Consider the following 55,198-nt stretch of genomic DNA (forward strand, 5'->3'; position numbering starts at 1 on the left):
CCGTCCTCGGAGGGCTCGCCCGCCTGCGCTCCGGCGGCGACGTAGCCTGTCAGGACCACGACGAGAACGAGGAGGCCCCTACCCGCGGCATGGATCCACCGCATAGGTTCCTCCCTGTACACCGGCGCTGGGCACCCTTGCCCGGAATCAGAGGCCATGTATACCTGTTAGGTATGGGCGATACTAGGGCCTGGAGCACATTGGACCGGACAGGAGGACTGCACGCGTGCGCCTGCCCCTCCTGGCCCTCCTCGCCCGCGGGCCCGCCCACGGCTACGAGCTCAAGCAGGACCTTGAGCAACTGCTGGGCTCCGCGTACCCTCAGCCGAACGTCGGCCAGATCTATGTGACCCTCGGCCGCCTCGAGAAGTCGGGACTGATCGAGGGCGAGGACGTGGCGCAGTCCAGCCGGCCCAACAAAAAGGTCTACCACCTCACCGACGCCGGGCGGGAGGAGCTGCGCGCCTGGTTCGAGGAGCCCGAGGACGAGCCGCGGGTGCGCGACGAGTTCTTCATGAAGCTGGCGCTCGCTCCGCAGACCGGTCTCGCCGAGCAGATCACCCTGATCAACCAGCAGCGGCGCCAATACCTGAACACCATGCGGCAGCTGTCGAAGCTGGCCGCCGCCGAAAACCGCGACAACCGCATCGCCCATCTGCTGATCGAGGGCGCGATGCTGCACCTGCAGGCCGACCTCGACTGGCTGGAGCGGTGCCAGGAAGAGCTGGAGGAGCTGGAGTGAGCGACGACCGTCCCGCTCCTGTGCTGCGCGCCGAGGGGCTGGTGAAGACCCACCACGGCGAAGGTGCCCCGGCCCACGCCGTGCGCGGGGTCGACCTGTGCGTACGGCAGGGCGAGTTCGTGGCGATCACCGGCCCGTCCGGCGCGGGCAAGTCGACGCTGCTGCATCTGCTCGGCGGACTCCAGCGGCCGGACGCGGGCCGCATCTGGCTCGACGGCGAGTCCACCGACACCTACGGCGAGGCGCGCTGGGCGGTGGAGCGCAGGAAGCGCATCGGCATCGTCTTCCAGTTCTTCAACCTCGTCTCGAACCTGTCCGTCGCCGACAACGTGGAGCTGCCCGCCCTGCTCGCCGGGACCCCGCCGAAGCAGGCGCGCGCCGAGCGGGAGGCGCTGCTGGCCGAGCTGGGCCTGACGGGCAAGGAGCGCAGCATGCCCGGCGAGCTGTCCGGCGGTGAGCAGCAGCGCGTCGCCCTGGCCCGGGCCCTGGTCAACCACCCGCCGCTGCTGCTGGCCGACGAACCCGCGGGCAGCCTCGACAGCAAGGGCACCCGCGAGGTGATGCGGCTGCTGTCCCGCTTCCACCAGCGCGGCCAGACGATCGTGCTGGTCACCCATGACGCCCGGCTGGCGAGCGCCGCGGACCGGGTCATCAGCTTCTTCGACGGCAGGATCGCCGACGACGCGGCACTCGACGGCGGCACCACCCCGCCGCGCCGGTCCGGTATATCCGGTGTGCTGGAGCTGAAGGACTGACATGCGGGTGCACGACGACCCCCGGAAGGGCTGACCCGGATGCGAGCCACCCTGCGCTGGGCCCACTCCGATCTGCGCACGCACCGCGGCGAGGCACTGTTCCTCGTCCTCGCCACCGCCGGCATCGTCGCCTCCCTGCTGCTGGCCACGGCCCTGTTCGGATACGCCACCAACCCCTGGCAGCGCGTCTTCACGCAGTCGCACGGCGCGCATGTGTGGCTGCACACCGACACGGCGGCCGACACCGGGAAGCTGGCCGGTCTCGACGGCGTGGAATCCCTCGTCGGTCCCTATCCCAGCGCCGCCACCACCGTCTCCGCGCGGGGCAGCCGTGCCGCCGTCGAACTGCGCGGCATGCCGGAAGGGTCCTCCGACGGCCGCCCACCACTGGTCTCCGGGCACTGGCTGGACCCGTCGCATCCCAACGGCGTGGTTCTGGAGAGCCGCCTGGCCCGTGCCCTGCTGGCCGGGCCCGGCGACACCCTCGACGTGCCCGGCACCGCCCGCGAGCTGACCGTCGTGGGACTCGCCGACAGCGCCGAGCCGCGCTACCGGCCCGGTGAGCAGCCGGGTCTGGTGTGGGCACTGCCGTCGGCCGTGCCGGACCCCGGCGGCCAGGTGATCGGGCTGCGGCTGACGGACCCGGGCGACACGTCCTACATCGTCCAGCGCGCGGTGACGGTGCTGGGCTCCGGGGCGATCGGCGAGGTCTCCACCTGGCAGCAGGCGCGGGCCGAGGCACAGGGCGACAACCGGCTGCTCGGCCAGGTGCTGGGGCTGTTCGGGCTGGGTGCGCTGGTCGCGGCCGGACTCGCCGTGCACGGGGCGATCGGCACGCGCATCCGCGGGCACCTGCGCGACCTCTCCGTCCTGAAGGCCATCGGCTTCACTCCCGGCCAGGTGGTCCGCATCTTCCTGCTCCAGCACCTCGCCTACGCCCTGCTGGGCGCCCTGGCCGCCGCCGCCCTCGCCGAGGCCCTGGGCAGCCGGATCCCCGGGCGGCTCGGGGACGCGGTCGGCGTGTGGCAGGGGCTGCCCGGCCACACCGCTGCGCTGCTCGTGGTGCCGGTGGGTGCGGTGCTGTTCATCGGCGCGACCACCGGGCTGGCCGCCTGGCGGGCCGGGCGCGTGCCGCCGGTGCCGGTGCCGAGATCAGCCGCGACGCAGGGGGGACGGCTGTCGGGGGTGGCGCGGCGGGCCCTCGGTGTGCGGGTTCCGCCCGCGCTGGTGCTCGGGTGGCACCGGGCGTTCACGCGCCGCCCCCGGTCCCTGGCCACGGTCGCCCGGCTCACGCTGCCCCTGCTGCTGATCGTCGTGGCGGTGAGCGCCTGGACCACCCTCGACCGCTTCCACAGCGAGCCCGAGCGGATCGGCCTGCCCACCACGCTCAGCGTCCGCGCCGACGCCGGGATGGGCGAACGGCAGGCCCGCTCGCTCCTGGAGAGCGACCCGGAGGTGACCGCCGCCTACCCGGGTGTGGAGACGACCGCCCTGGGTCCGAGCCAGACCGCGACCATCGCCCTGCGCGGCCTCGGCACCCGGCAGGACCCCTACCCCTACACCCTCGCCGAGGGCCGTCCGGCCCGCGGCACCGACGAGGCCGTGGCCGGGCAGGGCCTGCTCGACCTGCTGGACGTGCGCGTGGGCGCCTGGGTCCGGATGACCGTCGGCGACCAGCCGCAGATCCTGCACATCGTGGGCCGCAGCATCGAGCCGGACAACGCCGGCCGGGTCATCTCCACGTCCCTCGACACCCTCCGCGAGAACAACCCGGGGCTCCGGCCGACCCTCTACGAGCTCCGCCTGGACCCCGGGGCCGACCCGCAGCAGGTCGCCGACCGGCTCGCCGCCGCGGGGCGCGGCCATCTGGACGTGCACAGGGTGGCGAACCCGGCGGACGGACTGTCCCCGTTGCGCGCGGTCGTCGCCTGGCTGATCGCCGTCCTCGCCCTCATCGGGCTCATCGAACTGCTGACCGCGATCGGCGGCACCGTCCGGGAGAGCGAACGGGACCTGCTGGCCCTGAAGGCCATCGGCCTGTCCCCCCGGCAGATCACGGCGATCACCGTCACGGCCACCGGCCTCACGGCCCTGGCGGCCGTCCTCGCCGCCATCGCCCTGGGCCTGCCCCTGGCCCGGTGGCTGATCGACGCACAGGGCCGGTCCAGCGGCATCGGCTCCGGGATCGCCCAGAGCCCGTCGGCGATCCTGATGGTGCTGCTCGGGACGGCGGCCGTGCTCTGCGCCGCCGCCCTGGCGGCCCTCCCCGCGGCCCGCGCGGCCCGACGGCGCCTCGCGGACACGCTGAGCGCGGTCGCCTGACGCCGTTACCGCCCCCGAGTCAGCCTCCGTACGGGTGCTGCGGGGGGTACGGCGGCTGGGGGTGCGGGGTGTAGGGGTGTTGCGGGTGCGCGGCGTACGGGTGCTGCCCGCTCGGCGCGTAGGGATGCCCGTACGGGTTTGCCTGCGGCGGCACGTGGGGCGAGCCCGCCGGTGGCATCGACGGGACCGGCCCGGACACGGGCGGGTGTGTCGCCGGATGGGCGTTCAGCCGGATTCCGTACCGGCGCTTCAGCCGCCGCATCTCCAGCAGCGCGATGGCGGTGACCGTCACGGGCGCGCCCAGGATGAAGACGATGCCCAGGGTGAGGCTGAGCCCGTGCAGATCACCGGTCACCAGGTCCGGGACGGCCACCAGCCAACTGGTCACCAGGGCGAGCAGCGGCGGCAGGCAGCGGTGGACGGCGGCCGTGCCGAAGAAGTTGCCCGAGACCCGTACCGCTCCGGAGGCCGTGAAGGCGAGCAGCCAGAGCATCAGCATGCCGAACCCGATGATCCCGGCGACGTTCGCGGACGCGTTCACCGTCCGCACCAGCAGCAGCACGGCGGCCACGCAGCCGACGAACAGCACGAGCAGCGCGAGGGACCTGAACAGCGGCGTCCGCAACTGCCGTACCGTGCCGCCACGCCGCCACACCCACAGCATCGCCCCGACGGTGAGCGGGGTGAGGAAGAGCAGGACGACCGAGGCCGTCATCGCGTTCTCCAGCAGCTCCGTGAGGTCGAAGCCGCCCTCGACGAAGGTGTAGACACCGAGCGAGGCGACCGCCCCGGCGACGACGCGGAACCGCTTCAGGCGCTCCACGGACGGGTCGAGCGACTGCGGGATCCACGCGGGGTGGAACACCGCCCGGGCCACGTCATGGGGTTTCAGCAGGGACCCCGCCGTCAGGGTGCCGCCCGTCCAACTGCCGCGTGTGCGTGCCACTTCGCGCTCCCCCGAGCACTCGCCGTGATGATCGCTCGGGAGTCTACGGGAAGCGGACGGGGCGCTGCCGCCCGCTTCCCGTGCGGCGGCGGTCACCGCCGGCCGCGCAGCTCCCGGTACGTGGCGACCAGCGCCTGTGTGGAGGCGTCCAGGCCCTCGACCCCGGCGTCCCCGGTCAGCGCGGGCTCGACGCGCTTGGCGAGGACCTTGCCCAGCTCCACGCCCCACTGGTCGAAGGAGTCGATGTTCCAGACGGCGCCCTGCACGAACACCTTGTGCTCGTAGAGGGCGACCAACTGGCCGAGCACGGAGGGCGTCAGCTCGGGCGCGAGGACCGTGGTCGTCGGGTGGTCGCCCTTGAACGTCTTGTGCGGCACCAGTTCCTCCGGCACCCCCTCGGCCCGCACCTCCTCGGGGGTCTTGCCGAAGGCGAGCGCCTGCGTCTGGGCGAAGAAGTTGGCCATCAGCAGGTCGTGCTGCGCCTTCAGTTGCTCGCTCAGTTCCGCGACGGGCCGGGCGAAACCGATGAAGTCCGCGGGGATCAGCTTCGTGCCCTGGTGGATGAGCTGGTAGTAGGCGTGCTGCCCGTTGGTGCCCGGCGTGCCCCACACGACCGGACCCGTCTGCCATCCGACCTCACGCCCGTCCCGGCCGACGTACTTGCCGTTGGACTCCATGTCGAGCTGCTGGAGGTAGGCGGTGAACCTGGACAGGTAGTGGCTGTAGGGCAGCACCGCGTGCGACTGGGCGTCGTGGAAGTTGCCGTACCAGATGCCCAGCAGGCCCAGCAGCAGAGGCACGTTGGACTCGGCGGGCGCGGTCCGGAAGTGCTCGTCGACGATGCGGAACCCGTCGAGCATCTCCCGGAAGCGGTCCGGGCCGATGGCGATCATGAGGGCGAGGCCGATCGCCGAGTCGTACGAGTAGCGGCCTCCGACCCAGTCCCAGAACTCGAACATGTTGGCCGTGTCGATACCGAACTCGGCGACCTTATCGGCGTTCGTCGACAGCGCCACGAAGTGCTTGGCGACGGCGGCGTCGTCACCGAGCGCGTCCAGCAGCCAGGTGCGTGCGGAGGTGGCGTTGGTGACCGTCTCGATGGTGGTGAAGGTCTTGGAGGCGATGACGAACAGCGTCTGTTCCGGGTCCAGGTCCCGGACCGCCTCGTGCAGGTCGGCGCCGTCCACGTTGGACACGAAACGCACCGTCAGCGAGCGGTCCGTGAAGGCGCGCAGCACCTCGTAGGCCATGGCGGGGCCGAGGTCGGAGCCGCCGATGCCGACGTTGACGATGTTCCGGATCCGCTTGCCGGTGTGGCCGGTCCACTCGCCCGACCGCACCCGGTCGGCGAAGTCCGCCATCTTGTCGAGCACCGCGTGCACCTCGGGCACCACGTTCTCGCCGTCGACCTCGATCACCGCGTCCCGCGGGGCGCGCAGCGCGGTGTGCAGCACGGCCCGGTTCTCGGTGGTGTTGATCCTCTCGCCGCGGAACATGGCGTCGCGCAGCCCGAAGACGTCGGTGGCGGCGGCCAGTTCGCGCAGCAGGCGCAGGGTGTCGTCGGTGACGAGGTGCTTGGAGTAGTCGACGTACAGGTCGCCGACCCGGAGGGTGTACCCGGTGCCGCGGCCGGCGTCGGCGGCGAACAGCTCGCGCAACCGGACGTCGCCGAGCTCCTCGCGGTGCTTGGCCAGTGCCGTCCACTCGGGCATCTGATTGAGTCTGGTACGGCCGTCTGCGTTCATCTCGGACTTCAGCCTTCTTTCCTGTCCTGCCTGCGTACCTTGCCCCGCTGCCGGTCCCAACCTAGTTGATCAGCGCGTGGCGTCGGCTGTCGTGGCGCCGTCCCCCGGCTCGGCAACGGATACGTTCACCGTGCGCACGGGTATCAGCGCGATGACGGCGAGAACGAAGAAGGCGGCTGTGAGCAGGGGCGGGGTGCTGGGCCCCCAGGCGGCGGCGACGGCTCCGCCCAGCAGGGCACCGAGGGGAACTCCGGCGAAGGCCAGGGTCCGGAAGGCCGAGCTGACCCGGCCCAGGAGCCCTGCGGGACTGCGCTCCTGCATGAGCGTCGTCGTGTTGACGTTCCACACCATGCCCAGGAGCCCGAACACGGCCAGCGCGCCCACCAGTACGGTCAGGCTGCGCACGGTGCCCATGACGACGAGGAGGGCGGTCTGCACCGAGCCGGCGAGGAGCACCGACCGCAGTCGGCCGAGCCGTGCCACCAGCCGTCCGTTCACCACTCCCCCGGCCAGGCTGCCCAGGGTGAAGGCGGTGCCCGCCGCCGCGTATCCCGCGGGGCCGGCCCGCAGCCAGTCGGTGACGAGGACGACCAGCAGGGCGAGCATGGTGCCCATGCCGATGTTGCACAGTCCCGTGGCGGTGCACAGGGCGCGCAGGGCCCGGTCCCGCCACAGGGTGCGCAGGCCCTCGGCGATGTCCCGGCGCAGGGTGCTGCCCGCGGGTCTCGGCTCGCGGTCGGGTCCGGCGGCCGGCAGGGAGGCGATCAGCGCCGCGGCCACGAGGAAGGTCACGGCGTCGGCCGCGAAGGGCGCGGCGGTCCCGGCCGCCAGCAGCAGGGGCACGACGGGGCCGCCGAGCAGGCCTCCGGCGATGCGCTGACCGGTCATCAGCCGGGCGTTGGCGCTGCCCAGCGCCTCCCGGTCGACCAGGGCGGGCAACAGCGCCGTGGCAGCGTTGTCGAAGAGGGTCTGGAGGGTGGTGAGCGCGACGGCCAGCGCGATGAGCAGGCCGATCGAGGCATGTCCGAGCGCGACGGCCAGCGCGAAGACGGCCACCAGCAGCCCGCGCAGGGTCTCCACCGTCCACATGGCCCGCCGTTGGTCGACTCGGTCGGCGACGGCCCCGCCGAGCAGGCCGAAGACGATCCAGGGCAGATAACCGCACGCCGTGACGGACGCGATGAGCAGCGGATCGTCGGTCAGGGTGACGGCCAGCAGGGGCAGTGCGGCCGTGCGCAGCGCGTCGCCAAAGCTGGACAGCACGGCGGCCCCCCACAGCCGCCCGAAGCCACCGCGCCACGCGGGGGCGCGTACTCCCCCAGCCTCGACCGTCGCCACCGCTCCCCCTCATGGTTCGTCCGATGCACAAACCGTAGAGGGCACCACTGACAATCAGGCTGCGGTGAAGTCGGAGAGGCAGTTCCGGCCGGGCACCCGCTGGTGCCCGGCCGGTCTCGACGTCTAGATCTCGCCCCGCAGTTTGGCGAGCGCCTCCGCGAGGATGGCCTCGCCGTCCGCGTCGCTGCGCCGCTCCCGCACATACGCCAGGTGGGTCTTGTAGGGCTCGGTGCGCGGCGGGTCCGGCGGGTTGTCCCGGTCCTGGCCCGCCGGGAAGCCGCAGCGGGGACAGTCCCAGGTGTAGGGCACCTGCGCGTCGCTGGCGAAGCTCGGCTGGGTCTCGTGTCCGTTGGAGCACCAGAAGGAGATGCGCAGCCGCGGCGCGGACTCGCCGCGCTCGGCCTCGCCCATCGGCCCCGCCCCGACCCGGCTTCCCCGGATCGCGTTGCCACTTGCCACGGTCGTAACTCCCTGCGTGATGGTGCCGCGAAGCGAGTCGGCGTTCCGCTTCGCCGCGAGCGCCTCAGTCTACGTAAGGCCCAACGCGCGTCCAGTGATTGGAGTTACAACCCTCACACCTGGACGCAAGCCCCATGATAGGCCGCGCTCAGCTGCGCGTACCGAACATGGGGCTCTACGTACGAGTTCCGTGCGGCTTGCGGCTCGGTCAGTTGTTCACCTTCATCAGGATGCCGAGCACGACGATGCACGCGAACCACAGCAGACCGATCACGACGGTGATCCGGTCGAGGTTGCGCTCGGCGACCGAGGAGCCGCCGACGGAGGACTGCATGCCGCCACCGAACATGTCGGAGAGGCCGCCGCCCTTCCCCTTGTGCATCAGCACCAGCAGCATCAGCAGCAGGCTGAAGACGATCAGGGCGATCGAGAACCCCAAAACCACGGCTGGACCAACTTCCTCGGATTCGGATGACGACGCGGGGCCCAGCACAGCGCTGGACCCCGCAAGGGTACGACGGATCGCCGCTACCGCATACTCACTGGTCGCGGAAGCGCACGATCTTGACGAACTCGTCGGCGTCCAGCGAGGCGCCGCCGACCAGGGCACCGTCGATGTCGGCCTGGGCCATGATCTCCGCGACGTTGCCGGCCTTGACCGAGCCGCCGTACTGGATGCGGACCTTGTCGGCCAGGTCCTGCGAGTACAGCTCGGCGATCTTGCCGCGGATCGCCGCGCAGACCTCCTGGGCGTCCTCGGCGCCGCAGACCTTGCCGGTGCCGATGGCCCACACGGGCTCGTAGGCGATCACGACGGTCTCGGCCTGCTCCGCGGGGAGGTCCTTCAGGCCGCCCTCGACCTGGGCGAGGGTGTGGGAGACGTGGTTGCCCGCCTCACGGACCTCCAGCTCCTCGCCGACGCACAGGATCGGGGTCAGACCGTGCTTGTACGCGGCCTTGACCTTGGCGTTCACCAGCTCGTCGGTCTCTGCGTGGTACTGGCGGCGCTCGCTGTGGCCGATGGCGACGTACGTGCACTTCAGCTTGGCCAGCATGGGGCCGGAGATCTCGCCGGTGAAGGCACCGCCGTCGTGCGCCGAGATGTCCTGGGCACCGTACTTGATCTTGAGCTTGTCGCCGTCGACCAGGGTCTGCACCGAGCGCAGGTCGGTGAAGGGGGGCAGGACGGCGACCTCGACGGCCTCGTAGTCCTTGTCGGCCAGGGCGAAGGCGAGCTTCTGGACGTGCGCGATGGCCTCGAGGTGGTTGAGGTTCATCTTCCAGTTGCCCGCCATCAGCGGCGTGCGCGTGCTCATATGGGGTCAGTCCTCCAGTGCGGCGAGGCCGGGGAGCGTCTTGCCCTCGAGGTATTCGAGGGAGGCGCCGCCACCGGTCGAGATGTGGCCGAATGCGTTCTCGTCGAAGCCCAGGATGCGGACGGCGGCGGCGGAGTCGCCACCGCCGACCACGGTGAAGGCCTTCGAGTCGAGGAGTGCCTGGGCGACGGCCTTGGTGCCCTCGGCGAAATCGGGGTGCTCGAAGACGCCCATGGGGCCGTTCCAGAAGACGGTGGCGGCGTCGGTGATCTTCGAGGCGTAGAGCTTGCGGGACTCGGGGCCGATGTCCAGGCCCATCTGGCCGGCCGGCATCGCGTCCGCGGCGACCGTGCTGGGCCGGCCCGGGGCCTTGGTCTTGAGGTCCGGGAACTCCGGCGCGACCACGACGTCCACGGGCAGGACCAGCTCGACGCCGCTCTTCTCGGCGCGCTCGATGTACTCCCGGACGACCGGGAGCTGGTCCTCCTGGACCAGGGACGAGCCGATCTCGTGGCCCTTGGCCTTGAGGAAGGTGAAGACCATGCCGCCGCCGATGAGCAGGCGGTCGGCCTTGCCGAGCAGCTGGTCGATGACGGCGAGCTTGTCGGACACCTTGGCGCCGCCCAGGACGACGGCGTAGGGGCGCTTGACGTCGTCGGTGAGCTTCTTCAGGACGCCGACCTCGGTGGCGATGAGGTGGCCGGCGTAGTGCGGCAGGCGGGCCGGGAGGTCGAAGACGGAGGCGTGCTTGCGGTGCACCGCTCCGAAGCCGTCGCCGACGTAGAGGTCGGCGAGTGCGGCGAGCTGGTCGGCGAAGGCGCCGCGCTCGGCGTCGTCCTTGCTCGTCTCACCGGCGTTGAAGCGCAGATTCTCGACGACCGCCACCCGGCCGTCGGCCAGGCCGGCGACCGTGGCCTGGGCGGACTCGCCGACCGTGTCGGTCGCGAAGGCCACGTCCGACCCGAGGAGCTCACCGAGGCGCGCTGCGGCCGGGGCGAGGGAGAAGGCCGGGTCCGGGGCGCCCTTGGGGCGGCCCAGGTGGGAGGCGACGACGACCCGGGCGCCGGCGTCGGCGAGGGCCTTGACCGTGGGCAGCACGGCGCGGATGCGGCCGTCGTCGGTGATGCGCGTGCCGTCCAGGGGCACGTTCAGGTCGGCGCGGACGAAGACCCGCTTGCCCGCCACTGCCTCGGAGAGGAGTTCGTCGATCGTCTTCATAAAAGGGGACTCCTGAAAGAGCTCGTGATCGCTCGTAAGCGCTCGTGATCGAACAGCTCTGATCTGTACGTGCGTCAGGGCTCGGGCAGCGCGACCGCGCGCTGCCCGAGCCCTGCTCTCACACCGTGGTGCCTGACTATTCGATCAGAGCTGGTTACCGACGAAGACCGTGAGGTCGACGAGACGGTTGGAGTAGCCCCACTCGTTGTCGTACCAGCCGATGACCTTCACGTTCTTGCCCTCCTGGACCATGGTCAGGGAGGAGTCGAAGGTGCAGGACGCCGGGGCGTTCACGATGTCGGAGGAGACGATCGGGTCCTCGGTGTACTCGAGGATGCCCTTGAGCTCGCCCTCCGCAGCCTTCTGGAAGGCGGCGTTGACCTCTTCCTTGGTGACCTCGCGCCCGAGCTCCAGGACCAGGTCGGTGACCGAGCCGGTCGGGACCGGGACGCGCATCGCGATGCCGTCCAGCTTGCCCTTGAGCTGCGGCAGGACCAGCGCGGTGGCCTTGGCGGCGCCCGTGGTGGTCGGGATGATGTTCTCGGCGGCGGCACGCGCGCGACGCAGGTCCTTGTGCGGGAAGTCCAGGATGCGCTGGTCGTTGGTGTACGCGTGCACCGTCGTCATCAGGCCCTTGACGATGCCGAAGTTCTCGTCGAGGACCTTCGCCATCGGCGCCACACAGTTGGTGGTGCAGGAGGCGTTGGAGATGACGTGGTGGTTCGCCGCGTCGTACTTGTCCTGGTTGACGCCCATCACGATGGTGACGTCCTCGTCCTTGGCCGGAGCCGAGATGAGGACCTTCTTCGCGCCACCGGCGATGTGCTTCTCGGCGTCGGCCTTCTTGGTGAAGATGCCGGTCGACTCGATGACGATGTCGACGCCCAGCTCGCCCCACGGGATGTCGGCGGGGTTGCGCTCGGCCAGGACCTTGATCGTCTTGCCGTCGACCGTGATCGTGTCGGCGGTGTGGGTGACCTCCTGCTTGAGGCGGCCCAGGATCGTGTCGTACTTCAGCAGGTGGGCGGTGGTCGCGGTGTCACCCAGGTCGTTGACAGCCACGATCTCGATGTCTGCACCCTGCTCCAGGAGCGCGCGGAAGTAGTTACGACCGATGCGGCCGAAGCCGTTGATGCCTACGCGGATCGTCACGAACCGATCTCCTCGTTGGTACGCCGGCCATGAAGTGCCGGCGAGCTCTGTTTGGGATGTCCCCGACCGCCTACGACCCTACCTCCCTGGAGGGCCGCTGGTGACATCCAGATGCCTCATACACGGCAGGGCGGTCCGTACCCGCCAGTAGGGGTACGGACCGCCCACCGCCGCGAGCAAGATCACTCGATTTCGCTCCCTCACGGGTTCCCCGTTGACCAGGGAACTCACCCGTCGAGGGAAGCGAGTGCCTTCCTCATCAGCGCCGTCCGGTCGGCCGCCGTGGTGAGGTGCTCCAGGCCGAAGCCCAGCAGCACGGTGTCGTCCGTGGTGACCGCGCCGTACGTCTGGAACAGGGCGCCGGTGCGGGCCCAGTCCTTGAGGACGGCCGGGCTGCCCGGGGGCGGTCCGGCCACCTTCCAGGCCCCGAGCGAGGTCTCGAAGCCCTCGGTCTCCTTCGCCGTGCCGCCGACCACGAGCGAGGCGTCGTCGGCGAGGACGCCGCGACCACCGCTGCCCGGGTCGGTGACGTAGCCGAGGGAGAGCTCGACCGTCTTGCCGGCGTAGGCGCTCAGGTCGAAGTTCACCTGCTGCCAGCCGTTGGAGGCGCCGGTGAGGCTGTTCCACGTGCCGGTGGTGCCGGTCGCGGTGCAGCCGTCGGCCGCCACGGTCAGGTAGTGCTTCAGCCAGGGGTGCTCGTTGACGTAGAACCCGCCCTCGCACTCGGTCGGCACGACGGTCCTGGTCGCGCCGCCCGCCTCGGGAAGGGTCGTCCAGTCGTCGGCGCCCGCGGTGCGGGCCTCGACGATGGCGTGGTCGTAGCCGGGCTCGGTGTCCCAGAGCAGCTGGGTACGCAGGGTGGGCTTGTCGCCCCCGGTGACACCGGTGAGGTCCACGGTGCGGGTGAGGCGCTTGTAGGCGTCGTCGGTGTGGACGGCGGCGGCCATCGACGAGCCCGCGTACGGGCCGTAGGGGCTCGCCGCGCCGGCGAACCGCCCGGCGCCCTTGCTCGCGAACTGGGGGAACGTGTCGGGGCGCAGTTCGTCGGAGGTGACGCCGTAGGTGCCGGCCTTGTCCAGCGGGTTGCCGGGGGCGGCGCCCAGCGGGCCGGAGACGCCGCTCAGGTCGCCGGAGCCGGTGAAGCCGGTGGCCCCGGCGGTGGCGGTGCGGGTGTAGGCGCCCAGGTAGTACTGGCTGAAGTCGTTCGACAGCGCGCCGCCGCCCAGGTCGACGTTGCCGCCTGCCTGCTCACCGGCCTCGATCAGCCGGCCCCCCTCGTTGAGGTAGGCCCGCAGCTGGAGCTGGGTGGCGTTGCCCGGGACGCTCGCTCCCGTGTAGTGGACGACGGTGCCGAAGTGGCTCAGGACGCCCAGGGCGTCCGGAGCCCCTTGCCGGGCCACATCCCAGACGACGGCCTTGCGGCCGCTCGCCTTGAGCGCGTCCACGTACGTCTGTGCCTGCGTGGCGGTCGCACCCTCCTCGGCGATCACGAGGGTGTTCGCCCGGGGCCGCTCGGCGACGGTGTAGGTGAAGCGCTCGCTGGAGAGCTTCTTGCCGTTCTTCGCCTCACCGGTGAACCACACCTCGACCTTGTCGCCCGGCTCGCCGTCCTTGACCTTCGCCCGGTACTCGTCGAAGTAGAGGTTGTCCTCACCGCCGTAGGTCTCGCCGCCCTCCCAGGGCCTCAGCGCCATGTCCCACGTGCGGCCGCCGTTGACGCGGTACTTGAGCTCCTTGTCGCGCACAGACTTCCGTACGACGACGGAGACCTCCTGGTCGGCGCCGCGGGAGTACGAGGTGGTGAACGCGGCCGGGGTGAAGTCGGCGGCGCTCAGGCCGACCGACGAGGACGGCCGGTCGGGGTGTGCGGCGGACTCGGCGACGGAGAGCGCGAACGGGACGTTCTTGGCGTACTCCTGCTGGATCAGCTTCTCGTCGTCCGGGAAGGTGAAGACCGACTGGCAGTCGGAGGCCTTCCACTCGTCGTTCGGGTCCAGGTCCGAGACCGTCTGACAGGTCGACATCTCGGGGGTGAACATCGCCAGGCTGTTGACGTTGGCCGCGTGGCCGTCCGCTTCACCGTTGGTGGTGTACAGCTCGGAGGAGAGCTGCGGGTGGTATCCGGGGACCGCGGAGTTGCCGGGCGTGCCGGCGAGCGCCTCGTACACGACGTCGTCCGGAGTGTGCGTGGCCACCTGCCAGCCGACTCCATAGAGGATGAGTTCGGCGGCGGAGTGGTAGTTGATGCCGTAGGTGAAGCCGATCCGCTTCTGGAAGGCGTCCAGGGCCTTGGTCTCCGGCTCGGAGTTCGGGCCCGCCCCGCGGTAGGTCTGGCTGGTGGGGTTGGGGGACGAGCCCTCGTCGTCGTAACCCCACTTGTAGGCGAAGTTGCGGTTGAGGTCGACGCCGTCGCCGGTGGTGATGGCTCCGTCGCCGTTGACGTCCCGCAGGTTCTTGCGCCACTGGCGGTTGGCCGGGTCCGCGAAGGTGTAGTCGTAGCCGTCGGGGTTGGCCGACAGCAGGAACCACAGTTCGGTGGAGTCGACGATCTTCTTGACGCGCCGGTCCTTCTTGTAGTTGTCCAGGTAGTGGTGCATCAGACGCCGGGTCATCTCCGGCGTGATCCACTCGCGCGCGTGCTGGTTGGACATGTAGAGGACCGAGGGCTTGGAGCCGTCCTTCGTCTTCTTCGCGCCCTTGGTGAGCTTCAGCGCGAGGATGTCCTGGCCCTTGATCGTCTTGCCGATGGAGACGACCTTGGTGAGGGCCGGGTTCTCCTGGGCGGTGCGCAGGAGTTCCTCCCGCAGGCCGCCCTTGCCGCTGTACGGGCGGAACACGCCCTCGGCGGCGTCCTCGACGCGGTCCGCGGCGCGGGCGGAGACCTTGTGCTCGGTGAGGTCGACGCCCTGCTTCTCCAGCTTCTCGGCCTGCCGGTCCGTCAGATAGGCCTCGACGGTCGCGGTGCCCTTCTCGGGCACCCGCTCGCTCAGTTCGTGGCCGTCCTGGCCGGCGGCCAGCAGCAGGGGTACCTGCTTCTGGGTGACCTCGGCGCGGAACACCTTGACCTCGTCCGGGTCGGACGAGCTCTGACGTACCGGTTGTGCTTGGGCGATGGGTGCGAAGCTCGCTCCGCCGATCAGGAGCGCGCCGACAGCGAGGATCGATCTCGCTCTTCGTCTCATGAACCCCCCTAGCGTGGGTCCGCCACAGCAGCGAACAGATGCCAGGCTCATGACAGACCATGATCGAGTCAAGGGTGCCTCAGCGACACGCAAAAGCCGGTGCCGGTCACCCGAGTGGGCGCCGGTACCGGCTTTCTGACGTCGTGTGGGATCAGCCCACCAGGTTGTCGGCCAGTTCCTCGCTGAGGTTGGCCTCCGTGCCCGGGATGCCGAGGTCGGAGGCGCGCTTGTCGGCCATGGCCAGCAGGCGGCGGATCCGGCCGGCGACGGCGTCCTTGGTCAGCGGCGGGTCGGCGAGCGCGCCCAGCTCCTCGAGGGAGGCCTGCTTGTGCTCCATGCGCAGCCGGCCGGCGGCGGCGAGGTGCTCGGGCACGTCGTCGGCGAGGATCTCCAGGGCGCGCTGCACCCGCGCCCCGGCGGCGACGGCCGCGCGGGCCGAGCGACGCAGGTTGGCGTCGTCGAAATTGGCGAGCCGGTTCGCCGTGGCGCGCACCTCGCGGCGCATCCGGCGCTCCTCCCAGGCCAGCACCGACTCGTGCGCGCCGAGGCGGGTCAGCAGGGCGCCGATCGCGTCACCGTCGCGGACGACGACCCGGTCCACGCCGCGCACCTCGCGGGCCTTCGCAGGGATCTGGAGGCGCCGGGCGGCGCCGACCAGGGCGAGCGCGGCCTCGGGGCCCGGGCAGGTCACCTCCAGGGAGGACGAGCGGCCCGGCTCGGTGAGCGAGCCGTGCGCCAGGAACGCGCCACGCCAGGCGGCCTCGGCGTCGCAGGTGGCCCCCGAGACCACCTGCGGGGGCAGGCCGCGGATCGGGCGGCCCCGCCCGTCGACCAGGCCGGTCTGGCGGGCGAGCTGGTCGCCTCCCGCCACCACCCGCACCACGTAGCGCGAGCCTCTTCGCAGCCCGCCCGGAGCCATCACGATCAGCTCGGAGCCGTGGCCGAAGATCTCCAGGATGTCCCGCTTGAGACGACGGGCCGCCATGGCCGTGTCCAGCTCCGCCTCGATCACGATCCGACCGCTCACCAGGTGGAGGCCGCCGGCGAACCGCAGGATGGCGGAGACCTCCGCCTTTCTGCAGCAGGTCCGGGTGACGGGGAGCCGGGAGATCTCGTCCTTCACCGCTGCCGTCATCGCCATGGGCCGATCCTTCCATGCATCCGAAAAATACGGTCGTACGCGGCGGCCAACAGCTCCGGGTCGTGCCTCGGGGTCCCGTCGGGCCTGGCCACCGGCGCCAGCTCGACCGCGGCCCCGAACCGCTTGGCGGCATCGGTCAGGGAGTCACGGTCGGGCACGGCGGCCTCGTCGGCCAGCACCACGTCCAGGGCGAGTTTAGGGGCGTGTCGTCCCAAAACCTCCAAATGACGCTGCGGGGAGAAGCCCTCGGTTTCTCCGGGCTGCGGCGCGAGGTTCAGGGAGAGTACCCGGCGGGCCTTGGTCTGCGTGAGGGCGTCCAGCAGCTCGGGCACGAGCAGGTGCGGAATGACCGAGGAGAACCAGGAGCCGGGGCCCAGCACCACCCAGTCGGCGTCCAGGACGGCCTCGACCGCCTCGGGCACGGCCGGCGGGTCGTTCGGCACGAGGTGCACGGACTGCACCTCGCCGGGGGTGAGAGCGACGGTCGCCTGGCCCCGGACCGTGTCGACGTCCTCCGGGCGCTCCGGGTCATGGCCCTTGACCAGGGCCTGGAGCTCCAGCGGCACGGCGGACATCGGCAGCACCCGGCCCTGGGCGCCCAGCAGGCGCCCGACCAGGTCGAGGGCCTGGACGTGGTCGCCGAGCTGCTCCCACAGGGCGACGATCAGCAGGTTGCCGACCGCGTGCTCGTGCAGGTCGCCCTGGGACTGGAAGCGGTGCTGGATGACCCGGGCCCAGGTCTGGCCCCAGTCGTCGTCGCCGCACAGGGCGGCCAGCGCCTTGCGCAGGTCGCCGGGCGGCAGCACGCCCAGTTCGTCGCGCAGCCGGCCGCTGGAGCCGCCGTCGTCGGCCACGGTGACCACGGCGGTGAGATCGCCGGTGATCCGGCGCAGCGCGGCGAGCGACGCGGACAGGCCCATGCCACCGCCGAGTGCCACGACCTTGGGCTGGGTGCCCCGGCGGCGCGGTCTGCCGCCCCGGGCGTCGGCCGGCCGGCCGCTCCTGCCGCCGGGGCCGTCCTTGCCCTCGGGCACCACTCGGCGCAGCCGGCCCAGCCGCGGTGTACGCGGTGTCATTCGCGTCCCATGTCCCGGTGTACGACCACCGTCTCCACGCCCTCGGCGGCGAGCCGGGCGGCGAGCTTCTCCGACATGGCGACCGAGCGGTGCTTGCCGCCCGTGCAGCCCACGGCGATGGTCACGTAGCGCTTGCCCTCCCGGCGGTAACCGGTGGCGACCAGCTGGAGGAGCTCCGTGTAGCGGTCGAGGAACTCCTTGGCACCGGGCTGGTTGAAGACGTACCCGGAGACCTCCTCGTTGAGGCCGGTGAACGGGCGCAGCTCCGGGACCCAGTGCGGGTTCGGCAGGAAGCGGCAGTCGACGACGAGGTCGGCGTCGACCGGGAGGCCGTACTTGTAGCCGAACGACATGACCGTGGCCCGCAGCTCCGGCTCCTCCTCGCCGGCGAACTGGGCGTCCATCTTGGCCCGCAGCTCGTGGACGTTCAGGCTGGAGGTGTCGATCACCAGGTCGGCGTCGCCGCGCAGCTCCCGCAGCAGCTCGCGTTCGGCCGCGATGCCGTCGACGATGCGGCCGTCGCCCTGCAGGGGGTGCGGGCGGCGGACCGACTCGAAGCGGCGGACCAGGGCCTCGTCGGAGGACTCCAGGAAGACGATCCGCCGTGTGACGTTCTTCGCCTCCAGGTCGGCGAGGGACTCGCGGAGGTTGTCGAAGAAGCGGCGGCCGCGGACGTCGACGACGACGGCGATCCTCGCCACGTTGCCCTGGGAGCGGGCGCCGAGCTCCACCATGGTGGGGATCAGCGCGGGCGGCAGGTTGTCGACGACGAACCAGCCGAGGTCCTCCAGACACTTCGCGGCCGTGGAGCGACCGGCTCCGGACATGCCGGAGATGATCACCAGCTCGGGGATGGCCGCGTCCGGGACCGGCGCCTTGTCGTTGGGGGTGCCCGTACTCACCTGTGCTCCGTCTCCGGCTTGCTCGTGTTGCCCGTCGTGCTCGTTCACATTCATGTCTCCTGCCCCCGTCGTTCGTCCGGGGCGCCCGCTGCCACGGGTTCCCCACTGGAACCCATGGTGCCCGGTTCCTCTTCCATGATCTCTCCGGTCGCCGTGTTGACGGCGGGTGCGGCCGGAGCCGAGCGGGCGAGGGCCACGGCGATCGTCTCGGCCGTCTTGCGGCCTATGCCGGGGACCTCGCAGATCTGGTCGATCGTGGCGGACCGCAGTTTCTTCAACGAACCGAAGTGCTTCAGAAGTGCCTGCTTGCGTGCATCCCCGAGGCCGGGAACGTCGTCCAGGGGGCTGGAGCGGAAGCGCTTGGACCGCTTGGCGCGCTGGTAGGTGATCGCGAACCTGTGGGCCTCGTCACGGACACGCTGGAGCAGATACAGGCCCTCGCTGGTGCGCGGCAGGACCACCGGGTCGTCGTCGCCGGGCAGCCAGACCTCCTCCAGGCGCTTGGCGAGGCCGCACACGGCGATGTCGTCGATGCCGAGCTCGTCCAGGGCGCGCCGGGCGGCCGCGACCTGCGGGGCGCCGCCGTCGACGACCACGAGCTGGGGCGGGTAGGCGAATTTCCTGGGGCGGCCGTCGTCCTCGGTGGGGCCGGACCCGACGATCTCGCCCCTGCCGTCGATTTCGGGGGTGTCGAGGGCCTCGGGGGCCTCGGGGGTCTCGGGGGTCTCGGGGGTCTCGGGGGTCTCGGGGGTCCCGGCGTTCTCGCCGTCCGTCCACTCCCCCGTCTTCTCCTTCTCGGCGAGGTAGCGCCGGAAGCGCCGGGTGATCACCTCGTGCATGGAGCGGACGTCGTCCTGCCCGGCGAAGCCCTTGATCTGGAAGCGGCGGTACTCGCTCTTGCGGGCCAGTCCGTCCTCGAAGACGACCATGGAGGCCACGACGTCGTCTCCCTGGAGGTGGGAGATGTCGTAGCACTCGATCCTGAGCGGGGCGCTGTCCAGCTCGAGGGCGTCGGCGATCTCCTCCAGGGCACGTGAGCGCGTGGTCAGGTCGGAGGCGCGCTTGGTCTTGTGCAGCACGAGCGCCTGCTGGGCGTTGCGCTGCACGGTCTCCATGAGCGCCTTCTTGTCGCCGCGCTGCGGGATGCGCAGCGAGACGCCGGAGCCGCGCCGGCCGGTGAGCCACTCCTGGACCGGCTCGAGTGGGTCCGGCAGGGCGGGGACGAGGACCTCCTTGGGGACGGCGTCGCCGGTCTCCTCGCCGTACAGCTGTTGCAGGGCGTGCTCGACGAGGGCGCCGGTGGTGATCTCCTCCACCTTATCGGTGACCCAGCCGCGCTGGCCGCGCACGCGTCCGCCGCGTACGTGGAAGATCTGGACGGCCGCCTCCAGCTCGTCCTCGGCGACCGCGATCAGGTCGGCGTCGGTCGCGTCGGCGAGCACGACCGCGTTCTTCTCCATGGCCTTCTTCAGGGCCCCGATGTCGTCGCGCAGCCGGGCGGCCCGCTCGTACTCCATCTCGTCGGCCGCCTCCGCCATCTGCCTCTCCAGCCGGCGGATGTACGTGTTGGTCCGGCCGGTCATGAAGTCGCAGAACTCGTCGGCCAGTTCGCGGTGCTCCTCGGCGGAGATCCGGTCCACGCAAGGGGCCGAGCACTTGCCGATGTAACCGAGGAGGCACGGGCGGCCGGTGCGGGCGGCGTTCTTGAACACGCCCGCCGAGCAGGTGCGTACGGGGAAGACGCGCAGCAGCAGGTCGACGGTGTCGCGGATCGCCCACGCGTGCGCGTAGGGCCCGAAGTAGCGGACGCCCTTCTTCTTGTGACCGCGCATCACCTGCACGCGCGGGTACTCCTCGTTCATCGTCACCGCGAGGTAGGGGTAGCTCTTGTCGTCGCGGTACTTGACGTTGAACCGGGGGTCGTACTCCTTGATCCACGAGTACTCCAGCTGGAGCGCCTCGACCTCCGTGGACACCACCGTCCACTCCACGGACGCGGCCGTGGTGACCATGGAGCGGGTGCGCGGGTGCAGGCCCGCCAGGTCCTGGAAGTAGTTCGCCAGGCGCTGGCGCAGGCTTTTCGCCTTTCCGACGTAGATCACCCGGCGGTGCTCGTCACGGAACCTGTAGACCCCCGGCGAGTCGGGGATCTCACCCGGTTTGGGGCGGTAGCTGGAGGGGTCGGCCATGTCTCACACCCTACTGGCGAGCACCGACAGTCAGACGCCGCGGAGGGGCATGATCAGGGACCCGGCGGCAGGCAGTTTCCAACGGCATGGGCCGTGCGGGGGTTACGGCCCTCCGGGAGCGGGAATGTGGCTCACCCACGGCACACGGCGACGCCCGGCGGGCGGAGTCGGTGCCGGTGCAGGCACAGGTTGTCGGTGCGGAGCGGCCGTTTCCGGTGGGGAGCGGGCGGGCCACGGGTCGGAGGGCTGCGCAGATGAAGCGGATGCGGATCGAGAAAACCCGGCGGACGGTCCGTGCCCGCCGGTACGCGGACGACCCGTTCGCGCTGCCCGACGCCCTGGACCCGCGCGATCCCGACATCGTGCGGGCCAAGCGCCTGGCCCTGAGGGAACAGGGCGGAAGCGACCACTCCTAGCGGCACACGTCCATTGCGAACGCCCGGGGCGCACGCCCCGGGCGTTCGCATGTCCGGACCGAGCCGGCCGGCAGGACGTGGGTCACTGTCCGGCATCAGGTGTTGTCGGGGCCGGGTCAACACGCTTCAATGCGGGGGAACTCGGGCCCTGAACGACGGCGTACGGATGTGAAGACCTGCCCCGCGCCGGCGGGAGGGCCCCGCGCAAGCGGTCTGACCAGCCGTTGCCGACTCGGAGAAGAGGCCCCTGCATGCCGCACGCCCCACAGCACGCGGACGTCGCCACCGCGGAACTGGACTCGGCCCTGCGGGGCGGCCCCTTCCACGTCGCCCTGCGGGCCGCGATCGCCGCCCGCGGCCTGCCCCTGCAGCGCGTGCAGCACCATCTGTCCCGCCATGGTGTGAAGGTCGGCGTCACGAGCCTGAGTTACTGGCAGCAGGGGGCCCGGCGCCCGCAGCGCCCCGAGTCGCTGCGGGCGGTGCGCGCGCTGGAGGAGATCCTTCAGCTTCCCGAGGAGTCGCTGATCCGGCTGCTCGCCGAATCCGGGGAGAACCCTTCGGGGTCGCGGTCCGCCGCCCGCTCCTACCGCTCCCTCGTGGAGGCGTCCGGCGTCCTGGACCGTTTGCTGGCGGAGCTGGACTGCCCGCCGGACGGGGGCCTGCACTCCCTCGGCCACCACGAACGGCTGCGGATCGGAGCTCGGCGCGAGCTGGCCGAGCGGGAGTCGCACCACATCGTGCGCGCCCACCGGGACGGCATCGACCGTTTCGTCGCCGTCCACCACGGCGACCTCGGGGCCGCGCCGGAGCACATGCGGGTGCACGCCCTGGAGAACTGCCGCACCGGACGAGTCCGTTGGCACCGTGACACCGGGGTCCTCGCGGCCGAGTTGCTCTTCGACACCCGGCTGCGGGCCGGCGACACCTTCCTGTTCCGGTACGGCGTCGAGGACGGCACGGCGGGGCCGTCGTGCGAGTACGTGCGCGGCTTCGACTGCCCCGGCGGCCAGTACGCCCTCCAGGTGCGCTTCGACGCGGCAGCCCTGCCGGTGCGGTGCCACCGCTTCACCCAGCCCTCCGCGGCGGCGCCGCGCAGCGGATGCCAGGACCTGGCGCTGAGCGGCCGGCACCGGTCGGTGCACCTGGTCGAGCCCCGGGTACGGACGGGATTCCTCGGGATCGGCTGGGACTGGGAGTAGCCGGCCGTCCGGGCCGCGGAGGTGCCCCGGGGCGGTGGCCCGAGGCCGGGGAGCGGGGCCGTTCGGGCCCCGGGCGGGTCCCGTAGCGGTGGCCCGGGCCGCGGACCGGCGTAAACGATTGCGCAAACGTTTACGTGCGCCGCCGAGTGCGATACGTTCCCCGCCGGAAGCAGCAAAAGCAGTGGCAGCACCGGAGGGAACGTCCATGGCGACCATGGCCGATGTCGCGCGGAGCGCCGGTGTCTCCGTGGCCACGGTCTCGCATGTCCTGAACGGCACCCGGCCGGTGCTGCCGCACACCCGCCAGGCGGTGCTGGACGCCGTGGAGGAGCTCGGCTACACCACGAACACGCTGGCCCGTTCCCTGGTGACGGCCCGCACCCGCTCGATCGGGCTGGCGGTGTCGGCGATCAGCAACCCGTACTTCACGGAGATCCTCCAGGGTGTCGAGGCCGCCGCGCTGGACGCCGGATACAGCCTGCTGATCGCCGACCCGCACGACGACCCGGAGCACGAGTGCAAGGTCGTCCGGCTGCTGCACGAGCGCCGGGTCGACGGCATGATCGTCGCGCCCTCCGCCGATCCGCGCGGGCTGCTCGCCTACCTGGGGCGGCACGACGTACCGGCCGTGTTCCTGGACCGGCTGGTGGACACGCCCGGCACGGACGGCGGTCCGCTCTTCGACCAGGTGTGCGCCGACAACGCCGAGCCGGTGTCCCGGCTGGTCACCCATCTCGCTGGGCTCGGTCACCGGCGGATCGGTCTGGTGGCGGGGCGGCCGGGGCTCAGCACCACGAGCGAGCGGATCACCGGTTACCGCAGCGGCCTGGCGTTCGCGGGGCTGGCGTACGACGAGCGGCTGCTGGTGCACGGCGACTCCGAGTCCACGGGTGCCGAGCAGGCGACCGAGGCGCTGCTGTCGCTGGGTGTGCCGCCGACCGCGCTGGTCACCGGCAACAACGCCATGACCATCGGGGTGCTGCGTGCCCTGAGCGCGCACGGCCTGTCCGTCCCGGACGACATCGCCCTGTGCTGCTTCGACGACTTCGCCTGGGCGGATCTGTTCTCGCCCCGGCTCACCGCGATCGCCCAGCCCGGCAGGGACATCGGGGCCCGGGCCGTCCACGTGCTCCTGGAGCGTCTCGCCGAGCCGGGCCGGGCCGTCCGGACCGTGCGTCTGCCCTGCACCTTCGTCCACCGCACATCGTGCGGCTGTCCCAGCCCGTCCGAGGAAGGAACCCCGTCGTGATCGTCGTCGCCGGTGAGGCACTGATCGACCTGGTACCGCAGGGCACGGGTGCCCTGGCGGCGCTGCGGCCCGCACTCGGCGGCGGCCCGTACAACACGGCCGTGGCTCTGGGCCGCCTCGGCTCCCCCGCCGCCTTCTGCTCCAGGGTGTCGTCCGACGCCTTCGGACAGGCTCTGCTGGGCCGGCTGAGCGCGACCGGGGTCGACGTGTCCGCGGTGCAACGGGGCCCCGAGCCGACGACGCTCGCCGTCGCCACGGTCGGCGCGGACGGCTCGGCGGCGTACTCCTTCTACGTCGACGGGACGGCGGACCGGCTCTTCGAGGCGCCCTCCACGCTGCCGCCGGACACCCGGGCGGTGTCCTTCGGCACCTGCTCGCTGGTGCTGGAGCCGGGCGCGAGCGCGTACGAGGAGATGATGCGCCGCGCGGCCGCGCAGGGCGTGTTCACCGCTCTGGACCCGAACATCAGGGCCGGGCTGATCCCGGACGCGGACGCCTACCGGGCGCGGTTCAAGAGCTGGCTTCCCTCGGTGTCGCTGCTCAAGCTGTCCGTGGAGGACGCGGAGTGGCTCGGGGGTACCCCCCGCGAATGGCTGGCGTCCGGCCCGGCGGCGGTGGTGATCACCCGGGGCGGCGACGGGCTGACCGCCTTCACCGCCGATGGGGAGTACACGGTGCCGGGCGAACGCATCGAGGTCGTGGACACCATCGGAGCGGGCGACACGGTCAACGCGGCCCTGCTCCACGGGCTCGCGGAGCGCGACGCCCTCAGTGCACGGGCCCTGGCCGCACTGGGCCCGGAAGGCTGGACCGAGCTGCTGGGCTTCGCGGCCCGCGCGGCGGCGATCACCTGCTCACGGGCCGGAGCGGAACCGCCGTACGCCCACGAGCTGGGGGGCTGACACGGGCGGGACGCCTGGGTGCCCGGCCGGGCGTTTCAGCCGGTCTCCCCCGCCGCCACCGCGCGCAGTGCTCCGGGACGGCGGCCGTTGAGGCGGTCCAGGGCGGTGGCCGTGGCGTCGTCCGCGGGCAGGTGGATGACGAGGTGCTGCCCCTCGTCGGGAAGCGCGAGCGTCTCGCTCAGCAGCCGCAGGGAACCGGCCTGCGGGTGCTCGATGTGCTGGGATCCCGTCCGCCGCGGTGTCGCGGCCAGGTCGGCGAACCGGTCGGTGAAGTCGGCACCGGCCGTGACCGCCAGTTCGTCGGCCAGCTCGGCGAGGTAGGGGTCCCGCAGCGGGACACCGTGCCGGAGCCGGGCGACGAGATCGTCGGCGACCCGGTCCCAGTCGCGGTAGGCGCTGCGCGCCCGCTCGTCGGTGAACAGGTACCGGAGCAGGTTGGGCCGCTCGTCGTCGAGCAGGCCGAGCGGGCCGGCCAGGCGCTCGTACCCGGCCGTGTGGGCGAGGACGTCACCGATCCAGTTGACCACCAGCGCGGGAGCCGGCTCCAGGCGGTCCAGCACGGCCCGTACGGTGGGACGCGCCGCGCGGCTGAGCGGCGGGGCCGCCGCACAGACCAGCGGATCGCCGCCGTCCGCCTCCTTGGTCACGCGGCGCAGCAGCATCCGGTCGGTGAGGGAGAGGTTCAGGGCGTCGGCGAGTGCGCCGAGCACCTGCGCCGAGGGGTTGCGGTCGCGGCCCTGTTCCAGCCGGGTGAGGTACTCGACGCTGACGCCCGCGAGTGTGGCCAGCTCGGCGCGGCGCAGGCCCGGGGTGCGGCGTCGGGGGCCTGCGGGCAGACCCGCCTCGGCCGGGGTGACGGCTTCGCGCCAGGTGCGCAGGAACGTGCCCAACTCGTTGTCGCTCACCCGCCGAACGTACAGGGCGCGCGGGGGTGGAGGGTGGCCCCGTCACTACCAGGCTCCGGCCGGTCTCCCTCGCGGACGGCCCGGCCCTCAGGGTGGAGGGCATGACGAAGGACACCGCTCTCACCGCCCTGCCCCTGGCCCCGGGTCTGTGGACCCTCGATCCGTTCCACTCCTCCGTGAACTTCACCATCCGGCACCTGGGCATCGCCAAGGTGCGGGGGCGCTTCGAGCGCCTGGACGCCGAACTGTCCGTCGGTCAGCGGGTCGAGGACGTGCGGATCTCCGCGACCGTCGACCTGGCCTCGATCGACACCGGCAACGCCGACCGGGACGCGCACGTCCGCGCCTCCGACCTGCTGGACGTGGCGAAGCGCCCGACGATGACGTACCGCTCGACGCGGGTGTCGGGCGAGGGTGAGGACTGGACCATGGAGGGTGAGCTGACGATCGGTGACGTGACCCGGCCGGTGACGCTCGCGGTGGAGTTCGGCGGGCTCGTCGAGGTGCCCATGGACGGCAGCCGGCACGCCGGGTTCGAGGCGACGGGCGAGATCCGGCGCGGGGAGTTCGGACTGGACTTCGCCCCCGGTCTGCTCGGTGACGTGGTCAAGATCCAGCTCGACATGCAGTTCGTGGAACCGAAGGAGAACGCCTGAGGGCGCGTCGAATGCGCCGGGCCCCGCAGGACGTTGCCTGCGGGGCCCGGCGCGTTCGGCGCATACGGCCCTCGGTGGTGGATCTCAGCCCTTGCTGGACCGGGTCGTCTTCTTCGCGGCCGTCTTGGTGGTCCTGGCCGCCGTCTTCTTGGCGGCGCTCGTGTCCGTGACCTTCTTGGTGGCGGTCTTGCGGGCCGAAGCCGTCTTGGCCGCCGCGACCGTCTTGCGGGCCGTCGTCTTGCGCGGCGCCTTCACCGAGGACGCGTCGCTGACGCGGTCCGCGCCGAGGACCTCCCGAAGGAACTTGCCGGTGTGGCTGGCGGGGACCCCGGCCACCTGCTCGGGCGTGCCCTCGGCGACGACCAGACCGCCGCCGGCGCCGCCTTCGGGGCCCATGTCGACGATCCAGTCGGCGGTCTTGATCACGTCGAGGTTGTGCTCGATGACGATGACCGTGTTGCCCTTGTCGACCAGTCCGGACAGGACCGTCAGCAGCTTGCTGATGTCCTCGAAGTGCAGGCCGGTGGTCGGCTCGTCCAGGACGTAGACCGTGCGGCCGGTGGAGCGCTTCTGCAGTTCGCTGGCGAGCTTGACGCGCTGCGCCTCACCGCCGGACAGGGTGGTCGCCGCCTGGCCGAGGCGGACGTAGCCGAGGCCGACGTCCTTCAGCGTGTTCAGGTGCCGGGCGATCGCCGGGACCGCCTCGAAGAAGGAGGTGGCCTCCTCGATCGGCATGTTCAGCACCTCGGCGATGGACTTGCCCTTGTAGTGGACCTCCAGGGTCTCCCGGTTGTAGCGGGCGCCGTGGCAGACCTCGCACGGGACGTAGACGTCCGGGAGGAAGTTCATCTCGATCTTGATGGTGCCGTCGCCCGCGCAGTTCTCGCAGCGGCCGCCCTTGACGTTGAAGGAGAAGCGGCCGGGCAGGTAGCCCCGGACCTTCGCCTCAGTGGTCTCGGCGAACAGCTTGCGGATGTGGTCGAAGACGCCGGTGTAGGTGGCCGGGTTGGAGCGGGGGGTGCGGCCGATGGGTGACTGGTCCACGTGCACGACCTTGTCGACGAGGTCGTCGCCGTCCACGCGCGTGTGCCGCCCGGGTACGCTCCGCGCGCCGTTCAGCTCGCGGGCCAGGTGCGTGTAGAGGATGTCGTTGACCAGCGTCGACTTGCCGGAGCCGGAGACGCCGGTGACGGCGGTGAAGACGCCCAGGGGGAACGAGACGTCGATGTCCTGGAGGTTGTTCTCCCGGGCGCCGTGCACGGTGAGCTGCCGGGACGGGTCCAGCGGCCGGCGGATGTCGGGCAGCGGGATGGCCTTCTTGCCGGACAGGTACTGACCGGTCTGCGACTCGGCGTTGGCGAGCAGCTCCTTCAGGGAGCCGCTGTGCACGACCTTGCCGCCGTGCTCACCGGCGCCGGGGCCGATGTCGACGATCCAGTCGGCGGTCTTGATGGTGTCCTCGTCGTGCTCGACGACGATGAGGGTGTTGCCCATGTCGCGCAGCCGGACCAGGGTCTCGATCAGCCGGTGGTTGTCGCGCTGGTGCAGGCCGATGGACGGCTCGTCGAGGACGTACAGCACGCCGACCAGGCCCGAGCCGATCTGGGTGGCGAGGCGGATGCGCTGGGCCTCGCCGCCGGACAGGGTGCCGGCCGCGCGGTTCAGCGAGAGGTAGTCCAGGCCGACGTCGACCAGGAACCGCAGCCGCTCATTGACCTCCTTCAGCACGCGCTCGGCGATCTTCTTGTCGCGGGCGGTGAGCTTCAGCTCGCCCAGGAAGTCCGCGCAGTCGCTGATCGACATCGCGGAGACCTCGGCGATGGACTTGTCCATGATCGTGACCGCGAGGACGATCGGCTTCAGGCGCGTGCCCTCACAGGTCGGGCAGGGCACCTCGCGCATGTAGCCCTCGAAGCGCTCACGGCTGGAGTCGCTCTCGGCCTCGCTGTGCCGGCGCTTGACGAAGGGGACGGCGCCCTCGAAGGCCGTGGTGTAGCGGCGCTCGCGGCCGTAGCGGTTGCGGTAGCGGACCTCCACCTGGGTCTTGTGGCCGTGCAGGAGGGCCTTCTTGGCGCGCTGCGGCAGGCCGCCGAAGGGGATGTCCGTGCGGAAGCCCAGCGCGTCGGCGAGGGCGCCGATCAGCCGGCCGAAGTAGTCCTTGGTGTGGCCGTGCGACCAGGGGTGGATGGCGCCTTCGTCGAGGCTCTTGTCCGGGTCGGGGACGATCAGCTCCGGGTCGACCTCCATGCGCGTACCGATGCCGGTGCAGTCGGGGCAGGCGCCGAAGGGCGAGTTGAAGGAGAAGGAGCGGGGCTCCAGCTCCTCGAAGGACAGATCGTCGTACGGGCAGTAGAGGTGCTCCGAGAACATGCGCTCGCGCTCGGGGTCGTCCTCGGGGAGGTCGACGAAGTCGAGTACGACCATGCCGCCGGACAGACCGAGGGCGGTCTCCACGGAGTCGGTGAGGCGGCGCTTGGCGCCGTCCTTGACCGTGAGGCGGTCGACGACCACCTCGATGGTGTGCTTCTCCTGCTTCTTCAGCGTGGGCGGGCTCGACAGCTGGATCGTCTCGCCGTCCACCCGCGCGCGGGAGTAGCCCTTGGTCTGGAGGTCGGCGAAGAGGTCGACGAACTCGCCCTTGCGCTCGCGCACCAGCGGCGACAGCACCTGGAAGCGGCTGCCCTCCGGGAGCTCCAGGACCCTGTCGACGATGGCCTGGGGCGACTGGCGGGAGATCGGGCGGCGGCACTGCGGGCAGTGCGGCTTGCCGATGCGCGCGAAGAGCAGCCGCAGGTAGTCGTAGACCTCGGTGATGGTGCCGACCGTGGAGCGCGGGTTGCGCGAGGTCGACTTCTGGTCGATGGAGACCGCCGGGGACAGACCCTCGATGAAGTCGACGTCCGGCTTGTCCATCTGGCCGAGGAACTGCCGGGCGTACGAGGAGAGGGACTCCACGTAGCGCCGCTGCCCCTCCGCGAAGATGGTGTCGAAGGCCAGCGAGGACTTGCCCGACCCCGACAGGCCCGTGAAGACGATGAGCGAGTCGCGCGGGAGGTCGAGCGAGACGTTCTTGAGGTTGTGCTCGCGCGCTCCACGAACGATGAGACGGTCGGCCACGCCGGTCCGCACCTTTCTTGAGAGAAGTGACAGGGGCGGGGCCCCCGTCTTTCTCAGACTAGGGGGAGCCACTGACAACGCCGGTCGGATTCACGGGTTGCCAACAAACCCCAGCTCTCCAGCATGCCCGACGCCACGCCCGACCATATAGCACGTGCTTTCGATTTACGGCACTGCTTCACCACCTTCACCCGAAGGAGTGGCGAAGCTAGGGTCAGCACCATGATTGATCACGCTCATGACCTGGCGTCTGTACGGGACGCGACGGAGCGGCTGCTGACCGCAGTCGGCAAACTGGACAACGCGTCTGTGACGCAGCCGTCACGGCTGCCCGGCTGGAGCCGTGGCCATGTCCTGGCCCACCTGGCGCGCAACGCCGATGCCCTGGTGAACGTGCTCGAAGGGCGCCCCATGTACGTCTCCGGCAAGGCCCGGGACACCGACATCGAGCGGGACGCCCCCCGCGCCCTCGACGTCCAGCTCGCCGACCTGCGCGAGAGCGCGGCCCGCTTCCAGGAGGCCGGGGACGCTCCCGCCGACTGGTCGCGCACGGTGGAGCTGCGCAACGGGGTCACGGACTCCGCGTCCCGGGTGCCGTTCCGGCGGTGGGTGGAGGTGGAGCTGCACCACGTGGACCTGGGGATCGGATACGAGCTGGAGGATCTTCCGGAGGACTTCACCGAGCGGGAGATCGACTTCCTGGCCGACCGGTTCACCGGGCACCCCGACGTCCCGGCCACCCGCGTCACGGACGGCACGCGCGCGTGGAGCACCGGACGGAAGCCGGGCGGGCAGGGGCCCGAGGTGACCGTCACGGGTCCGGTGGCCGATCTGCTGGGCTGGCTCGCGGGCCGCCGCGACGGATCCGCGCTGGCCTCGTCCGGCGGCCCGCTCCCGGCGCTGCCCCCGCTATAGGCTGGCGGACATGACGTACAGCGGAGAGGTGACGGTCGGCGGACCGGCCGATGTGCACGAGCTCAAGGACCTGATGATCACCAAGATCGCGGTGGGTCCGATGAACAACAACGCCTATCTGCTGCGCTGCCGGGCCACGGACGAGCAGGTGCTGATCGACGCCGCGAACGAGGCGGACACGCTGCTCGGCATGATCGGTGGCGACGGCATCGCGTCCGTCGTCACCACCCACCGGCACGGCGACCACTGGCAGGCGCTCGCCGAGGTCGTGGCCGCCACCGGTGCCCGCACCCACGCGGGCCGGGAGGATGCCGAGGGCATCCCGGTACGGACCGACGTGCCGGTCGACGACGGCGACACCATCCGGGTGGGGCGGGTGGAACTGACCGCGCGCCACCTCGTCGGGCACACGCCCGGCTCGATCGCCCTCGTCTACGACGATCCGCACGGCCACCCCCATGTGTTCACCGGGGACTGCCTGTTCCCGGGAGGGCCTGGGCGGACAACACGTCCCGAGGACTTCGCGTCGTTGATGTCGGGCCTGGAGGCGAAGGTCTTCGTACTCCCGGACGAGACCTGGATCTACCCGGGCCACGGCAACGACACCACGCTCGGTGCCGAGCGGCCTCACCTCGGGGAGTGGCACAAGCGGGGCTGGTAGGTCGGCGGCATCGCCGCCCCGGTGCTCTCAAGGACATAGCCGCGTCTGTGGCAGTCGGCCGGAGCCGGTAGCCACCGCACAAAAGCGGTCGGCCGAAGGGCCCCGCACCCGCCGCGATCGCCGCCTGGACGCTGCATCGGCACCCGCCGCCGCAGATGCGGGCAGGGCGGGCGTGACGATGCGCGCGATTCGACGAATGCGGCTGCTGAGTGCTCATGAAGGCCCGCCCTCAAGGTCATGCGGGAGAGGGCGAAGTTGATACCCAGGAATGTCGGCCGGACGCCGATGCGGCCGGGGATGCGCTCTTCGGCGAGGGGGTGCTCGGCCTCAATGAAGTCAACTGCGGCGAACACCTCGTCCCAGGTGACCTCCCTGCCGGCGAACCACCAGCGCCCGTCTCCGGCGAACTCCTGGCGGCTCGCCGGTCCTCCAGGCGGAGTGTTGCCGTAGGCCCACCACGCGGGCCAGTTGTGGAGGTGGACGCCGCGCTCGGCCTTCGACCGCGATATCCGGCGCAGGTGATGTGCGTGCTCAGGCCGGCGTTGGGGCGCGGGCGGAATTTGACCACGCCCTCTTCCGAGAGCACCCCCACACCGGAGAAACCACCAGGATGGGGTCTCCGGCGGCGTAGGCGTAGGGGTTGCTTTCCCTGCCGGAGGGATCGGGCTGGGTGAAGCGGCCGAGTTGGGGGGTCGTAGTAGCGGGCGCCCATCTTGTAGAGGCCGGACGTGTCGAGGTAGGTCGCGGTGCGCTTGCCGGAGGCGTCGACGAGGCCGATGACGCTGCCCTGGACATCGGTGAGGTAGTACTGGCTCGCCCCGCCGCTAGTCATGGCTCATGCGCCCGAGGTTTCGCGGACGAAACCGGTGGTGTTCGCAGGGCAATGATAATTTGGGCACCTTGTCAAATTCCAGACAAAGCGCCCAAATGTGGGTGGCAAATTTATCCTAGCTTGACCACCCTGCGGCGTACACGATTCCCAAAATCAACATCGCTGCACCAACAAGGCGAAATGCAATCGAGTTCGACGCTTCAAAGCGGCGCCCTGACCGTGAGCCAACTTCTCTCCCGAACCGTGGCCCCAGAAGCGCAATGGTGACGCCCATAACCGCGATGATGATTCCGACTAGAATGCGCATACAGCCGTCTCCCTGCGAAATTTATTTACGGCGGCGGCTTCTCGTGTAGAGAACAAATGCACCGATACCGAACAGGACAACCATTCCAATCGCAAGGAAAGGTGACCAGGACGGCCCATCTGGGCGGTTGTTCGCAAGAAGCAATAGTGGGGTCACTGCGTCCTCCGTCTATTTTTCACCATGTGTACTTTGCCGATGCAGAGCATTTGCCCGTACTTCCTCCCGTTCCTACTCCCTCGGATCCGTCGGTGGCAACGGAGAGTTCCGCCGGGCCGATGCCACAAGACACCTCGCCGGTCCAGCCGCTGTCTGCAGAGCCAGACGCCAAGCTGGCATTGGCACTGAGCCCGGGAGTGCCGGCGCCGAACTGCACATACGGGTGCAGGCTTCCGTCTTCATTGATGCTTACTCCGCCGCCGATGCAGAGCCAGAAGCATCCCTCTCCACCTATGTCGAAGGAGAGAAGACCGCTCTGATCGCTGCGGTTGATGGGGTCTCCGGCGGCGTAGGCGTAGAGGTTGCTTTCCCTGCCGGAGGGATCGGGCTGGGTGAAGCGGCCGAGTTGGGGGTCGTAGTAGCGGGCGCCCATCTTGTAGAGGCCGGACGGGTCGAGGTAGGTGCCGGTGTAGCGGTAGGGCTGGTTGGTGCCGGTGGTGGTGCGGGCCTCGCCGTAGGGGCCGTAGCTGTAGGTCGCGGTGCGCTTGCCGGAGGCGTCGACCAGGCCGATGACGCTGCCCTGTACGTCGGTGAGGTAGTACTGGCTCGCCCCGCCGGAGGTCATGGCTGTCAAGGTGCCCGAAGGTTCGCGGACGAAACCGGTGGCGTTCTCGCGCGTCATGCCGGTCGCGGCGTTGGTGAAGGTCGAACTGCCGCGCGTGAGACGGTCGTTGTGGTCGGTTCCGGCGTAGCTGTAGGTCGACGCGATGCCGGAGGCCGTCAGGCTGGAGAGCTGGGTGAAGGACGTCCACTCGCCGCCCGTGCGGGTACCGGTCGGGGAGGTGGCGGAGGTCTCGTTGCCGTCGCCGTCGTAGGTGAAGCCGGTGTTGCCGCCGAGTGAGGTCAGTTCGTTCGCGTTGTTGTACTCGCGGACGGACTGGGCCTTGTCGCAGGCGGGCAGGCTGGTGTCGATGGAACGGCCGGTCATGTTACCGGCCTTGTCGTAGCAGTAGGCCCAGCCGGCGGTGGTGGAGCCGTCCTTGGTCTCCACGGCCTTGGTCAGGCGGCCCTTGGAGTCGTAGGTGTAGGCGGTGGCTGCACCGTCGGTGGTGCGCTTGTTGATCTTGTCGGTGTCCTTGCCGGACTTGTTGTAGTCGTAGGTGATCGTGGACAGGACGGTCGTGCCGTTCTTGACCTCGATCTTCTCGGCGCGGCTGGACTTGTCGTAGTCCGTCTTCTGGACCGTGCCGCCGGGGTAGGTCGTGGTGGTGCGGTCGCCGTTCTTGTCGTAGTCGTAGGTGGTTGTCGCGCCGCCCGGCTGGGTGAGGGTGGCCAGCTGGTTGGCGTCGTTGTAGTCGTAGGTGAGGGTGCCGCCCGGGTCGGTGGTGGTCTTCACGTTGCCGGCGGCGTCGTAGGTCACCGAACTGGTACCGCCGGCAGGCAGGGTGCGGGTGCGTTCGCGGTTCTGTTCGTCGTAGGTGTAGCTGCTGGTGCCCGCCGGGGTGGTGCGCGTTTTGATGTTGCCGTCGGCGTCGTAGGTGAAGGTGGCGGTCTTGCCGTCACTGGTCTGGGTCTTGAGTCGGTCGCGTTTGTCGTAGGTGTAGACCGTCTTCACGCCTCGGCCGTCGGTGACGGTTTCGGTGCGGCCCAGATCGTCATGCGTGTAGGTGAGGTCGCCCTGTGCGGAGGGCCGGTCGACCTTGGTCAGGTTGCCCTTGGTGTCGTAGGTGAACGACGTCTTGTGGTCTTCGGGGTCGGTGGCCGAGCAGCGCTGGCCGGGCAGCCCCCCGCAGTCCATCGCTCCCGACTTCGGGTTGTAGTCGTAGGTCCACTTCGCGCCGTCGGAACCGGTGGTGGCGTCGGTCTGCGACATCATGTTGCCCGAGGTGTCGTAGCCATTGGTGACCTTGTCGCCGCTGGCGGAGGTGAGGGTCTCGGGGTAGTGGCCGCCGGCCTTCTGGGTCCAGGCCATCGTGGACTGCGCGCCGGTGGGCTGGGTCGCCGACTTCGGATTGAAGGAGTCGTCGTAGTCGAACTTGACGGTGTTACCCGGAGTCGATCCGACCCCCATCCCGTCGACCGCGCTGGTGACGTTGTTGTCCGGCCCCCACGTCTTGGAGCGCTCACGGCCCAGCGGGTCGGTGGTCTTCTTGACTCGCCAGCGGGCGTCGACCGTCTTCTGGGTGTGCTTGCCGCGCGGATCGGTGATCCGGACGACACCCTCTCCCTCGCTGCCGGGCTGCGGGAGGATGTAGCGGAAGGCGGTGGTGGCACCGGTTCCGGCGGTCTTGTCGACGACGCGGGTGATCGAGGCGAGCCGGTTGGTGTCCCAGGTGAAGCGGGTCTCGCGGCCCTCCGGGGTGGTCACCTTCGTCATGCGGTGCGAGGTGTCGTAGTCGAAGACGGTGGTCTTGCCGTCGGTGTCGGTGAACGTCTTCAGATCGTCCCCGGACCACATGTAGGTGGCGAACCGGCCGGTGTTGTCAGTGACCTTGGTGATCTGCCGGCCGTCGTTGGTGAAGGTCAGGGTGCGGCCGGAGGCGGCGGTGATCTTCGAGGTGAAAGCGCCGGAATAGCTGATGGTCGTGGCGTTGCCGTTCTTGTCCTCGACCTTACTCACCCGTGCGTCCCCGGTCGTGCCGGAGCGGGTGAAGGTGGTCTTCTGACCGTTCTTGCGGGAGGTGAGGGTGAAGGACTTCTTGTCCGAGGACTGGGTCAGGTCCTGCTTGTAGCCGGGGGCGGGGGTGAAGTTCGAGCCGTCGCGCTCGAACACGGCGATCGTGCTGGAGGGGCCCTGGACATAGACCGACGTGGTGTTGGGCTCGTGGATCAGGTAGTCACTGCCGGTCGTCGCCTTCCAGCTGGTGTTCAGGCCGTTGTAGGCATGCCCCAGCGACAGGCCGGGGCCGGCGTCGGCGATGTCGAAGGCGTTCACGCTGACCAGCAGGTTGCCGTTGCCGTAGTTGACCTGCGCACCCACCGAGTCCGATAACGGCGCCTTGTGGAACTCCGACCACGGGACCTGGCCGATGCCCAGGCCCTGGAAGGTGGACTGCAGGATGCCGGCCGTCACCAGCTCGCGGTCCTTGCCCGCGACCCCGATGGGCGTGCTTCTGGGCGCCTTGGTCTGCCCCACGGGGGAGGACGAGTTCGGCTTCGGAGACGGTTCGTCGAGGCCGGGCGACGCTGACGCCTGCATGGGTAACAGAGCAAGTAACAGTGCCGCGCCGGTTGTTGTGGCGACTGCGGCGGTGGAGGCGGTACGTCTGCCGCGTCTGGTGCCGCTTCTGGGCGCCTTGTTTTCGGGCATGGCAGGGTGCACGACGGTCTCTCCTTGGATCGTTCGGGCCTTCACAGCCGGTTGACGGGAGGCAGACCTCGACGGGTGGCAGCCGGTGGACGGCTGTCACCCGCGCTCGGTGTCTGCCTTGCGTGGTGACCCCGGCCCAGGACGACGCACTGGATCAGCGCGGGGCCGGCGGTCGGGCACTGCGTATGGAATCGACGGGCAGCCGCGCCGCGATCGGGTCAGCAGCGCTTGGACGTCCTGGCGGAATAGCCGCCCTGCTCGTCGGCGATGGTCAGGGTGCCGTCGCCGGAGGTGCAGTCACCCACCGTGTCGGCGCCGTTGCCCCAGAACTCCTGGTTGTGCGTGTCGAACTCGGTGCGAGCGCCGAGCAGCGTCTCGCGGTCGTAGGACCACACGCCGACCTGGAGGTCGAAGGTGATCCCTTTGTCCAGGAACGACTTCCACACCCACACGTAGCCGTAGTTCTCCTTGCACTCGGGCGAGTAGAACTGCTTGACCGAGGCGATCTGCTCCGTACCCCGGTAGGCGTACGACGTCGTGCCGATCTGATAGGCGTCCGAGCACACACCTGCGGCCTGAGCACGTGCGGACAGCGGATTACCCGCCTCCGACGGCACAGATGACACGGGCGACTGCCGCTCCGCCGGCGTCGGCCCCGTCCCCGCGGACGCGGTACCCGCGCACGCCAATACCGTTGCGAATCCTGCCGCCGCAAGCGACAGCGTCCGGTGAGCACGCTTCACGTGAATCCCTCCCCTGGGCATGCAGAATCGAACAACCAGCGTGGTTCGGTGCCGCATGAATGAAAGACGCATTCCCCGATGCACCTTCACATCATCCTTGGAGGGCGGTGCGGACTAAATAATTCCGCGATTCGATCACGCACGGCTAAGGTAATCACATGCCGTTATCGAACGGATTTGGAATGCGTTCCCCTTCGAAACCAGGGTCAAGCCGCGTTCATGATGCTGGAAAGCGAAGGTGCTGCCGCTTGCTGTCTGAGCATCCACAGATGCCCCTCCAGTAGTGACGTGCCCCACATGAATGCTCGGGTAACACCTGGGCACACGACGATGTTTCATCGGCCGTTCACCGCGGCGGGTGCTCAGCGGAACGGGTGCTCGCCGGGGTGGCCGACGGCGGTCCGTACGCGGGTCCGCTGCGCCGGGAGGCGGCGGGGGCGTCCAGACAGGACCGCCGAGCGAGCCCCCACGCCACGACGACGAGGGCCACGCTGCCGACCGCGGTGAACCGCGCGCCCACCGTCGCACCGCGGTACAGCAGCCCCGCGGTGAGCCCCGCACAGGCGACGGGACCAGGACTAGGACGGGACCGCTTCCGCTGGTCAGCCCGTCGTGGACGTAACGAGCGTCGTCGTGGGTCACGGCAAGGCCGACGACGGCCAGTACGGCGATGACGAGGAGGATGCACCAGGCCCGCATCCGGGGGCAGCCGACGAGCTCGGCGGCGTCGAAGCGGCGGGCGGCGGCACTGAGGAACACCGCACCGAGGAACGCGGTACCAGGACCCCGGGGCGTTCGCCCGTCTCATCCACGACGTGGAGACCAAGTTCTTCGACGTCCTCCCGGACGAGACGTGGGTCTACCCGGGACACGGCAACGACACGTCACTGGGCGCGGAGCGCCCGCATCTGCCGGAGTGGCACGCGCGCGGGTGGTGAGCAGTGAGCGGGGCGGCTCCTCGCCGTTGCGCGTCGGGCGCCTTCGCGTGGAGGGGTGGGCGGCGCACGCGCCCCATGTGAATCGTTCGCACGCGCCGGTGTCGCACGCGCGCTCCCCCCGTACGTAGTTGCGCAGTCAACTGGTCTCAGCCCCGCGCAGGATGACGGCTCCTGGGCGGATGGGCCGCCGGCCTGTCGATCCCCGCCCTCGGCCGGCGGCCCCGGCGCAGGCCGACACCACGGCGGCCGGGGCCCGTTCACACCACCGCAACACCCGTTCCCACTATCCGGACAGGTGTTGCCGTGACCTCGACAAACGGGACCGCCGGCTGTCAATCTCCCGCCATGCAACCCGTCCCGCGTGCCCTGCGCCGCGCAGCCGTCGCCGTCGCCCTCCTCACCGCCGCCATGGGCTGCGCTCCGCAGCCCGAGGAAGCGGGCAAGCCGTCCTCGCCCGCAGCGAACGCCTGCGAGAAGGGCAAGTTGGCCACCAGGACTTCGGGCAAGCTGACGATCGCCACCGACGAGCCCGCCTACGAGCCCTGGTTCGAGGACGACAAGCCCGCCAACGGCAAGGGTTACGAGTCGGCGGTCGCCTACGCCGTCGCCGAGCGGCTCGGCTACGGCAAGGACAAGGTCGCCTGGCAGACCGTCCCCTTCAACAAGGCCTTCGCGCCCGGCGAGAAGACCTTCGACTTCGACATCAACCAGGTCTCCATCAGCCAGGAGCGCAAGAAGGCCGTGGACTTCTCCTCCGGCTACTACGACGTACGCCAGGCCGTCGTCGCGCTGAAGGGTTCCAAGGCCGCGAAAGCGAAGAGCATCGCCGCCCTGAAGGGTGTGAAGCTGGGCGCACAGGTCGGCACCACCAGCCTCGACTACATCGACGACGTGGTGAAGCCCCGGCAGGCCGCCGCTGTTTACGGCAAGAACGACCAGGCCAAGTCCGCCCTGAAGAACGGCCAGGTCGACGCGATCGTCGTCGACCTGCCGACCGCCTTCTACATCACCGGCGCCGAGATCACCGACGCGACGATCGTCGGCCAGTTCGAGAACCAGGGCGGTGCCCCGGAGCAGTTCGGTCTCGTGCTCGACAAGGGCAGCGCGCTCACCCCCTGCGTCTCACGGGCGGTGGACGCCCTGCGCGAGGACGGCACGCTCGCGAAGATCGAACAGCAGTGGCTGTCGGACGCCGTCGACGCGCCGGTGCTCAAGTGACGGTGCACAAGGAGGAACTGAGCCCGGGCGAGCACGATGCCGCGGACGGCTACGTCCCGTCGCAGCGGCGCCTGGACCGGGAGCGCCACCAGCGCGCCCGCGCCCGGCGCGCGACGGCGATCGGCGCGTTCTCGACCCTGGTCACGGCGGTCCTCCTCTACCTGGTCGTCGTCAACGCACCGGGCTGGCCGCGCACCAAGGAGACGTTCTTCGACGCCGGTTACGCGCGCGAGGCGTTCCCCAAGGTGCTCGAAGGACTGTGGCTGAACGTCATGCTGCTGCTGATCTGCGGGGTCGCGGTGCTCGTCCTCGGGATGCTGATCGCCGTGGCCCGCACGCTGCGCGGGCCGGTGTTCTTCCCGCTGCGCTTCCTGGCCGCCGCGTACACGGACTTCTTCCGGGGGCTGCCGCTCATCATCAACCTGATGATCGTGGTCCTCGGCGTCCCCGCGCTGCGGCTCCAGGGGGTGACCGTCGATCCGGTGCTGCTCGGCGGCGCCGCGCTCACCCTGACGTACTCGGCGTACGTCGCCGAGGTCTTCCGCGCCGGCATCGAGTCCGTGCACCCCTCGCAGCGCGCCGCGGCCCGCTCACTGGGGCTGAGCAACCGCCAGGCGCTGCGGTACGTGGTGCTGCCCCAGGCGGTGCGCCGTCAGGTGCCGCCGCTGCTGAACGACCTGGTGTCGCTGCAGAAGGACACGGGGCTCGTTTCGATCGGCGGTGCGGTGGACGCCGTGCGGGCCGCCGACATCATCGTGGGCCGCAGCCTCAACTACACGCCCTACATCGTCGCCGGGCTGGTCTTCGTCGCGCTGACCATCCCCATGACCCGCTTCACGGACTGGGTGACGGCACGGATGGACCGCCGGCAGGCCCAGGGAGGAACCGCATGAGCGATACGCCCGTGCTGCGCATGGAGTCCGTCCGCAAGACCTTCGGCGGCTCGGTCGTCCTGCGGGACGTCGACCTGGAGGTCACCCCGCACACGGTCACCGCGCTGATCGGCGCCTCCGGCTCCGGCAAGTCCACCCTGCTGCGGTGCGCGAACCTGCTGGAGGAGATCGACGACGGGGCGATATGGCTCGACGACGAGGAGATCACCGACCCGCGCACCGACCAGGACGCCGTGCGCCGCCGGATCGGCGTGGTCTTCCAGGCGTACAACCTGTTCCCGCACATGACGGTCCTGGACAACATCACGCTCGCCCCGCGCCGCGTGCACGGCGTGCCCCGGGCCGAGGCCGAGGCACGCGCGCGTGAGCTGCTGGAGCGGCTGGGGCTGGGCGGGAAGGCCGCCGAGTACCCGGACCGGCTGAGCGGCGGCCAGCAGCAGCGCGTGGCGATCGTCCGCGCCCTGGCCGTACGTCCGCGGCTGCTGCTGCTCGACGAGATCACCGCCGCCCTCGACCCCGAGCTGGTGGGCGAGGTCCTCACCGTGGTCCGCGGGCTGAAGGACGAGGGCATGACCATGGTGCTGGCGACGCACGAGATGGGCTTCGCCCGGGAGGTCGCCGACCAGGTGTGCTTCCTGGAGGGCGGCGTGGTGCTGGAGCGCGGCACCGCCGAGCAGGTCTTCGGGGATCCGCGGCAGGAGCGCACCCGGCGCTTCCTGCGGCGGATCGTGGAGGCGGGGCGCCTGTAGGAAACGGGTGGTAAGGGGCGACCGCCATGGTCGGCGGGGCTTACCGGCGCCCCTTCACGCGTCCGCCTTGCCCGCCCCGGCCAGCGCCGCGACGCGCTCCACGCCGAACACGTACCCCTGCACGCCGCATCCCGCGATGACCCCGTCGGCGCGCAGCGAGACGTAGGAGTGGTGCCGGAACGACTCGCGCTGGTGGATGTTGGAGATGTGGACCTCCAGCACCGGCAGGCCGTCACAGGTGTTGAGGGCGTCCAGGATGGCGACGGAGGTGTGCGAGTAGGCACCCGGGTTGATCACGATGCCGCAGTGGTTCAGCCGCGCCTCGTGGATCCAGTCGACCAGCTCGCCCTCGTGGTTGGACTGGCGGAAGTCCACGGTGCCGCCGTGCGCGGCCGCCGCCTTGACGCACAGAGCCTCGACGTCGGCGAGGGTGTCGGAGCCGTAGATCTCCGGCTGGCGCCGGCCGAGCAGGTTCAGATTCGGGCCGTTGAGGATCATGATCGGGGCGTGGGCCAGGGTGCGGGGCACGGTTCCTCCGGTCCGTTCGGGGTCGTGCGGCCCGTGGCGGACCGCTGCTCACAGCCGGTTTATCACGGTACGCACGCCGGTCTCGCCTCGGTGCACACGCCGGTTCCCCACGGTACGCACGCCGGTCTCGCCTCGGTGCACACGCCGGTTCCCCACGGTACGCACGCCGGTCTCGCCTCGGTGCACACGCCGGTTCCTCACGGTACGCACGCCGGTCTCGCCTCGTACGCGCCGCGTATACACGGTGCGCCGGCGGCCCGCCCGGTCGTAGCCTCCCGGCATGACGAGCCTGACCAGCCCGAGCTATCCGCCCAAGCCGTCCCCCGGCGACCGCATCGCAGTGATCTCGCCCTCCTCGGGCCTGCCGGGGCTCTTCCCGCTCCCCTACGAGCTGGGGCTCGAGCGGCTACGCAAGGAGTTCGGGCTGGAGCCGGTGGAGTATCCGGCGACCCGGACCATGGGCTCCACGCCCCGGGAGCGCGCCGACGACCTTCACGCCGCCTTCGCCGACCGGGGATCAAGGCGGTCGTCGCGTCGATCGGCGGGGACGACCAGATCACCGTGCTCCGGTACCTGGACCGGGAGTTGATCCGCGCGAACCCGAAGCCGTTCTTCGGGATGAGCGACAACACGAACCTGCTCGCGTTCCTGCACACCTGCGGCATCGTCGGATTCCACGGCGCGAGCGTGATGTGCGAGCTGGGCCGTCCCGGGGCCATGCACCCGCTCACCGCGGAGTCCCTGCGGGCAGCCCTCTTCTCTCCGGGACCGTACGAGTTGAGGCCCGCCGAGCGGTGGCGTGACATCGACCGCGACTGGGCGGACCCGGCGACCTTCGACGCCGAGCCGGAGACCCGGCCCGGCACCGGCTGGACCTGGGTGAACCCCGGCCGGGTGGTCGAGGGCCGCAGTTGGGGCGGCTGCCTGGAGATCCTCGCCTGGCTGCTGATGGCCGACCGGGAGGTCGCCCCCGACCTGTCCGCGTACGACGGCGGCGTGCTGCTCCTGGAGACCTCGGAGGACATGCCGAGCGCCACGGAGGTCTTCCGCACCCTGCGCGGCATGGGCGAACGCGGACTGCTGGAGCGCTTCTCCGCCCTGCTGATGGGCCGTCCCAAGACATGGTCCTTCGAGCGGCCCAACACCCCGAGGAGGCGGCACGTTACGCGGCCGACCAGCGCGAGGCCGTCCTTCGCGCCATGCGGACCTACGCCCCCGGCACCACCGTCGTGTTCGACGTGGACTTCGGGCACACCGATCCGCAACTGGTGATCCCGTACGGCGGCACCGTGCGCGTGGACGGACCCGCCCGGCGCATCACGGTCACGTACTGAGAACCCCCGGGCCCCCCGCGCGCCCCCGTAACCGGCGATCACGGTGGGTAGTTGACGCGGCATGCACGACGTACGCACCGTAAGGGCACCCTCCATGCCGCGCCTCGCGGCCGCCTCGCTCGCCGGCACGGCCATCGAGTTCTACGACTTCTTCGTCTACGGCACCGCGGCGGCCCTGATCCTCGGGCCGTTGTTCTTCCCGACCTTCTCTCCGATGGCCGGGACGCTGGCCGCCTTCGCCACCTTCGGTGTCGGTTTCGTGGCCCGGCCGCTCGGATCGATCCTGTTCGGGCACATCGGGGACCGGCGCGGTCGTCGGCCGGTCCTCGTCGCCTCCCTGCTGCTGACCGGGGCCTCCACGGTCGCCGTCGGCTGCGTGCCGACGTACGACTCGATCGGTGTGGTCGCTCCGCTGCTGCTCCTGGTCCTGCGCTTCCTGCAGGGGCTGGGGCTCGGCGGGGAGTGGGGCGGGGCGGTGCTGCTGGCCGTGGAGCACGCGCCGGCCCGGCGGCGGGTGCTGTGGTCGAGTTTCCCGCAGGTCGGGCCCGCGCTGGGGTTCCTGCTCGCCAACGGTGTGGTGCTGGGGCTGTCCTCGGCCCTGACGGAGGCGCAGTTCGCCGCTTGGGGGTGGCGGGTGCCTTTCTGGGCCGCGGGGGTCCTGGCCGTCGCCGGGCTGTGGCTGCGGTCGCCCCTCACCGAGAGCCCGAGCTTCCTCGAGATCGACGACCACGCGCGCGTGCCGCTCGCCGAGGTCGTCCGGGACCACTGGCGACTACTGCTGCTGACGGGCGGCGGCCTCGCCATCGGCTACGCGATCTTCTACGCCGTGACGACCTGGTCCCTCGCCTACGGCACGGAGCGGCTCGGAGTGAGCCGCTCCGTCATGCTGACCTGCATCATGGGCGCGGTGCTCGTGAAGGGTGCTCTCACGCCGCTGGTGGCGCTGCTCGGCGACCGCTACGGCAGGCGCCCGCTGTGCCTGGCCGGTTCTGCGGGCGCGGCCCTGTGGATGTTCCCGATGGTCGCGCTCCTCGCCACCGGGGCGCCGCTGCCGATGTTCCTCGGTTTCCTCGGGGCGATGCTCGCGTTCATCACGATGTTCGCCGTGATCGCCGCCTATCTGCCGGAGCTGTACGAGCCGCGGGTGCGCTGCACCGGCGCCGCCGTCGGCTACAACCTCGGCGGGGTCGCAGGAGGCGCGCTCACACCGATCGTGGCGACGGCGCTCGCCGAGCAGGGCGGGCGGGTGCCGTGGGGTGTGGCCGCGTATCTGACGGCGATCGCGCTGTTCAGCCTCGGGTGCTTCGCGTTGCTGCCGGAGACGCGCCCGGTGCGGGTGGGCGCGGCCGCGGAGGCCGCTGCCGGATGAGCCGCAGGTGCTGTCGCAGCGCCCGGCGGACACCCGCGCCGCCCGCCTACGGGTTGATCGCCAGCTCCAGGTACGCCGCGAACAGCACCAGATGGACCCCGCCCTGGAGCGGCGTGGCCCTGCCCGGCACCACCGTCAGGGAGGCCACCACCACGGTCAGGGCGAGCAGCACCATGTGTGTAGCGCCGAGGCCGAGGACGAGCGGGCCGGAGAGCCACAACGACGCGAGGGCCACGGCGGGGATGGTCAGGCCGATGCTGGCCATGGCCGAGCCCAGGGCGAGGTTCAGGCTGGTCTGCACACGGTCGCGGCGGGCGGAACGCAGTGCGGCGATGGTCTCCGGGAGCAGCACCAGCAGGGCGATGATCACACCGACGACGGCAGGGTGGAGTCCGGCGGCCTCGACACCGGACTCGATGGTGGGCGAGACGCCCTTGGCCAGGCCGACCACGCCCACCAGGGCCAGGCCGAGCAGGGCCAGGCTGATCCGGGCGGTGAGGGCGGTCGGCGCCTCGGCGTGCTCCTCGGAGGTGATGACCTCGCCGTGCCGGGTGATCGGCAGGAAGTAGTCCCGGTGCCGCACGGCCTGCGTGGTGACGAACAGGCCGTACAGGATGAGCGAGGACACCGCGGCGAAGGTCAGCTGCACGGTGGAGAACTCGGGTCCCGGCTTGCTCGTGGTGAACGTGGGCAGGACCAGGCTGAGCGTGGCCAGGGTCGCGACGGTGGCGAGTGCGGCGCCGGTGCCCTCAGGGTTGAAGACGGCCGTGCCGTGCCGCAGTGAGGCGACGAGGAGGCACAGGCCGACGATGCCGTTGCAGGTGATCATGACGGCCGCGAATACCGTGTCCCGGGCCAGGGTCGCGCTCTTGTCCCCGCCATCGGCCATGAGGGTGACGATGAGGGCGACCTCGATGATCGTGACGGCGACGGCGAGCACGAGGGAGCCGAACGGTTCGCCGACCCGGTGAGCCACCACTTCGGCGTGGTGCACAGCGGCCAGGACGGCTCCCGCGAGGACCAGGGTCACCAGGGCGACGACCGCGACCGGCAGATCGCGCCCCCAGGTCAGCACCAGCAGCACGACCGCGAGCAGCGGCACCAGGGTCGTCCACCGTGCCGCGAACCGCCTGAGCCGAGCGATCATGACGCGATCGTCGCAGACGGGCAGGGGCCCTGCACCCCGGTCGTACCGGGCCCCCGAGAGCGTCCTGAGAAGCTACTTGAGGTCACGCGCGTCCAGGAGGTCGCAGTTGGTGAACACCCGTTCGCCCGAGCTGAGTGCGTCCAGCCGCTGAGCCATCGCGCTGGTCTCGGGGTCGTCATTGTTGCGCATGGCCTCCTCGTACGAGTCGAACTCGATCAGCGCCAGATAACGGCTGGGCTTGTCCCGGTCCTTGAGGAGCATGCTGCGGGTCGGGCCGTTCGTGCGGTCGGCGTTGCGCCGGCCCGCCTCCTCGAGCACCTGCTGCATCTCTTCCAGACGCTCGGTCTCGAACTCGATGATCTGCACGAACTTCATGGCGCCTCCAGCCGGCCACCGCGCCCCCGGGCCGGGGAACGCGCTCAGGAAACAAGCAAGCACCGGGACCGGCGGTCGGCAATTCGCGGAGCGCCGGTCCCTGTGATGCTTGTTCCTACGCCCGACGTGGTCAGGCGTCGATGCTGTCCTTCGGAGCGCCTCCGCTCCCGCCCTGCGCCGCCTCGGCCGCCGCCTGCTTCTTGGAAGCGCGCAGGCTGGTGATCGTGGTGACGATCAGGACAGAGCAGATCACGCCGAGCGAGACCGGAATGCTGATCTCGGGGACGTGCACCCCGGACTCGTGCAGGGCGTGCAGCACCAGCTTCACGCCGATGAAGCCCAGGATGATCGACAGGCCGTAGCTGAGGTGGACCAGCTTCTTCAGCAGCCCCCCGATGAGGAAGTACAGCTGGCGCAGACCCATCAGGGCGAACGCGTTCGCGGTGAACACGATGTACGGGTCCTGCGTCAGGCCGAAGATCGCGGGGATGGAGTCGAGGGCGAAGAGCACATCGGTGGTGCCGATCGCCAGCATCACGACCAGCATCGGGGTCATGACCCGCTTGCCGTTCTCCTCGATCCACAGCTTGGTGCCGTGGTACCGGTCCGCCACGCCGAAGCGGCGCTCGGCGGCCTTGAGCAGCTTGTTCTCCTCGAACTCCTCGTCCTCCTCGTCGGCCCGGGCCTCCTGGATGAGCTTCCAGGCGGTCCAGATGAGGAAGGCGCCGAAGAGGTAGAAGACCCAGGAGAAGCTGGCGAGGATCGCCGCGCCGGCGGCGATGAAGATCGCTCGCAGGACCAGGGCGATGAGAACACCGATCAGCAGGACGCGCTGCTGGTACTGCGACGGCACCGCGAACTTCGCCATGATCAGGACGAAGACGAAGAGGTTGTCGACGCTGAGCGACTTCTCGGTGATGAAGCCGGCGAAGAACTCACCGGCGGGCTGGCCACCCGCGAACAGGAGCAGGCCGAACCCGAAGAGCGCGGCCAGCACGATCCAGACGACCGTCCAGATTCCGGCTTCCTTGATCGACACGTCGTGCGGCTTGCGGCCGATGAAGAAGTCGACCGCGATGAGGGCGGCGAGGCCCACGATCGTCAGGACCCATAGGGTCACGGAAACATCCACTGCGCCTCCGGCAGTCGTAACGGCAAATGTCAGCGTCGTCGCTGCCGGAGGTCTCTTCCACCCAAGGATGGGCCGACGCCCCGGGATCTGGCCTGATCCGTATTGACGGGAACGCCGCAGCAGACAGGGAGTACTCCCCTCCGTGTCCCCAACAGTACCCAATCACCAAGAACAGGTAAAGCGCTTGGCAAAAGAAAGACCAAAACCCCTGTTCAGGGGCTTTACGAGAACTTGGTGCGGGCGGCGGCCACCTGGCTGAGGACCTGCTGGAGGACCCGGCTGCCGGGCGGCACGAGCGCCGGCTCGTACGTCCACGTGTGACCGACCCAGGGGTCCGCGAGGTGATCGTCGGCCACCGGCGTCAGTCGCAGCAGCGAACGCCACAGGGGGTCGAGCAAAGGACCGTACCCGGAGGACTCCTCCCGGTCGGCCACCATCATCAGATGGACGCCGAAGGCGGGGCCCTCGTCGGCGAGGTAGCGCAGCTGGTTCACGGCCCGGTCGTCGAAACCGTGCGGGAAGTCGTTGACGATCAGGAGCTGCTGGGAGGTGTCGAAGCCGGGCGGGAGGGAGTCGGCGGCGCCGCCCCGGACCGCCATCTGCACCAGGTCGACCCGCTGAGTGAGCCGGCCCAGCACGTCCGCCACGCCGGCGGCCCCACGCGCCGGCGGAGCCGCGAGCACGCCCGTCCGCACGAGGGGGGCCAGCGACTGCGCCCCGGAACCGGCCGGGTCGATGACGTGGACGGTGAACTCGCCCGCCGGGTAGACGGCGAGCAGCCGGGCCGCGTGCGCGACGGCCGTCTCCATGGCGAGACGGCTCATGGCGTGGGCATCGGTGAACGAGCCGTCGGACGATCCGGCCGCTCCGCTGTCGATCCACAGGCCTCGCTCCAGCGGCAGCCGGACCAGCATCGGGATCCGGATCCGGTCGGCCTCCGGAAGGTGGAGGTCGCCCAGGCGCAGGGCCATGGGTATCTCCATCGGCACCCGGTAGGCGTGCCACACCGGGTTGTCCCAGCGGGCGTACGCCGGCGGCAGGGCCGGTTCCACGACGTCGGCCTCGGCGGCGAGCTGGGTCAGGTCCCGGTCGAGGGCCTCTCGGGCCTGGACGACGAGCTCGGCGTGCCGGGCCCGCGCCGCCTCGCGGGCGGCGTCGCCCTGCCCGCCGATCCGGCTGCGCGGGTCGGACAGGACCTGCTCCAGCTCCTTGTCCATGCGTGACTCCGCGAAGTCGACGGCGCTGCGGTAGGCGGCGGTCGTGCGGGCCAGGTCCTCGAACATGCCCCACACCTGGTTGTAGAGCCGCTCCTCCATGGACCAGCCGGTCGCGTCGCCCGCCACGGGCTGCGCGGGCTGCCCGGGCGCGGCCGGGGGCGCGGTCGGCGGGGGCGGCGGCGGAGCGGCGTTCTGGCGGCGCGGGTGGCTGTAGTCGATCGGGCCGCCGGTCGTGGGCGCGGACGGCTGGGTGACGGCGTCGGGGCCCGGCGTGGCGCCGGGATACGACGGCTGCTGAGGGCCGGGCTGCAACGGACCGCCTGGCGTCTGACCGCCGTAGGGGGACATCGGAGAGCCGGGACCGGGCTGGGGCGCGGTGCCGCCTTGGTCCGGGCCGAGGGCGGGAGCCGCTGCCTGCCGGGAGCGGTCGCCGTCGGCCGTGCGGGGCGGTGGCGCCTGTACCGAGCGGGCCAGCCCCTGGGCGACCGCGTCGTTGATGCTGCCGGCGAGCTGCCGGGCTTGCGGAAGGCCCTGGTCGGTGAGGAGTTCGGCGAGGCCGCCCGCGTAGCCCTGGCCGACGGCACGCACCTTCCAGGCGCCCTGCCGCCGGTAGAGCTCCAGGGCGACGACGGCCGACTCGGCCTCCAGACCGGTGATGGTGTAGCTGGCGACCTCCCCGCCGTCGAGACCGGTGACGGCGACGAAGGGGGCGGCCACGGCGCCGAAACGGACCGGTCCCGTCCCGCCGAGGGGCAGGGCGAGCAGCACGCTGACCCGGTGGACGGCCTCGAAGACGGCGTCGAGGTCCACCGCGAGACGGTGGTCGGCGGCTGCCTGCCGGGGAACCTCGAGACCCGGCTGGGCGGGTGCGCCCGGATGGGCCACCCACTCCACACCGTGGATCCGGCCGTTCTCGTCACCGAGTGCGGCCACGGCCACGACCGGCGTACCGGCCGAGATCCGGATCTCGAGACGGGCCTGGGAGAGCGGGTGGTTCTGCCCCCGCACCAGCTCGGCCGTCATCGCCTTGGTCCCCCTGTGTCGTTGTGTGGAGTCGGGTGCTGCCCGCCGGGCCCTCGCCTCCAGGGCCCGGGTGGACTCAGAGCACCGGCAGGATCGCCGGCATCAGGTCCTGGAAGGTGCGGCCGTTGGCCGGGTTGCCCAGGGCCGTCATCGTCCAGCCCTGACCCGAGCGGTGGACCTTGGCCATGATCTGGGCCGTGTACTGGCCGCCACCGGCGAGCGTGTAGCGGGCCAGCTCCTGGCCGTTGGACTCGTCGACCAGCCGGCAGAACGCGTTCTGCACTTCCTGGAAGGTCTGGCCCGTGAAGGAGTTCACGGTGAAGACGATCTGGTCGATGTGGACCGGGACCCGCGCCAGGTCGACGAGGATCGCCTCGTCGTCGCCGCCCTGGCCGACACCGCCGACGAGGTTGTCACCGGTGTGGCGCACTGAGCCGTCGTCGCTCACCAGGTGACGGAAGAAGACGACGTCGACCGGCTGCTTGTCCGCGAACAGGACGGCGGAGGCGTCGAGGTCGACCTCTCGCGTGCGCGAGCCGAACAGGCCGCGCCGGGGAGCCGCCTGCCAGCCGAGACCCATGCGAACCGCGGTCAGGCTGCCACCGTCGTTCTTCTGCAGACTGATGGCCTGACCCTTGGTCATGTTGACGGTCACGCGCTGATTCCCCTCTCGAACGTCCCCTGTTACCGCGTGGTCGCGGTTGACCAGAACCCTACGCAGGGGCACTGACCGTGACGTAGACCGCTCCGCACTTTGTGTCGGTCTTGCAACACTGCGCGTGTGCGGCACGCTGTCAGGCCAGGCCCGCCTCCTTCATCTGGCGCAGTTCCTTCTTCATCTCGGAGACCTCGTCGCGCAGCCGGGCCGCGATCTCGAACTGGAGCTCCGCGGCGGCGGCCCGCATCCGCGCGGTCAACTCCTCGATCTGCCCGGCCAGTTCGGCAGCGGGGCGGTCCGTCGGCACGGTTTCGGTGGCCTTGCCCTTGCCCTTGGCGGACTTGGCATGGCCCGCCGCCTTGCCACCGAGGGACGGCACGGGCGCCTTGGTGCCCCCGCCGTCCTTCTTGGCCTTGCGGTAGCCCGAGCCGAGCAGCTGCTCGGTGTCGATGTCCTCGCGGGCGATCTGGGCGACGATGTCGTTGATCTTCTTGCGGAGCGGCTGCGGGTCGATGCCCCGTTCCGTGTTGTACGCGATCTGCTTCTCGCGGCGCCGGTTGGTCTCCTCGATGGCCTTCTCCATCGCCGGGGTGATCTTGTCGGCGTACATGTGGACCTGGCCGGACACGTTGCGCGCGGCGCGGCCGATGGTCTGGATCAGGGAGGTGCCGGAGCGGAGGAAGCCCTCCTTGTCGGCGTCCAGGATCGCCACCAGTGACACCTCGGGCAGGTCGAGGCCCTCGCGCAGGAGGTTGATTCCTACCAGCACGTCGTACTCGCCGGCGCGCAGTTCACGCAGCAGTTCGACCCGGCGCAGGGTGTCGACGTCGCTGTGCAGATAGCGCACCTGGATGCCCAGTTCCAGGAAGTAGTCCGTGAGGTCCTCGGCCATCTTCTTGGTGAGCGTGGTGACCAGGACGCGCTCGTCCTTCTCTGTGCGCTGCCGGATCTCGTGCACCAGGTCGTCGATCTGGCCCTCGGTGGGCTTGACGACGACCTCGGGGTCGACGAGGCCGGTGGGGCGGATGATCTGCTCGACGAAGCCGTCCGAGCGGGACATCTCGTACGTGCCCGGAGTGGCCGACAGATAGACCGTCTGGCCGATGCGCTCCTGGAACTCCTCCCACTTCAGGGGGCGGTTGTCCAGGGCGGAGGGCAGCCGGAAGCCGTGGTCGACGAGGGTGCGCTTGCGGGAGGCGTCGCCCTCGTACATCGCGCCGATCTGCGGGACGGTGACGTGGGACTCGTCGATGACGAGGAGGAAGTCGTCCGGGAAGTAGTCCAGCAGAGTGTTGGGCGGGGAGCCGGGCGAGCGGCCGTCGAAGTGCATCGAGTAGTTCTCCACACCGGAGCAGCTGCCGATCTGGCGCAGCATCTCGATGTCGTACGTGGTGCGCATGCGCAGGCGCTGGGCCTCCAGCAGCTTGCCCTGCTTCTCGAGCTCGGTCAGGCGCTCGGCCAGTTCCTTCTCGATGTCGTTGACGGCCCGCTCCAGGCGCTCGGGGCCTGCGACGTAATGGGAGGCCGGGAAGACGTAGAGCTGCTGGTCGTCGCTGATGATCTCGCCGGTGAGCGGGTGCAGGGTGGACAGCGCCTCGATCTCGTCGCCGAACATCTCGATGCGGACGGCCAGCTCCTCGTAGACCGGGAAGATCTCGATGGTGTCGCCGCGGACGCGGAAGGTGCCGCGGGTGAAGGCCATGTCGTTGCGCGTGTACTGGATGTCCACGAAGCGGCGCAGCAGCTCGTCGCGGTCGATCTCCTCGCCGACCTTGAGGGGGACCATGCGGTCCACGTACTCCTGCGGGGTGCCGAGGCCGTAGATGCAGGAGACCGAGGCGACCACGACGACGTCACGGCGGGTGAGCAGCGAGTTCGTCGCGGAGTGGCGCAGGCGCTCGACCTCCTCGTTGATCGAGGAGTCCTTCTCGATGTAGGTGTCCGACTGCGGTACGTAGGCCTCGGGCTGGTAGTAGTCGTAGTACGAGACGAAGTACTCGACGGCGTTGTTCGGCAGCAGCTCGCGGAACTCGTTCGCCAGCTGGGCGGCCAGGGTCTTGTTCGGCGCCATCACGAGCGTGGGGCGCTGGAGCTTCTCGATCATCCACGCGGTGGTGGCGGACTTGCCGGTGCCGGTCGCGCCGAGCAGCACGACGTCCTTCTCGCCGGCCTCGATGCGCCGGGCCAGGTCGGCGATGGCTGTCGGCTGGTCGCCGTTCGGCTGGTAGGGGCTGACGACCTCGAAGGGCGCCACCGTGCGTTCGATCTTTGAAACGGGCCGCATGGGTTCCACCGTACGACCTGGCACTGACAACGGGCTCTGATCAGCGGTTCTGAGGGGTGCGGGAAGCCCGGTGCTCCACGGTGCGGCGAGGGCGGAACCGCAGGCGCTGGGCGGAGTGGCGGACGTGGGTGTGGGCGGGGACGCCGGGTTTGTGCTCGGCGGGGACGACGGTGAGCTTCCCCATGACCATCAGCGGGTCGAACATCACCACGACGCCCGCGAGGAGCAGGAAGGCGAGCGGGCCGATCAGCATGGGCCCGAGCAGTGTCGCGGGCGAGTCCCCCGTGGTGGGTTCGGCCGTGCCGTGCAGGTGGACGCTGAGGGCGGCCATGCCCGTGTAGTGCATGCCGCTGACGGCGAGCCCCATGACGAGGCTGGCGCCCACGCTCCACAGGAAGCCCCTGATCTGGCCGGCGGCCCACAGGGCGGCGGTGGCGGCGCCCATGGCGATGACGACGGAAATGCCCACGGTGACGGTGTTGTACTCCAGCTTCCCGTCCAGGCTCATGCTGGCCATGCCCAGGTAGTGCATGGAAGCGATGCCCAGGCCGGTGATGGTGCCGCCGGTGAACAGGGCCGTACCGCGCGCGCCCTTGTAGCCGACGATGAAGATCCCGATGCCCACCATGATGATCGCGACGGCCAGACTCGCGAAGGTCATCGCCTTGTCGTAGTGGATCGGGGTGCCTCGGACGGTGAACCCCATCATGGCGACGAAGTGCATGGTCCATATGCCGGAGCCGATGGCGGCGGAGCCGAGGGCGAGCCAGCCCGGGCGCCAGGACTGGGCGACGAGCATGGATCTCGTGGTGCACCGCAGGCCCAGCGCGCCGCCGAGGCAGGCCATGAAGTAGGCCACCAGGGGTGTGACCAGGCCGTAGCTGAATCCGTCGACCGTGCCCTGCATGCGCGGCTGCCCTTCCCGCCCTCGTACGTCCCGGAATTACTGATGTGCGCCCCCTCCCAGGACCGCACCAGCGGTCAGGGTTGACGCAGAGAGTATGACCCCCACCGGAATGGTCGAACGACTTTCCGGCAAAGAAACACGGCCTTGCCGCAGTTGTGCGGTACCAGTGAGCGGAGTTGGGCCTTCCCCGTTCAGCGTGTGGCCATCCCGCACCCCTCTCGCGTTGACCCTCTGCTGTCAGAGTTGTGCTGTCTGTGATGTTGCCGTTCGCTCGTCGCGAGGAGTACGCATGCACGCGCGCGCTGTTGCCGCCTCGACCACCGCACTCCTGGGGACCGCCGCTCTCCTGTTCCCCGTCTCCCCCGCGCAGGCCGCGGGTGGTGACCCGTCCCCGCTGGTCATCGGGCACCGGGGGGCCTCCGCGTATGCGCCCGAGAACACCCTGGCCTCCCTCGACGCAGCCGCGGAGCTGGACATCCGCTGGGTGGAGAACGACGTGCAGCGGACACGTGACGGAGAGCTGGTCGTCATCCACGACGACACCCTCCGGCGCACTACCGACGCGGAGGAGGTGTATCCCGACCGGGCACCCTGGCGGGTGGAGGACTTCACGGCCGCGGAGATCGCCCGTCTGGACGCGGGCAGCTGGTTCGGTCCCGCGTACGCGGGGGTGCGCGTGCCGACGCTGGAGCAGTTCGTGCGCCGCCTGGAGAGTCATCGTCAGAAGCTGCTCCTGGAGATCAAGAATCCGGAGCTGTATCCGGGCATCGAGCGGCAGACGCTGAAGGTCCTCAGCAACGAGGGCTGGCTCGACCGGTCGCATCTGGCGGGCCGGCTGATCGTGCAGAGCTTCAGCGCGGACAGCGTGCGGACGGTGCACGAGCTGAAGCCCGGTGTGAAGACCGGCCTCCTGGGGACGCCACGGCTGCCGGACCTGCTCGACTGCGCCGAGTTCGCCGACCAGATCAACCCCTCCTACAGCTCGCTCACCCCGGCCTACGTCTCCTCCGTCCAGGCGTTCGACGGACCGCACGGCAGGCCGATGAAGGTTTTCGCCTGGACGGTCGACGACGCGAAGACGGCCCGGCGGGTCGCCGGTTACGGCGTCGACGGGATCATCACGAACAGGCCGGACGTGGTGCGAAGGGCCGTGGGCGACTGATCGGCGTTCCGCCCGGGAGGGCGTTGTCAGTGGCGGGTCCTACTGTGGGCGCATGGACAGCCGAGAGCAGGTCGAGCCGCACATCGTGTGGGCGGTCGTCGACAGTGGGATCGGGCCGTTGCTGCTGGCCGCGAGCCGGGACGGGCTGGTCAACGTCGTGTTCCACGCCACGGACGCGGTGCGGGACCGGGCCCTCGAGCGGCTGGCGGCGCGGCTGGGCACCGAGCCCGTCGAGGCGCCCGGCTCGCCGCTGCTGGCCGAGGCGATAGGCCAGCTCGATGCGTACTTCGCGGGTGAGCGGCGGGACTTCGACCTGCCTCTGGACTGGTCGCTGATCTCCGGCTTCAACCGGGCGGTCCTGCGTGAACTGGCCTCGGGCGTGCCGTACGGCCAGGTCGTCGGATACGGCGACCTGGCCGGACGCGTCGGTCAGCCGGGCGCCGCCCAGGCCGTGGGCATGGCGATGGGCGCCAATCCGCTGCCGGTGGTGGTGCCCTGTCACCGGGTAGTGGAGAGCGACGGCGGCATCGGCGGCTTCGGGGGTGGCCTGGAGACCAAGCGGCGGCTGCTCGCCCTGGAGGGTGTGCTTCCCGAGCCGCTCTTCTGAACGGCGGCTCCCGTGCGAGCCGATGGGCTCGGTCAGTCGTAGTGCCGGGCCTCGAAGACGTTGCCGTCCGGGTCGCGGAAGTAGAAGCTGCGGGTGGCCTTGCCCTGGGCGCCGAAGGAGCCCTGCGCGAGGTCCGACATCGGCACGGAACGTTCTTCCAGGCGGCTGAGGAGGGCGTCGAAGTCGCCACGGGGCAACGACAGGCAGACGTGGTTGACCGGGTGCCCCGCGCTGTCGGCGGAGCCGGGCAGCATCGTCATGCGCTCCGCGTAGCTCAGCGGCATGAGGTCGAGGATGGTCTCGCCGTTGAGGCGCACGGAGGGGAAGGGCGCCTCACCCGCCGCGAATTCCGCGAGCCGCACCGCTTCCAGGCCGACGGCCTTCTCATAGAAGTCCGCGGCGGCGAGCGGGTCGTGCACCCAGAGGACGACGTGGTCGAGGCGAGGTGTGCGGTCGGTCATCCCTCCAGGCTCGTGAGGACTCCGGCTGCCCGCAAGGGTTTGGCCCGGTCCGCCGCCCGCCAGAGATGAGGGAAGACGACTGACCGGCTGACAGGAGGCAGGCGCGTGGTGCTGGTGGTGTCCGAAGAAGTGCGGGAGGCGATCGACGCGCGCCGGCCCGTAGTGGCCCTGGAATCCACGATCATCGCCCACGGGCTGCCGCGGCCGCGCAATCTCCAGGTGGCACTGGAGCTGGAGACGGCCGTACGGCAGGAGGGCGCGGTGCCCGCCACGATCGCCGTGCTGGACGGGCGCCCGTGTGTGGGCCTGGACAAGGAGCAGCTGGAACGGGTCGCCAACGAGGACGGGATCCGCAAGCTCGGCCACCGCGACCTGCCGCTCGCGGTGGCGTCCGGGGCGAGCGGGGCGACCACGGTGTCGGCGACGGCGCTGCTGGCGGCGCTGGCGGGGGTACGGGTCTTCGCGACGGGCGGGCTCGGCGGGGTGCACCGGGAGTGGACGGCGACGCAGGACGAGTCGGCCGACCTGGGGCTGCTGGCGCGCACGCGCATCACGGTGGTGTGCGCCGGGGTGAAGTCGATCCTGGACGTGCCGGCGACCCTGCAGCGGCTGGAGACGCTGGGGGTCGCCGTGGCCGGTTACGGCACCGGCCGGTTCCCCGGCTTCTACCTCTCGGACTCCGGGCATCCGGTGGACTGGACGCTCAAGACGCCGGGGGAGGTGGCGGAGGCCATGCGCGCCCAGGACGCGCTCGACGGGCCGGATTCGGCGCTGATCGTCGCCAACCCCGTGCCCGAGGACGAGCAGCTGGACCCGGATTTGCACGCGCGGGTGCTCACGGAGGCGCTGCAGGCGTGCGCGCAGGAGGGCATCACCGGCCAGGCGGTCACCCCCTTCCTGCTCGACCACCTGGTGCGGCACACCGACGGCGCCTCCCTGAGCGCCAACCTGGCGGCGGTCCGGGGGAGCGTTCGCCTGGCGGCACGGATCGCGGCGGCCTGGGCCCGGCGATGACGACGGCCGGCGAAGCGGGGCCGGAAGGAAAGACGGGCTCCGGGCGTCCGGGCGACGCGGTCGGCCGGGGGCCGCTGGGCCCGGAAGGGCGAACGGGCTCCGGGCGCACGGGCGACGCGGTGGGCCGGGGGCCTCTGGGCCCGGGAGGGCGAACGGGAGCCGGGTGCTCGGACGACGTGGCCGGCCAAGGACGGCTGAGCCCGAAAGGGCGAACGGGCGCCGAGCGCACGGGCGACGCGGCCGGCCAAGGACGGCTGAGCCCGGAAGGGCGAACGGGCGCCGGGCGCACGGGCGACGCGGCCGGCCAGGGACTGCTGGGCCCGGAAGGGCG

The 55,198-nt window shown here is 70.5% G+C and carries 45 protein-coding genes and 2 pseudogenes (1 of these 47 cut by a window edge); 19 read left to right on the plus strand and 28 right to left on the minus strand.

Going from position 1 to position 55,198, the window contains the following annotated elements:
• A protein-coding gene (locus tag AB0F04_RS08030) for an ABC transporter substrate-binding protein (protein ID WP_362039002.1) crosses the window boundary here: on the minus strand, positions 1–104 show its 5' end (the start). It extends 1,168 nt beyond the left edge of the window; the window shows 104 of its 1,272 coding nt (coding positions 1–104); its start codon is at positions 102–104; its stop codon lies beyond the left edge, outside the window.
• Between the two features lie 122 nt (positions 105–226).
• Between AB0F04_RS08030 and AB0F04_RS08035 the strand changes: the two genes are divergently transcribed.
• From AB0F04_RS08035 to AB0F04_RS08045, 3 genes are read left to right on the plus strand one after another with little or no spacing between them, the layout of a single operon-like run.
• Positions 227–742, plus strand: a complete 516-nt coding sequence (locus AB0F04_RS08035) for a PadR family transcriptional regulator (RefSeq protein ID WP_362039003.1) — start codon at positions 227–229, stop codon at positions 740–742.
• Positions 739–1,497 (plus strand): ABC transporter ATP-binding protein, encoded by a 759-nt coding sequence (locus AB0F04_RS08040; RefSeq protein WP_362039005.1) that lies wholly within the window; start codon positions 739–741, stop codon positions 1,495–1,497. Before AB0F04_RS08035 ends, AB0F04_RS08040 begins: the two co-directional genes overlap by 4 nt.
• A gap of 39 nt (positions 1,498–1,536) precedes the next feature.
• Positions 1,537–3,819 carry an FtsX-like permease family protein gene (locus AB0F04_RS08045; protein WP_362039007.1) on the plus strand — a complete coding sequence of 761 codons (2,283 nt, stop codon included), beginning with the start codon at positions 1,537–1,539 and terminating at the stop codon, positions 3,817–3,819.
• A 19-nt stretch (positions 3,820–3,838) separates the two neighbouring features.
• On the opposite strand, the gene AB0F04_RS08050 is transcribed toward AB0F04_RS08045, so the two are convergent.
• The 13 genes from AB0F04_RS08050 to uvrC all read right to left on the minus strand — a co-directional run bounded on the left by AB0F04_RS08050 (position 3,839) and on the right by uvrC (position 20,483).
• Positions 3,839–4,765, minus strand: coding sequence for a hypothetical protein (locus AB0F04_RS08050; protein ID WP_362039009.1), 927 nt, complete (start codon positions 4,763–4,765; stop codon positions 3,839–3,841).
• Positions 4,766–4,857: 92 nt separating this feature from the next.
• Positions 4,858–6,510 (minus strand): glucose-6-phosphate isomerase, encoded by a 1,653-nt coding sequence (gene pgi / locus AB0F04_RS08055; RefSeq protein ID WP_362039011.1) that lies wholly within the window; start codon positions 6,508–6,510, stop codon positions 4,858–4,860.
• A gap of 69 nt (positions 6,511–6,579) precedes the next feature.
• Entirely contained in the window at positions 6,580–7,848 is a 1,269-nt protein-coding gene (locus AB0F04_RS08060; protein WP_362039012.1) for an MFS transporter, read from the minus strand.
• Between the two features lie 123 nt (positions 7,849–7,971).
• Positions 7,972–8,307, minus strand: coding sequence for an RNA polymerase-binding protein RbpA (locus tag AB0F04_RS08065; RefSeq protein WP_362039014.1), 336 nt, complete (start codon positions 8,305–8,307; stop codon positions 7,972–7,974).
• Between the two features lie 208 nt (positions 8,308–8,515).
• Positions 8,516–8,752 carry a preprotein translocase subunit SecG gene (gene secG / locus AB0F04_RS08070; RefSeq protein ID WP_094052663.1) on the minus strand — a complete coding sequence of 79 codons (237 nt, stop codon included), beginning with the start codon at positions 8,750–8,752 and terminating at the stop codon, positions 8,516–8,518.
• A 94-nt stretch (positions 8,753–8,846) separates the two neighbouring features.
• Positions 8,847–9,623, minus strand: a complete 777-nt coding sequence (gene tpiA / locus AB0F04_RS08075) for a triose-phosphate isomerase (RefSeq protein WP_362039016.1) — start codon at positions 9,621–9,623, stop codon at positions 8,847–8,849.
• Positions 9,624–9,629: 6 nt separating this feature from the next.
• Entirely contained in the window at positions 9,630–10,841 is a 1,212-nt protein-coding gene (locus tag AB0F04_RS08080; RefSeq protein ID WP_362039017.1) for a phosphoglycerate kinase, read from the minus strand.
• A gap of 144 nt (positions 10,842–10,985) precedes the next feature.
• The gene (gap, locus tag AB0F04_RS08085; protein WP_362039019.1) at positions 10,986–11,993 is read right to left on the minus strand and encodes a type I glyceraldehyde-3-phosphate dehydrogenase; all 1,008 of its coding nucleotides are present in this window, start codon (positions 11,991–11,993) and stop codon (positions 10,986–10,988) included.
• A 227-nt stretch (positions 11,994–12,220) separates the two neighbouring features.
• Positions 12,221–15,175 carry a M14 family zinc carboxypeptidase gene (locus AB0F04_RS08090; RefSeq protein ID WP_362039020.1) on the minus strand — a complete coding sequence of 985 codons (2,955 nt, stop codon included), beginning with the start codon at positions 15,173–15,175 and terminating at the stop codon, positions 12,221–12,223.
• Positions 15,176–15,326: 151 nt separating this feature from the next.
• Positions 15,327–16,316, minus strand: coding sequence for a DNA-binding protein WhiA (gene whiA / locus AB0F04_RS08095; protein ID WP_362039022.1), 990 nt, complete (start codon positions 16,314–16,316; stop codon positions 15,327–15,329).
• Entirely contained in the window at positions 16,307–17,392 is a 1,086-nt protein-coding gene (gene yvcK / locus AB0F04_RS08100) for a uridine diphosphate-N-acetylglucosamine-binding protein YvcK (protein WP_362039024.1), read from the minus strand. The genes whiA and yvcK overlap by 10 nt, the downstream gene beginning before the upstream one ends.
• Positions 17,389–18,348, minus strand: a complete 960-nt coding sequence (rapZ, locus tag AB0F04_RS08105) for an RNase adapter RapZ (RefSeq protein ID WP_362039026.1) — start codon at positions 18,346–18,348, stop codon at positions 17,389–17,391. The genes yvcK and rapZ overlap by 4 nt, the downstream gene beginning before the upstream one ends.
• A complete protein-coding gene (gene uvrC, locus AB0F04_RS08110) occupies positions 18,345–20,483 on the minus strand; it encodes an excinuclease ABC subunit UvrC (protein ID WP_362039028.1) in 2,139 nt (712 codons plus the stop codon). The genes rapZ and uvrC overlap by 4 nt, the downstream gene beginning before the upstream one ends.
• A gap of 263 nt (positions 20,484–20,746) precedes the next feature.
• On the opposite strand from uvrC, the gene AB0F04_RS08115 reads away from it, so the two are divergent.
• From AB0F04_RS08115 to AB0F04_RS08130, 4 genes are all read left to right on the plus strand, one after another.
• Positions 20,747–20,899: a hypothetical protein gene (locus AB0F04_RS08115; protein ID WP_352095333.1), complete on the plus strand. Its 153-nt coding sequence runs from the start codon at positions 20,747–20,749 to the stop codon at positions 20,897–20,899.
• Positions 20,900–21,150: 251 nt separating this feature from the next.
• The gene (locus tag AB0F04_RS08120) at positions 21,151–22,098 is read left to right on the plus strand and encodes a hypothetical protein (RefSeq protein WP_362039030.1); all 948 of its coding nucleotides are present in this window, start codon (positions 21,151–21,153) and stop codon (positions 22,096–22,098) included.
• A gap of 205 nt (positions 22,099–22,303) precedes the next feature.
• Positions 22,304–23,347: a LacI family DNA-binding transcriptional regulator gene (locus AB0F04_RS08125; RefSeq protein WP_362039032.1), complete on the plus strand. Its 1,044-nt coding sequence runs from the start codon at positions 22,304–22,306 to the stop codon at positions 23,345–23,347.
• The gene (locus AB0F04_RS08130; protein ID WP_362039034.1) at positions 23,344–24,249 is read left to right on the plus strand and encodes a carbohydrate kinase; all 906 of its coding nucleotides are present in this window, start codon (positions 23,344–23,346) and stop codon (positions 24,247–24,249) included. Before AB0F04_RS08125 ends, AB0F04_RS08130 begins: the two co-directional genes overlap by 4 nt.
• Positions 24,250–24,284: 35 nt before the next feature.
• On the opposite strand, the gene AB0F04_RS08135 is transcribed toward AB0F04_RS08130, so the two are convergent.
• Positions 24,285–25,154, minus strand: a complete 870-nt coding sequence (locus AB0F04_RS08135; protein ID WP_362039035.1) for a helix-turn-helix domain-containing protein — start codon at positions 25,152–25,154, stop codon at positions 24,285–24,287.
• A gap of 101 nt (positions 25,155–25,255) precedes the next feature.
• On the opposite strand from AB0F04_RS08135, the gene AB0F04_RS08140 reads away from it, so the two are divergent.
• Complete coding sequence (locus AB0F04_RS08140; protein ID WP_362039037.1) at positions 25,256–25,810, plus strand: YceI family protein; 555 nt, start codon at positions 25,256–25,258, stop codon at positions 25,808–25,810.
• An 84-nt stretch (positions 25,811–25,894) separates the two neighbouring features.
• Here AB0F04_RS08140 and uvrA read toward each other — a convergent pair whose 3' ends face one another.
• Positions 25,895–28,927, minus strand: coding sequence for an excinuclease ABC subunit UvrA (gene uvrA / locus AB0F04_RS08145; protein WP_362039039.1), 3,033 nt, complete (start codon positions 28,925–28,927; stop codon positions 25,895–25,897).
• A gap of 222 nt (positions 28,928–29,149) precedes the next feature.
• Between uvrA and AB0F04_RS08150 the strand changes: the two genes are divergently transcribed.
• Positions 29,150–29,842 carry a maleylpyruvate isomerase family mycothiol-dependent enzyme gene (locus tag AB0F04_RS08150; RefSeq protein WP_362039042.1) on the plus strand — a complete coding sequence of 231 codons (693 nt, stop codon included), beginning with the start codon at positions 29,150–29,152 and terminating at the stop codon, positions 29,840–29,842.
• 10 nt (positions 29,843–29,852) lie between these two features.
• Positions 29,853–30,503, plus strand: coding sequence for an MBL fold metallo-hydrolase (locus tag AB0F04_RS08155; RefSeq protein ID WP_362039043.1), 651 nt, complete (start codon positions 29,853–29,855; stop codon positions 30,501–30,503).
• A 609-nt stretch (positions 30,504–31,112) separates the two neighbouring features.
• Here the strand turns inward: AB0F04_RS08155 and AB0F04_RS08160 are convergent.
• From AB0F04_RS08160 to AB0F04_RS08170, 3 genes and pseudogenes are all read right to left on the minus strand, one after another.
• A pseudogene (locus AB0F04_RS08160) lies at positions 31,113–31,371 on the minus strand (RHS repeat-associated core domain-containing protein); the annotation flags it as partial.
• A gap of 446 nt (positions 31,372–31,817) precedes the next feature.
• Positions 31,818–34,997, minus strand: coding sequence for an RHS repeat-associated core domain-containing protein (locus AB0F04_RS08165; RefSeq protein ID WP_362039045.1), 3,180 nt, complete (start codon positions 34,995–34,997; stop codon positions 31,818–31,820).
• 329 nt (positions 34,998–35,326) lie between these two features.
• Positions 35,327–35,734 carry a hypothetical protein gene (locus AB0F04_RS08170; protein WP_362039047.1) on the minus strand — a complete coding sequence of 136 codons (408 nt, stop codon included), beginning with the start codon at positions 35,732–35,734 and terminating at the stop codon, positions 35,327–35,329.
• Between the two features lie 932 nt (positions 35,735–36,666).
• On the opposite strand from AB0F04_RS08170, the gene AB0F04_RS08175 reads away from it, so the two are divergent.
• From AB0F04_RS08175 to AB0F04_RS08190, 4 genes are all read left to right on the plus strand, one after another.
• Positions 36,667–36,789, plus strand: a complete 123-nt coding sequence (locus tag AB0F04_RS08175) for a hypothetical protein (RefSeq protein WP_362039048.1) — start codon at positions 36,667–36,669, stop codon at positions 36,787–36,789.
• A 345-nt stretch (positions 36,790–37,134) separates the two neighbouring features.
• On the plus strand, positions 37,135–38,007 hold the full coding sequence (locus AB0F04_RS08180) for an ABC transporter substrate-binding protein (protein WP_362039050.1): 873 nt from the start codon (positions 37,135–37,137) through the stop codon (positions 38,005–38,007).
• Complete coding sequence (locus tag AB0F04_RS08185) at positions 38,004–38,900, plus strand: amino acid ABC transporter permease (protein WP_362039051.1); 897 nt, start codon at positions 38,004–38,006, stop codon at positions 38,898–38,900. Before AB0F04_RS08180 ends, AB0F04_RS08185 begins: the two co-directional genes overlap by 4 nt.
• Positions 38,897–39,649, plus strand: a complete 753-nt coding sequence (locus tag AB0F04_RS08190; protein WP_362039053.1) for an amino acid ABC transporter ATP-binding protein — start codon at positions 38,897–38,899, stop codon at positions 39,647–39,649. Before AB0F04_RS08185 ends, AB0F04_RS08190 begins: the two co-directional genes overlap by 4 nt.
• A 54-nt stretch (positions 39,650–39,703) precedes the next feature.
• Here the strand turns inward: AB0F04_RS08190 and aroQ are convergent, their stop codons facing one another.
• Positions 39,704–40,177: a type II 3-dehydroquinate dehydratase gene (gene aroQ / locus AB0F04_RS08195; protein WP_362039055.1), complete on the minus strand. Its 474-nt coding sequence runs from the start codon at positions 40,175–40,177 to the stop codon at positions 39,704–39,706.
• Between the two features lie 289 nt (positions 40,178–40,466).
• Between aroQ and AB0F04_RS08200 the strand changes: the two are divergent.
• A pseudogene (locus tag AB0F04_RS08200) lies at positions 40,467–41,511 on the plus strand (S66 peptidase family protein).
• A 94-nt stretch (positions 41,512–41,605) separates the two neighbouring features.
• Positions 41,606–42,880 carry an MFS transporter gene (locus tag AB0F04_RS08205; protein ID WP_362039057.1) on the plus strand — a complete coding sequence of 425 codons (1,275 nt, stop codon included), beginning with the start codon at positions 41,606–41,608 and terminating at the stop codon, positions 42,878–42,880.
• Between the two features lie 46 nt (positions 42,881–42,926).
• Here AB0F04_RS08205 and AB0F04_RS08210 read toward each other — a convergent pair whose 3' ends face one another.
• The 7 genes from AB0F04_RS08210 to AB0F04_RS08240 all read right to left on the minus strand — a co-directional run bounded on the left by AB0F04_RS08210 (position 42,927) and on the right by AB0F04_RS08240 (position 51,623).
• Positions 42,927–44,027 (minus strand): ionic transporter y4hA, encoded by a 1,101-nt coding sequence (locus AB0F04_RS08210; protein WP_362039058.1) that lies wholly within the window; start codon positions 44,025–44,027, stop codon positions 42,927–42,929.
• A gap of 72 nt (positions 44,028–44,099) precedes the next feature.
• A complete protein-coding gene (locus tag AB0F04_RS08215) occupies positions 44,100–44,402 on the minus strand; it encodes a hypothetical protein (RefSeq protein WP_362039059.1) in 303 nt (100 codons plus the stop codon).
• A 130-nt stretch (positions 44,403–44,532) separates the two neighbouring features.
• Positions 44,533–45,534: a TerC/Alx family metal homeostasis membrane protein gene (locus AB0F04_RS08220; RefSeq protein WP_362039061.1), complete on the minus strand. Its 1,002-nt coding sequence runs from the start codon at positions 45,532–45,534 to the stop codon at positions 44,533–44,535.
• A 221-nt stretch (positions 45,535–45,755) separates the two neighbouring features.
• A complete protein-coding gene (locus AB0F04_RS08225) occupies positions 45,756–47,774 on the minus strand; it encodes a TerD family protein (RefSeq protein WP_362039063.1) in 2,019 nt (672 codons plus the stop codon).
• A gap of 76 nt (positions 47,775–47,850) precedes the next feature.
• A complete protein-coding gene (locus AB0F04_RS08230) occupies positions 47,851–48,429 on the minus strand; it encodes a TerD family protein (RefSeq protein WP_362039065.1) in 579 nt (192 codons plus the stop codon).
• 139 nt (positions 48,430–48,568) lie between these two features.
• Positions 48,569–50,716, minus strand: a complete 2,148-nt coding sequence (gene uvrB / locus AB0F04_RS08235; protein ID WP_362039066.1) for an excinuclease ABC subunit UvrB — start codon at positions 50,714–50,716, stop codon at positions 48,569–48,571.
• A 40-nt stretch (positions 50,717–50,756) separates the two neighbouring features.
• Complete coding sequence (locus tag AB0F04_RS08240) at positions 50,757–51,623, minus strand: MHYT domain-containing protein (RefSeq protein WP_362039068.1); 867 nt, start codon at positions 51,621–51,623, stop codon at positions 50,757–50,759.
• A gap of 289 nt (positions 51,624–51,912) precedes the next feature.
• Here AB0F04_RS08240 and AB0F04_RS08245 point away from each other — a divergent pair, with 289 nt between their 5' ends.
• Together AB0F04_RS08245 and AB0F04_RS08250 are read left to right on the plus strand one after the other, a co-directional pair.
• Positions 51,913–52,785, plus strand: a complete 873-nt coding sequence (locus tag AB0F04_RS08245) for a glycerophosphodiester phosphodiesterase family protein (RefSeq protein ID WP_362039070.1) — start codon at positions 51,913–51,915, stop codon at positions 52,783–52,785.
• A gap of 52 nt (positions 52,786–52,837) precedes the next feature.
• Entirely contained in the window at positions 52,838–53,392 is a 555-nt protein-coding gene (locus AB0F04_RS08250) for a methylated-DNA--[protein]-cysteine S-methyltransferase (RefSeq protein ID WP_362039072.1), read from the plus strand.
• Positions 53,393–53,424: 32 nt separating this feature from the next.
• Here AB0F04_RS08250 and AB0F04_RS08255 read toward each other — a convergent pair whose 3' ends face one another.
• Positions 53,425–53,853 (minus strand): VOC family protein, encoded by a 429-nt coding sequence (locus AB0F04_RS08255; RefSeq protein WP_362039074.1) that lies wholly within the window; start codon positions 53,851–53,853, stop codon positions 53,425–53,427.
• Positions 53,854–53,958: 105 nt separating this feature from the next.
• Here AB0F04_RS08255 and AB0F04_RS08260 point away from each other — a divergent pair, with 105 nt between their 5' ends.
• On the plus strand, positions 53,959–54,867 hold the full coding sequence (locus AB0F04_RS08260; protein ID WP_362039077.1) for a pseudouridine-5'-phosphate glycosidase: 909 nt from the start codon (positions 53,959–53,961) through the stop codon (positions 54,865–54,867).
• Positions 54,868–55,198 lie beyond the last annotated feature (331 nt).

This window comes from Streptomyces sp. NPDC029041 (assembly GCF_040637515.1).
In the GTDB taxonomy this organism is placed as follows: Bacteria; Actinomycetota; Actinomycetes; order Streptomycetales; family Streptomycetaceae; genus Streptomyces.

Coding starts and splice junctions, on each gene's coding strand:
- AB0F04_RS08180 (WP_362039050.1), top strand. CDS start 37,135: ATGCAACCCGTCCCGCGTGCCCTGCGCCGCGCAGCCGTCGCCGTCGCC.
- pgi (WP_362039011.1), bottom strand. CDS start 6,510: ATGAACGCAGACGGCCGTACCAGACTCAATCAGATGCCCGAGTGGACG.
- AB0F04_RS08045 (WP_362039007.1), top strand. CDS start 1,537: ATGCGAGCCACCCTGCGCTGGGCCCACTCCGATCTGCGCACGCACCGC.
- AB0F04_RS08120 (WP_362039030.1), top strand. CDS start 21,151: ATGCCGCACGCCCCACAGCACGCGGACGTCGCCACCGCGGAACTGGAC.
- rapZ (WP_362039026.1), bottom strand. CDS start 18,348: ATGAATGTGAACGAGCACGACGGGCAACACGAGCAAGCCGGAGACGGA.
- AB0F04_RS08115 (WP_352095333.1), top strand. CDS start 20,747: ATGCGGATCGAGAAAACCCGGCGGACGGTCCGTGCCCGCCGGTACGCG.
- AB0F04_RS08210 (WP_362039058.1), bottom strand. CDS start 44,027: ATGATCGCTCGGCTCAGGCGGTTCGCGGCACGGTGGACGACCCTGGTG.
- AB0F04_RS08225 (WP_362039063.1), bottom strand. CDS start 47,774: ATGACGGCCGAGCTGGTGCGGGGGCAGAACCACCCGCTCTCCCAGGCC.
- AB0F04_RS08150 (WP_362039042.1), top strand. CDS start 29,150: ATGATTGATCACGCTCATGACCTGGCGTCTGTACGGGACGCGACGGAG.
- AB0F04_RS08240 (WP_362039068.1), bottom strand. CDS start 51,623: ATGCAGGGCACGGTCGACGGATTCAGCTACGGCCTGGTCACACCCCTG.
- AB0F04_RS08255 (WP_362039074.1), bottom strand. CDS start 53,853: ATGACCGACCGCACACCTCGCCTCGACCACGTCGTCCTCTGGGTGCAC.
- AB0F04_RS08080 (WP_362039017.1), bottom strand. CDS start 10,841: ATGAAGACGATCGACGAACTCCTCTCCGAGGCAGTGGCGGGCAAGCGG.
- AB0F04_RS08245 (WP_362039070.1), top strand. CDS start 51,913: ATGCACGCGCGCGCTGTTGCCGCCTCGACCACCGCACTCCTGGGGACC.
- AB0F04_RS08165 (WP_362039045.1), bottom strand. CDS start 34,997: ATGCAGGCGTCAGCGTCGCCCGGCCTCGACGAACCGTCTCCGAAGCCG.
- uvrC (WP_362039028.1), bottom strand. CDS start 20,483: ATGGCCGACCCCTCCAGCTACCGCCCCAAACCGGGTGAGATCCCCGAC.
- AB0F04_RS08205 (WP_362039057.1), top strand. CDS start 41,606: ATGCCGCGCCTCGCGGCCGCCTCGCTCGCCGGCACGGCCATCGAGTTC.
- tpiA (WP_362039016.1), bottom strand. CDS start 9,623: ATGAGCACGCGCACGCCGCTGATGGCGGGCAACTGGAAGATGAACCTC.
- whiA (WP_362039022.1), bottom strand. CDS start 16,316: ATGGCGATGACGGCAGCGGTGAAGGACGAGATCTCCCGGCTCCCCGTC.
- uvrB (WP_362039066.1), bottom strand. CDS start 50,716: ATGCGGCCCGTTTCAAAGATCGAACGCACGGTGGCGCCCTTCGAGGTC.
- AB0F04_RS08190 (WP_362039053.1), top strand. CDS start 38,897: ATGAGCGATACGCCCGTGCTGCGCATGGAGTCCGTCCGCAAGACCTTC.
- AB0F04_RS08250 (WP_362039072.1), top strand. CDS start 52,838: ATGGACAGCCGAGAGCAGGTCGAGCCGCACATCGTGTGGGCGGTCGTC.
- AB0F04_RS08140 (WP_362039037.1), top strand. CDS start 25,256: ATGACGAAGGACACCGCTCTCACCGCCCTGCCCCTGGCCCCGGGTCTG.
- AB0F04_RS08215 (WP_362039059.1), bottom strand. CDS start 44,402: ATGAAGTTCGTGCAGATCATCGAGTTCGAGACCGAGCGTCTGGAAGAG.
- AB0F04_RS08125 (WP_362039032.1), top strand. CDS start 22,304: ATGGCGACCATGGCCGATGTCGCGCGGAGCGCCGGTGTCTCCGTGGCC.
- yvcK (WP_362039024.1), bottom strand. CDS start 17,392: ATGACACCGCGTACACCGCGGCTGGGCCGGCTGCGCCGAGTGGTGCCC.
- AB0F04_RS08155 (WP_362039043.1), top strand. CDS start 29,853: ATGACGTACAGCGGAGAGGTGACGGTCGGCGGACCGGCCGATGTGCAC.
- AB0F04_RS08090 (WP_362039020.1), bottom strand. CDS start 15,175: ATGAGACGAAGAGCGAGATCGATCCTCGCTGTCGGCGCGCTCCTGATC.